Annotated in this window: 54 protein-coding genes and 2 pseudogenes; 37 read left to right on the top strand and 19 right to left on the bottom strand. The window is 62.6% G+C overall.

Annotation, left to right across the window (positions count from 1 at the left end; all coding sequences use genetic code 11):
* Positions 1-190 precede the first annotated feature (190 nt).
* On the bottom strand, positions 191-442 hold the full coding sequence (locus NKI67_RS03260) for a DUF680 domain-containing protein (protein ID WP_084640930.1): 252 nt from the start codon (positions 440-442) through the stop codon (positions 191-193).
* Positions 443-912: 470 nt separating this feature from the next.
* Between NKI67_RS03260 and NKI67_RS03255 the strand changes: the two genes are divergently transcribed.
* The 9 genes and pseudogenes from NKI67_RS03255 (at position 913) to NKI67_RS03215 (ending at position 6,710) form a co-directional block, all read left to right on the top strand.
* Entirely contained in the window at positions 913-1,704 is a 792-nt protein-coding gene (locus tag NKI67_RS03255) for an alpha/beta fold hydrolase (protein ID WP_023674204.1), read from the top strand.
* A gap of 66 nt (positions 1,705-1,770) precedes the next feature.
* Complete coding sequence (locus NKI67_RS03250; RefSeq protein WP_023674205.1) at positions 1,771-2,529, top strand: SDR family oxidoreductase; 759 nt, start codon at positions 1,771-1,773, stop codon at positions 2,527-2,529.
* Between the two features lie 46 nt (positions 2,530-2,575).
* Positions 2,576-2,977 (top strand): cupin domain-containing protein, encoded by a 402-nt coding sequence (locus NKI67_RS03245; protein WP_023674206.1) that lies wholly within the window; start codon positions 2,576-2,578, stop codon positions 2,975-2,977.
* 252 nt (positions 2,978-3,229) lie between these two features.
* Positions 3,230-3,676, top strand: a complete 447-nt coding sequence (locus NKI67_RS03240) for a hypothetical protein (RefSeq protein ID WP_352644454.1) — start codon at positions 3,230-3,232, stop codon at positions 3,674-3,676.
* Positions 3,677-3,942: 266 nt separating this feature from the next.
* The gene (locus NKI67_RS03235) at positions 3,943-4,464 is read left to right on the top strand and encodes a carboxymuconolactone decarboxylase family protein (RefSeq protein WP_023674208.1); all 522 of its coding nucleotides are present in this window, start codon (positions 3,943-3,945) and stop codon (positions 4,462-4,464) included.
* A gap of 137 nt (positions 4,465-4,601) precedes the next feature.
* Complete coding sequence (locus NKI67_RS03230) at positions 4,602-5,039, top strand: CBS domain-containing protein (RefSeq protein ID WP_031211084.1); 438 nt, start codon at positions 4,602-4,604, stop codon at positions 5,037-5,039.
* 128 nt (positions 5,040-5,167) lie between these two features.
* Positions 5,168-5,902: a sensor histidine kinase gene (locus NKI67_RS03225; RefSeq protein WP_023674210.1), complete on the top strand. Its 735-nt coding sequence runs from the start codon at positions 5,168-5,170 to the stop codon at positions 5,900-5,902.
* Between the two features lie 54 nt (positions 5,903-5,956).
* Complete coding sequence (locus tag NKI67_RS03220) at positions 5,957-6,238, top strand: GNAT family N-acetyltransferase (protein WP_023674211.1); 282 nt, start codon at positions 5,957-5,959, stop codon at positions 6,236-6,238.
* Positions 6,175-6,710, top strand: a pseudogene (locus NKI67_RS03215) (DUF1810 domain-containing protein). The gene NKI67_RS03220 and the pseudogene NKI67_RS03215 overlap by 64 nt, the downstream one beginning before the upstream one ends.
* A 67-nt stretch (positions 6,711-6,777) precedes the next feature.
* Here NKI67_RS03215 and NKI67_RS03210 read toward each other — a convergent pair.
* From NKI67_RS03210 to petA, 4 genes and pseudogenes are all read right to left on the bottom strand, one after another.
* Positions 6,778-7,504: pseudogene (locus tag NKI67_RS03210) on the bottom strand (pirin family protein).
* Between the two features lie 26 nt (positions 7,505-7,530).
* Complete coding sequence (locus NKI67_RS03205; protein WP_023674216.1) at positions 7,531-9,048, bottom strand: mechanosensitive ion channel family protein; 1,518 nt, start codon at positions 9,046-9,048, stop codon at positions 7,531-7,533.
* A 23-nt stretch (positions 9,049-9,071) separates the two neighbouring features.
* Positions 9,072-10,367 carry a cytochrome b gene (locus NKI67_RS03200; protein WP_023674217.1) on the bottom strand — a complete coding sequence of 432 codons (1,296 nt, stop codon included), beginning with the start codon at positions 10,365-10,367 and terminating at the stop codon, positions 9,072-9,074.
* Between the two features lie 15 nt (positions 10,368-10,382).
* On the bottom strand, positions 10,383-10,892 hold the full coding sequence (gene petA, locus NKI67_RS03195) for a ubiquinol-cytochrome c reductase iron-sulfur subunit (RefSeq protein ID WP_023674218.1): 510 nt from the start codon (positions 10,890-10,892) through the stop codon (positions 10,383-10,385).
* A 430-nt stretch (positions 10,893-11,322) separates the two neighbouring features.
* Here petA and NKI67_RS03190 point away from each other — a divergent pair, with 430 nt between their 5' ends.
* Together NKI67_RS03190 and NKI67_RS03185 are read left to right on the top strand one after the other, a co-directional pair.
* Positions 11,323-11,907: a glutathione binding-like protein gene (locus NKI67_RS03190; protein WP_023674220.1), complete on the top strand. Its 585-nt coding sequence runs from the start codon at positions 11,323-11,325 to the stop codon at positions 11,905-11,907.
* 341 nt (positions 11,908-12,248) lie between these two features.
* Complete coding sequence (locus NKI67_RS03185; protein ID WP_023674221.1) at positions 12,249-13,313, top strand: alpha/beta fold hydrolase; 1,065 nt, start codon at positions 12,249-12,251, stop codon at positions 13,311-13,313.
* 77 nt (positions 13,314-13,390) lie between these two features.
* On the opposite strand, the gene guaD is transcribed toward NKI67_RS03185, so the two are convergent.
* The 8 genes from guaD to add form a co-directional block, all read right to left on the bottom strand.
* Positions 13,391-14,755, bottom strand: coding sequence for a guanine deaminase (gene guaD, locus NKI67_RS03180; protein WP_352644450.1), 1,365 nt, complete (start codon positions 14,753-14,755; stop codon positions 13,391-13,393).
* A gap of 100 nt (positions 14,756-14,855) precedes the next feature.
* Positions 14,856-15,719 carry an aromatic ring-hydroxylating dioxygenase subunit alpha gene (locus NKI67_RS03175; RefSeq protein WP_352644448.1) on the bottom strand — a complete coding sequence of 288 codons (864 nt, stop codon included), beginning with the start codon at positions 15,717-15,719 and terminating at the stop codon, positions 14,856-14,858.
* A gap of 23 nt (positions 15,720-15,742) precedes the next feature.
* Entirely contained in the window at positions 15,743-17,143 is a 1,401-nt protein-coding gene (locus NKI67_RS03170; RefSeq protein WP_023674224.1) for an 8-oxoguanine deaminase, read from the bottom strand.
* A 7-nt stretch (positions 17,144-17,150) separates the two neighbouring features.
* The gene (locus NKI67_RS03165) at positions 17,151-18,086 is read right to left on the bottom strand and encodes an ABC transporter permease (protein ID WP_023674225.1); all 936 of its coding nucleotides are present in this window, start codon (positions 18,084-18,086) and stop codon (positions 17,151-17,153) included.
* Positions 18,087-18,096: 10 nt separating this feature from the next.
* Positions 18,097-19,149, bottom strand: a complete 1,053-nt coding sequence (locus tag NKI67_RS03160) for an ABC transporter permease (protein ID WP_023674226.1) — start codon at positions 19,147-19,149, stop codon at positions 18,097-18,099.
* Between the two features lie 2 nt (positions 19,150-19,151).
* A complete protein-coding gene (locus tag NKI67_RS03155) occupies positions 19,152-20,756 on the bottom strand; it encodes an ABC transporter ATP-binding protein (RefSeq protein WP_051406067.1) in 1,605 nt (534 codons plus the stop codon).
* Positions 20,757-20,872: 116 nt separating this feature from the next.
* A complete protein-coding gene (locus NKI67_RS03150) occupies positions 20,873-21,994 on the bottom strand; it encodes a BMP family ABC transporter substrate-binding protein (protein WP_031211089.1) in 1,122 nt (373 codons plus the stop codon).
* A 27-nt stretch (positions 21,995-22,021) separates the two neighbouring features.
* Entirely contained in the window at positions 22,022-23,062 is a 1,041-nt protein-coding gene (add, locus tag NKI67_RS03145; protein ID WP_023674229.1) for an adenosine deaminase, read from the bottom strand.
* 223 nt (positions 23,063-23,285) lie between these two features.
* On the opposite strand from add, the gene NKI67_RS03140 reads away from it, so the two are divergent.
* The 21 genes from NKI67_RS03140 (at position 23,286) to NKI67_RS03040 (ending at position 46,044) form a co-directional block, all read left to right on the top strand.
* Positions 23,286-23,588 (top strand): hypothetical protein, encoded by a 303-nt coding sequence (locus NKI67_RS03140; protein WP_023674230.1) that lies wholly within the window; start codon positions 23,286-23,288, stop codon positions 23,586-23,588.
* Complete coding sequence (locus NKI67_RS03135) at positions 23,585-24,307, top strand: Rieske 2Fe-2S domain-containing protein (RefSeq protein ID WP_023674231.1); 723 nt, start codon at positions 23,585-23,587, stop codon at positions 24,305-24,307. The genes NKI67_RS03140 and NKI67_RS03135 overlap by 4 nt, the downstream gene beginning before the upstream one ends.
* A complete protein-coding gene (locus NKI67_RS03130; RefSeq protein ID WP_023674232.1) occupies positions 24,304-24,939 on the top strand; it encodes a glutathione S-transferase family protein in 636 nt (211 codons plus the stop codon). Before NKI67_RS03135 ends, NKI67_RS03130 begins: the two co-directional genes overlap by 4 nt.
* Positions 24,940-24,975: 36 nt before the next feature.
* Positions 24,976-26,778 (top strand): adenine deaminase, encoded by a 1,803-nt coding sequence (locus NKI67_RS03125; protein ID WP_023674233.1) that lies wholly within the window; start codon positions 24,976-24,978, stop codon positions 26,776-26,778.
* Positions 26,779-27,699 (top strand): LysR family transcriptional regulator, encoded by a 921-nt coding sequence (locus NKI67_RS03120; protein WP_031211097.1) that lies wholly within the window; start codon positions 26,779-26,781, stop codon positions 27,697-27,699.
* Between the two features lie 90 nt (positions 27,700-27,789).
* Entirely contained in the window at positions 27,790-28,290 is a 501-nt protein-coding gene (locus tag NKI67_RS03115; RefSeq protein ID WP_023674235.1) for a thiamine pyrophosphate-binding protein, read from the top strand.
* Positions 28,287-28,895 carry a thiamine pyrophosphate-dependent enzyme gene (locus NKI67_RS03110; RefSeq protein WP_023674236.1) on the top strand — a complete coding sequence of 203 codons (609 nt, stop codon included), beginning with the start codon at positions 28,287-28,289 and terminating at the stop codon, positions 28,893-28,895. Before NKI67_RS03115 ends, NKI67_RS03110 begins: the two co-directional genes overlap by 4 nt.
* Positions 28,896-28,902: 7 nt before the next feature.
* Entirely contained in the window at positions 28,903-30,471 is a 1,569-nt protein-coding gene (locus NKI67_RS03105) for a GMC family oxidoreductase (protein ID WP_023674237.1), read from the top strand.
* A 42-nt stretch (positions 30,472-30,513) separates the two neighbouring features.
* Positions 30,514-31,887: an amidohydrolase family protein gene (locus tag NKI67_RS03100; RefSeq protein ID WP_023674238.1), complete on the top strand. Its 1,374-nt coding sequence runs from the start codon at positions 30,514-30,516 to the stop codon at positions 31,885-31,887.
* 14 nt (positions 31,888-31,901) lie between these two features.
* Positions 31,902-32,768, top strand: coding sequence for an aromatic ring-hydroxylating oxygenase subunit alpha (locus NKI67_RS03095; protein ID WP_023674239.1), 867 nt, complete (start codon positions 31,902-31,904; stop codon positions 32,766-32,768).
* Positions 32,765-35,911 carry a molybdopterin cofactor-binding domain-containing protein gene (locus NKI67_RS03090; protein ID WP_023674240.1) on the top strand — a complete coding sequence of 1,049 codons (3,147 nt, stop codon included), beginning with the start codon at positions 32,765-32,767 and terminating at the stop codon, positions 35,909-35,911. The genes NKI67_RS03095 and NKI67_RS03090 overlap by 4 nt, the downstream gene beginning before the upstream one ends.
* Positions 35,908-36,396, top strand: coding sequence for a (2Fe-2S)-binding protein (locus NKI67_RS03085; protein WP_023674241.1), 489 nt, complete (start codon positions 35,908-35,910; stop codon positions 36,394-36,396). The genes NKI67_RS03090 and NKI67_RS03085 overlap by 4 nt, the downstream gene beginning before the upstream one ends.
* Entirely contained in the window at positions 36,393-37,898 is a 1,506-nt protein-coding gene (locus tag NKI67_RS03080; protein WP_023674242.1) for an aldehyde dehydrogenase family protein, read from the top strand. Before NKI67_RS03085 ends, NKI67_RS03080 begins: the two co-directional genes overlap by 4 nt.
* Before the next feature lie 103 nt (positions 37,899-38,001).
* Positions 38,002-39,279 (top strand): galactonate dehydratase, encoded by a 1,278-nt coding sequence (gene dgoD / locus NKI67_RS03075; protein ID WP_245274601.1) that lies wholly within the window; start codon positions 38,002-38,004, stop codon positions 39,277-39,279.
* Between the two features lie 5 nt (positions 39,280-39,284).
* Positions 39,285-40,061: an SDR family oxidoreductase gene (locus NKI67_RS03070; protein ID WP_031211099.1), complete on the top strand. Its 777-nt coding sequence runs from the start codon at positions 39,285-39,287 to the stop codon at positions 40,059-40,061.
* Between the two features lie 30 nt (positions 40,062-40,091).
* On the top strand, positions 40,092-41,075 hold the full coding sequence (locus NKI67_RS03065) for a substrate-binding domain-containing protein (protein WP_023674245.1): 984 nt from the start codon (positions 40,092-40,094) through the stop codon (positions 41,073-41,075).
* A gap of 97 nt (positions 41,076-41,172) precedes the next feature.
* The gene (locus tag NKI67_RS03060) at positions 41,173-42,693 is read left to right on the top strand and encodes a sugar ABC transporter ATP-binding protein (protein ID WP_023674246.1); all 1,521 of its coding nucleotides are present in this window, start codon (positions 41,173-41,175) and stop codon (positions 42,691-42,693) included.
* A gap of 53 nt (positions 42,694-42,746) precedes the next feature.
* Entirely contained in the window at positions 42,747-43,691 is a 945-nt protein-coding gene (locus NKI67_RS03055) for an ABC transporter permease (RefSeq protein ID WP_352592539.1), read from the top strand.
* 2 nt (positions 43,692-43,693) lie between these two features.
* Positions 43,694-44,494 carry a FadR/GntR family transcriptional regulator gene (locus tag NKI67_RS03050; RefSeq protein ID WP_245274602.1) on the top strand — a complete coding sequence of 267 codons (801 nt, stop codon included), beginning with the start codon at positions 43,694-43,696 and terminating at the stop codon, positions 44,492-44,494.
* A gap of 5 nt (positions 44,495-44,499) precedes the next feature.
* Complete coding sequence (locus NKI67_RS03045; RefSeq protein ID WP_023674249.1) at positions 44,500-45,375, top strand: aldose 1-epimerase; 876 nt, start codon at positions 44,500-44,502, stop codon at positions 45,373-45,375.
* 204 nt (positions 45,376-45,579) lie between these two features.
* Positions 45,580-46,044 carry a cupin domain-containing protein gene (locus NKI67_RS03040; protein ID WP_023674250.1) on the top strand — a complete coding sequence of 155 codons (465 nt, stop codon included), beginning with the start codon at positions 45,580-45,582 and terminating at the stop codon, positions 46,042-46,044.
* Positions 46,045-46,109: 65 nt separating this feature from the next.
* Here NKI67_RS03040 and NKI67_RS03035 read toward each other — a convergent pair whose 3' ends face one another.
* The 6 genes from NKI67_RS03035 to NKI67_RS03010 all read right to left on the bottom strand — a co-directional run bounded on the left by NKI67_RS03035 (position 46,110) and on the right by NKI67_RS03010 (position 53,532).
* On the bottom strand, positions 46,110-46,613 hold the full coding sequence (locus tag NKI67_RS03035; protein ID WP_031211100.1) for a sarcosine oxidase subunit gamma family protein: 504 nt from the start codon (positions 46,611-46,613) through the stop codon (positions 46,110-46,112).
* Positions 46,606-49,560, bottom strand: a complete 2,955-nt coding sequence (locus NKI67_RS03030) for a sarcosine oxidase subunit alpha family protein (protein WP_023674252.1) — start codon at positions 49,558-49,560, stop codon at positions 46,606-46,608. The genes NKI67_RS03035 and NKI67_RS03030 overlap by 8 nt, the downstream gene beginning before the upstream one ends.
* The gene (locus tag NKI67_RS03025) at positions 49,557-49,838 is read right to left on the bottom strand and encodes a sarcosine oxidase subunit delta (protein WP_023674253.1); all 282 of its coding nucleotides are present in this window, start codon (positions 49,836-49,838) and stop codon (positions 49,557-49,559) included. The genes NKI67_RS03030 and NKI67_RS03025 overlap by 4 nt, the downstream gene beginning before the upstream one ends.
* 13 nt (positions 49,839-49,851) lie before the next feature.
* Positions 49,852-51,108 carry a sarcosine oxidase subunit beta family protein gene (locus tag NKI67_RS03020; protein WP_023674254.1) on the bottom strand — a complete coding sequence of 419 codons (1,257 nt, stop codon included), beginning with the start codon at positions 51,106-51,108 and terminating at the stop codon, positions 49,852-49,854.
* A 10-nt stretch (positions 51,109-51,118) separates the two neighbouring features.
* Positions 51,119-52,267 carry a M24 family metallopeptidase gene (locus tag NKI67_RS03015; protein WP_023674255.1) on the bottom strand — a complete coding sequence of 383 codons (1,149 nt, stop codon included), beginning with the start codon at positions 52,265-52,267 and terminating at the stop codon, positions 51,119-51,121.
* Positions 52,268-52,341: 74 nt separating this feature from the next.
* Positions 52,342-53,532 (bottom strand): M24 family metallopeptidase, encoded by a 1,191-nt coding sequence (locus NKI67_RS03010; RefSeq protein WP_023674256.1) that lies wholly within the window; start codon positions 53,530-53,532, stop codon positions 52,342-52,344.
* A gap of 237 nt (positions 53,533-53,769) precedes the next feature.
* On the opposite strand from NKI67_RS03010, the gene ehuB reads away from it, so the two are divergent.
* The 5 genes from ehuB to NKI67_RS02985 are packed head-to-tail and all read left to right on the top strand — an operon-like array spanning position 53,770 to position 57,582.
* Positions 53,770-54,639 carry an ectoine/hydroxyectoine ABC transporter substrate-binding protein EhuB gene (gene ehuB / locus NKI67_RS03005; protein ID WP_023717021.1) on the top strand — a complete coding sequence of 290 codons (870 nt, stop codon included), beginning with the start codon at positions 53,770-53,772 and terminating at the stop codon, positions 54,637-54,639.
* Between the two features lie 54 nt (positions 54,640-54,693).
* Complete coding sequence (gene ehuC, locus NKI67_RS03000) at positions 54,694-55,422, top strand: ectoine/hydroxyectoine ABC transporter permease subunit EhuC (protein WP_023674258.1); 729 nt, start codon at positions 54,694-54,696, stop codon at positions 55,420-55,422.
* Complete coding sequence (gene ehuD / locus NKI67_RS02995; protein ID WP_023674259.1) at positions 55,419-56,078, top strand: ectoine/hydroxyectoine ABC transporter permease subunit EhuD; 660 nt, start codon at positions 55,419-55,421, stop codon at positions 56,076-56,078. The genes ehuC and ehuD overlap by 4 nt, the downstream gene beginning before the upstream one ends.
* Positions 56,075-56,854 carry an ectoine/hydroxyectoine ABC transporter ATP-binding protein EhuA gene (gene ehuA / locus NKI67_RS02990; RefSeq protein ID WP_023717024.1) on the top strand — a complete coding sequence of 260 codons (780 nt, stop codon included), beginning with the start codon at positions 56,075-56,077 and terminating at the stop codon, positions 56,852-56,854. The genes ehuD and ehuA overlap by 4 nt, the downstream gene beginning before the upstream one ends.
* Positions 56,851-57,582, top strand: coding sequence for a GntR family transcriptional regulator (locus NKI67_RS02985; RefSeq protein WP_023674261.1), 732 nt, complete (start codon positions 56,851-56,853; stop codon positions 57,580-57,582). The genes ehuA and NKI67_RS02985 overlap by 4 nt, the downstream gene beginning before the upstream one ends.
* Positions 57,583-57,671: the final 89 nt, after the last annotated feature.

Below are 57,671 nucleotides of genomic sequence, written 5' to 3'. Positions count from 1 at the left end.
CGGTCTTCCTCACGACGATTTTCCGGGAAGCTGCCGCACGAATCCCGCCAAATAGGTCGGAGGCGAGACGTTTTGTCGACGTGGTGCAAATTGAGCCACGTAAATGGCAAGTCGCATTGCAGGGATCGACGCGCAAGAGAGAAGTCGGCTCGCCGATACGGCGGAAGGACCGAGGTCACGCCCCGGTCCTTCAAATTTTTCTGTAGGTCGGGATCAGTGACCCCCAGATGCCCTGGCCATATTCATCGTTGGGAACAGTCGGCTTGCGTGCGGTTTTCGGCACCCCGATATCGTTGTTCATTTTTTGGATCGAGGATGTATACATGTTGTCAGAGGCAGTCGCAGGCTGCTGGGCTCCGTTTGATCCATAGTGGTCGCTTCCGGCAGTGGCGCTTCCTGCTGTAATAACAAACACGGCGACAGCAAGGACTGTCATTTTCATTTCAGTAACTCCATTGATAGTTTGGATGGTATTCACACATGCAAATATAAATGTCGTGACGCAGCGACACGATCAGACGGTCCGGCTGTTTGACTCATACCAAGGCATTGGGCGATGCGGGCCGAAGGCCAGGAACTATGTCGTTGACGAGAGGAGGCTTTGCCGCCGTGTTCGATCCGGCCGGCTCACCAGCGCTCAACGGATCGACCGCGCCAGGTTCTCGCCACGGCGGCAGCGAAGTCTTGCAAACACAACTCTCTGGCCGCGCGCCCTCAGTGTCTGTTCCGGCTACCGCCGACAATGCACACCCGCATAGATAGCTCAATCATGCTGCAGGGCACCTGATCTCCCTGGTGACCTACCCTGCACCTTGGCATTGTATGACAGACCCTTCCGCACAATAGGTTGGCGGGCCGCGTCGGCGCATTCTCCTGAGCATTGGTCACCACAGGCCACACGGGAGAAAGCAAATGCGAAACATAACTCGAGTCCTGGCCCTCACCGCAGCGCTTGCCGCGTCGGGCGGCGGGATGGCGCAGGCCGCGAATTCTCAGCCCAAGCCGACGATCGTGCTGGTGCACGGCGCCTTCGCGGAATCGTCGAGCTGGGATGCAGTCATCACCAAGCTCAGCAAAGACGGTTATGTAGCGATAGCCGCAGCTAATCCGCTCCGCGGCGTTGCCAGCGATGCGACAGCAGTCTCAGCCATCGTCCGGTCGGTTTCCGGGCCGGTCGTGCTGGTGGGGCATTCCTACGGCGGGCCTGTCATCACCGAGGCCGCCAATGGCAATCCCAATGTGAAGGCATTGGTCTACGTGGCGGGTTTCGCGCCGGATACCGGCGAATCGAGCCTTACGTTGTCCAGCATGTTTCCCGGCAGCACCTTGGGGAGCGCGCTTGCTCCCGTCGCGTTGCCGGACGGCGGACAAGACCTCTTCATCGAGCCGGCCAAGTTCCGCGCCCAGTTCGCCGCCGACGTTCCGCAAGAGCAGACTTTGCTGATGGCTGCCACTCAACGCCCTGTTGCGCAGGCGGCTCTGGCTGAAGCCTCGGGCGTCGCCTCATGGAAGACGCTGCCGTCCTACATGATCTACGGCTCGGATGACCGCAACATCCCGGCAGCCGTCATGAGCTTCATGGCCAAGCGTGCGCACGCGGTAAAGACCGTCGTCATCGAGGGTGCGTCCCACGCGCTCATGGTTTCGCATCCCGACGAGGTCACGTCACTCATCGAGGATGCTGCTGCATCGGTCAGTCAGTAGCAGGCCGGAAACGCCCAGCATCCGATCGAGCAACGAAAATAGACACGCAACACCAGGAGACCAGACATGAAGATCGTCGTCATCGGCGGAACCGGGCTGATCGGTTCAAAGACCGTGGAGAGACTGCGAAACAAAGGACACGACGTGCTTGCGGCGTCGCCGAATTCGGGCGTCAACACCGTTACGGGAGAGGGTCTGGCGGCCGCGCTTGCCGGTGCGCAGGTCGTCGTCGACCTCGCGAACTCGCCGTCGTTCGAGGAAAAGGCTGCCCTGGAGTTCTTCGAGGCATCCGGGCGTAATCTTTTTGCCGCCGAAACGGCCGCCGGCGTCCGTCATCACGTGGCGCTGTCGGTCGTCGGTACCGACCGGCTGCAGGGCATGGGCTATTTCCGCGGCAAGTTGCTTCAGGAAAAGCTGATCAGGGAGTCCGGAATTCCCTACACCATCGTTCACGCCACTCAATTCTTCGAATTCACCGCCGCCATCGCAAACACGGGCGCCGTCGGGGATACCATTCATATGTCGCCGGCCTACTTCCAACCCATGGCGGCTGATAATGTTGCCGATGCGATGGCGGACGTCGCGCTTGCCGCGCCGTTGAACGGCATGATCGAAATTGCCGGCCCGGAGCGTGTTCGCATGAGCGAACTTGTCGAGCGCTTCCTGAAGGCCACCAACGACCCGCGCAAAGTCGTCCCGGATCCCGGCGCGCTCTACTACGGCCAAGTGGCAATCGACGATCGAACGCTGGTGCCCGGCGAGAACGCGCGCATCGGCGCCGTGCGTTTCGATGATTGGCTCAGCCGATACACACCACCGAAGTAAGTAATCATCGGATAGGCCCGCCATTCGCACAACAAGGAGACCAGACATGATCAAAACACTTCTCTGCGCCGCGCTCACCTCCGCTTCCGTCACCGCAGCAATGGCCAATGACGCCGCCAGCGTGAAGCTTGTCTACGACCAGGCTCTTCCAAACGTGCCCGGCAAGAGCATGAAAGCCGTGCTCGTCGAGTACGCGCCTGGGGGTACGTCGCCGGCTCATACCCATCCCAAATCCGCGTTCATCTATGCCACGGTCCTGCAGGGGGCGATCCGAAGCCAGGTCAACGACGGGCCGGTGAAGACTTATCGCGCCGGCGAGAGTTTCTCGGAATTCCCTGGCGACCGTCATGCCGTCAGCGAAAACGCCAGCAAGACGGAAGGCGCTCGTCTGCTTGCTATTTTCGTCGTCGACACCAGCGAGACGGAACTGACGACGAACGCGAAATGAAATCGTAGCCCCCGGGACCATCGGGGCGTAGGCGAAGGGACGGTCAGTGACATGAATTCGATCGCCATCCGCACACTTGCGGGGATTTTGGTCCCCGATACTCCGCTTGTTGGCCGAGCGATCGAACATGCCCGCGCTCGATGTGAACCCTACCTGTTCAACCACGTGGTCCGATCCTGGCTTTTCGCGGCCCGGATCGGACAGATTCAGAATATCCAGCACGACGCGGAGGTTGTTGCGGTTGCAACCCTGTTGCATGACGTCACGCTCAATGAGGACTTCGCCGGGCCGCGCCGTTTCGAAGTGGAAGGCGCCGATCTTGCCCGCACCTTCGTTCGGGAGGGCGGCTTCGACGAGCGGCGCGCCCAATTGATCTGGGACAGCGTCGCCCTCAACTCGACGCCGTCAATCGGCCTCTACAAGGAGGCTGAGGTGGCGCTTTGCACAGCCGGCATCTGTCTCGATGTCGTCGGCTTGCAATACAGCCTCATTTCGTCAGCCGAGATTGCAAAGATCATCGGTGAGTTTCCACGCCTCCAAATGAAGCGACGGATGACGCGATGCTTTTGCCATATCGCCGAGGTCAGGCCGGAAACCACCTACGACAACTTTGCCCGGGACTTCGGCGAGCGCTTTGTTTCAGGCTACAAGGCGACTTCGGCAGTTGATCTTGTGATGAACGCTCCCTTCGAAGAGTGAACGCAGTTTCGATCCAGGTTCTATCGACACCGGTCGGTTCAGCCTCGCCCTTCAAGTGACCCAAACGCTGTGCGCCCGTCGCATGCCTGCGCCAAAGCGAATTGCCGGGGGCAGCGGTCAGGTGCCAATTTCCACCTCCTATACTTCGGTTTAGGCGCCCCAACCCAATCGAGTGGCAATACATATCATCGGCACGATAGCAACAGTTCGTCTCACCGGTCATCCTTACGCTGCAATGGATCGCAAACACCTCAAGGAGATAAGTAATGAATATTGCAGCGTCACCGGTCGCTCCGAAAGGAAAAGCCGTCGCCCAACGCGCGAGTTATGCGGAGCAGTCGCCGGAACTTCTGAAGAAATTTATTGAATTTCTTGGTGCGACGCGAGAGGGGTCGATCGAAGAACCGATCCGCGACCTTGTTGCAGTCCGAGCCGCGCAGCTGAACGGGTGCACCTTCTGCCTCGATATGCACGTCAAACAGGCGAAGATCCATGGCGAGCGCGAACTGCGCCTTTACCACCTGGCAGCCTGGCGGGATTCGACCTTGTTCGTTCCTCGCGAGCGCGCAGCCTTGGCATGGACGGAAGTCTTGACCAAGCTGCCCGAGCAGGGTGTCCCCGACGAGATCTACGATCGGGTCAGGTCGCAGCTTTCCGAGAAGGAAATTTCCGATCTGACCTTCGTTGTCATGGCGGTCAATTCTTGGAACCGTCTGAACATCGGCTTCAAACCCGTCCCGGGCTCGGGGGATGCGAAGTTTGGCCTGAGCAAAGCAGCACTGAGCTAATCTTTGGAACGGGTCAGAATGGCGCTTGTTTGCGCGCCATTCTGACCGGCCAGGCGAAGGCGCCGAGCTCGGCGACCAACACTGGAACCGATCTCAGCCTCCCGGCCGCGGCCGCGAGGCGCTCTCAGGAGGGCGTCATGCGCATTGACAGTCTGCATCCAGTAATATCGGCCCGTCTCATGGTGATTGATGTCGACGCTCCACTCCGCAGTGCAGCACTCTCACTTTCCAGGCCCGCAATAGGCCTGGTCGTGGTGTGCCACGGCAGTGGGGAGGCGGCAGGCGTGCTGAGCAAGTCCGACCTTGTCCGCCATCTGGCGAATTCAGGGCCAACAGAAGCGCCGATTGCGGCATTGATGAGCACGTCCATCGTGTCCTGTGGTCCCGATGACGACCTTCATTCAGTCTGGCAGACCATGGCCGCGCAAGGCCTTCAGAATGTGCCGGTGCTAGGGGCTGACTCGAAACCGCTAGGCGTCCTCGATATCCGTGATGCGATGAAGGCGCTTTTCAAACAAGAGGAACTGCAGGAACGGCTGCTTGCCAACTACATCAGCGGGATCGGCTATCAATAGAGCTTGGTCTATCGTTTGGATATACAGAAGTATGTATCGGAGGCGTCTTAGATATAATTGACAATAAATGCCGTAAATTATAGCGTATTGAAGCAAATGGGTGTCGACTGAGCCAACGGGGTTATGAAATGTTTCGTCCGGACATAAAAGAAGATGTCTTCGACGGCCCGCCCGATGGTCTTGGAAGTGGTATGTCCGTGCAAATGTCGACGGCCGGCATCGTCCATGACCTGGGCAATCTCATTCAGGTCGCCTCGTCGGCGTTGAACCACCTGGCCCGCGATCCGAGCATCCAAGCGGCTCCGGCGCTTGGGCCTGTAATTGCCGGCGCCAAAACGGCTTTGGAACGGGCTGGGGACCTTGTCCGGCAAACCATCAGCCTGGCTCGAGAGAGCCACGCGGAAATCGAATACACAAACGTAGATGCTTGCCTGGCTGAGATCGAAACCCTCGTGCGGAGCGCCTTGGATGCCAATTTCGGTCTTGAGCTTCGGGTTGGGTCCGACCTGCCTTTGGTGAGATGCGATCGCTTTGGGTTGCAAAATGCGGTTCTGAACCTTCTGTTCAACGCGCGCGATGCAATGCCTGACGGCGGTTTCATCTCGATCGATGCCGGCTTGGCCTCTGAAAGCTCTACCGCCGGTCAGGTAGATATCCGTGTCGCGGACAACGGTCTCGGGATGACCAGCGAGACGATGGTCTGCGCCTTCGATCCGTTCTTCACCACCAAAAGCGAAGGCCTCGGCGGCGTCGGTTTGCCGATGGTGAAGCGCTTTGTCGAGCAGTCAGGCGGAAGCATCGCTATTCAGAGCACACTTGGGGCAGGCACGACCGTCACTCTGCGGTTGCCTGCGGTGCGATAGCGGCCGGCCAATCTCCCCCCGGTGACAGACGTGACATACAATCGAGAGATAGAGATGGATGCACAAGTCGTTGAAAACGTCCAACAGCACCGTTTCGAGCTGCCGATCGCCGGCGATATGTTTGCGGCGGCCTACTATCGGCTCGAGGGCGGGCAGGTCGCGCTGATACACACCGAAGTCCCGTCGGAATTTTCCGGACAAGGGATCGCGTCGCGATTGGCCCAAGGGACCTTCGAACTGCTCCGCAAAACCGGCCGTAAAGCGATCTTGAAATGTCCCTTCATGAGCCGCTTTTTCGCCAAGCACCCGGACTATGCAGATGTCGTCGACGGCTAGTCAGGGCACCAATGTTGAGGGTTTCCCAAGGATCTATCCAAATGCCTGACGAGTATGATTTGCAGAGGTTCGTCAGCGCACAGGATCCGGTCTACGACGACGCGCTGGCCATTCTACGTCGAGGGATGATGTGCACTCCCTATATGGAGTTCATCTTCCCAAGGTTGGCCACAAGGCGAAGTGGTGCAGCGCCTGAGCCATATGCAATCACATCGCTCGACGAAGCCAGCGCCTATCTGTCATTCCGATCCTCGGAGGCCGTTATCGGGAATGCGTTGGCACCCTGCAACGGCTCTCCGGCCTAAGCGCTCGCGCTGTCTTCGGTGACGGTGATGCGAAGAAGTTGCACGCGTCCCTCACGCTGTTTTCCGAAGCAAGCAACGACGAGTTCCTGCTCGAGACAATCTTCGACGTCTGGTTCGACGGTTTGCTCGATGAGGAAACGATGAACGATCTCTACTTGATGTCGTAGTGGTCTGCCTGCGCCACCCGGCGTAAAGCTGTCGCGGCGCTGAGGTCACCATCCGCTGCCTTATCCCTCACACGCTGCCATCTGGCAGAGGCATGAGCTCGTGCTCTCCCGGCACGCCGGGGAAGCGGCGTTCGCGCCAATCCGCCTTTGCCTGCTCGATCCGTTCGGCTGAAGAGGAGACGAAGTTCCAATAGATATGACGTGGCTCGGCCAGGGGCTCACCTCCTATCAGCATCAGTCTCGCCGCATGGAAGGCAGGCGCCTGGAGCACAATCTCAGCGCCGGGCGCCAGAGCTACTAATTCGGCCTCATGAAACGTACCGAGCTGGCCGGCAATTCCAACCTCACCGGCGACGATGTGGATCGCACGCTCACGGTGTTCGGGTTTCACCTGGTAGCGCGCACCGCTCGTGAGCACAATTTCGGCATAGACCATGTCGGAGAACGTCCGGTGGCGTGCGCTCGGAATGGACGATGCCCGACCCGGCCGTCATCCAGTTGGCCTCGCCAGGACGGATGGTCTGCACTTTACCCAAATTGTCGCGATGGACGATCTCGCCATCGATCAGGTAGGTCACGGCCGCAATGCCGATATGCGGATGTGGTCCCATATCGAAACCGTGACCTGCGTCGAACATAGTGGGGCCGAAATGGTCGAACAGGATGAAGGGCCGGATCATCAGGCGATTCGAGGACGGCAATACGCGCCTTATCTTCAGTCCGTCCGCAAAATCACGGATAGCCGGCTGGATGAGTGTATCGATGCCTGTGATATCGCTTTGGCGGATGGTCATGGATCTCTGTCCTTCTGCATGCCTTATCAGCCAGGTGCCCGAACGCGCTTGAACGGAGCGGCGCGAAAGACTGTCTGAATGGCTTTGAGGAGCGCGAATTTGGAGCCCGCGTGGTGCTGTCCGGCGATGCCGCTTTCATTAAAAGCCGACACCCTCATCGACAGGGTCGCGGCAAGATCTTCGGCCATTTCGGGCCTGTCGTGCAGCAGCGGCGCAAAGCTTTCCTGGTCTATCTCGTAAACCGTGATGGGGGTCATTGCCCGCAAACTTGACATCTCGCCAATGCCCGCGAGCAAGCCGGTCTCGCCGAAGAAATCGCCAGGTGCAAGCCGGCCGATCTCCTGCAGTTGATCATCGCCCTCGCCAATTTGCCGGACGATGACTCCCGTCCGTACGATCATGAGCGACGGCAGCATCTCTCCCTGTCGTGCGATGATTTCGCCCTTATGGTAGGTGCGAACCGAGGCCGCTTTGGCGAGCGACTCCTGCTCGGTATCCGTTAGCGCCGAGAATACCGGTATGGAATTGATGAGTTCGATCGGGGTGAAGCCTTGGGAGGCCGCCGTCTCGTGGCCCGGCCGGTTGGTCATGGCAATCGAGCCCGAAAATGGCTCCGCCAGCAGCATGCCGGTCGACTTTGAATGGCGATAAATGAGATCGAAGATTTCGTTCCGAGCGGCACTTCGCTGGTCGATACTTGCGACGCGAAAAAACAACTCGATCTCGATAGCTGCGGCATCCAGGCTTCTGATGGTGACCGAAGGCGAAGGCTCCTGGAGGATTGAATTGCAGCTCAGCAAGACAGTGCGCATGAGGTCTACGATGATCGCCGGCGTCGTCGTTGGCACCACCTTGACGGTTACGGCAAGTCCATGGCTCTCGTCCGGACCGCTTAAATTTGTTACCCCGATCTTGGCGAGAAGGCTGTTTGGCAGCGCGACGACATTGTGGGTCGGGGTCAGGAGTTGAGTCGACCGCCAATTGGTCTCGACAACGCGGCCTTCGGTTCCGTCGCCCAGAATGATCCAGTTTCCAAGCACGTAAGGGCGGCCGAGGTTTAGCGCGATCGCCGAAAATACGTCACCAAGCGTATTCTGGAGCGCCAGTCCCAGGATGACGGCAAAGACGCCCGACGTGGCAATGAGCGTTCCGACCGGCACTGCAAAGACAAACGCCAGGATCGACAGGAACATTCCAGCGTAGACGACACCGACCACGACGTCCTGCAGGAGACGTGCCTCGCGCGGCTTTCGCTCAAAGACGAGATAGATACGGACAAATCCGATCAGCGCCCAGGCAAGGTGAACCCACCAGAGCAGCTTGACCGAGCCGATGAGGATCGCTCCTCCGGTTGTCTCGTTGTCTCCTGCGGCCTCGTATGGCACGACGCGCAGGTGGAGAACCATGGCCGACATCGCGAGGAAAAAGCCGAGTTGGACGAGCAGCTTCGCATTGGCGAAGCGTCTGGGGATGAGGGACCAAACGACGATCCCGGCGAGGCCGAGCAACACGAGGTAGACCAGAGGAGAGTTCCACCAGCTCATGAACGATCACCGCGATGCCAAGTTCAATGTTTGGTCTCCGGCCCGGCGATCGGGCCTCTGCCGCTGGCCTTGTCTTTTTCGAGAACTGCTTCGGTGATCGAATTCGGCAGCCGTCGCGGCTTTTCGATCAGCCCGAGCACCGGCATGGCGATGATGAAGAACGCAAAATAGTAAAGCGTCGCCAGTTGGGACATGACGACGTATGCGCCTTCCGCCGGCCGGGAGCCGAGCCAACCGAGAAAGAGAGCATTGGCAACGAACAGCCAGAAGAGCACCCTGTACCAGGGCCGATAGACCGCCGAGCGTACCCTCGAGGTGTCGAGCCACGGCACCAGGAACAGCACCGCGATCGAGCCGAACATCGCGAGCACGCCGCCGAGCTTGGAATCGATGGGCCCGATATTGAAGGTGATGGCCCGCAGGATCGCGTAAAACGGCAGGAAGTACCATTCCGGCACGATGTGGGCCGGCGTCTTCAGCGGATTGGCGATGCTGCTATTGTCGGGATGGCCGAGGTAGTTCGGCAGGTAGAAAACGAAATAGGCGAAGAAGAACAGGAACACGAGGATGCCGAAGGCATCTTTGACGGTGGCATAGGGCGTGAAGTCCACGACATCAGTTTTCGATTTGAACTCGATGCCGGTCGGATTGTTCTGGCCGACGACGTGAAGCGCCCATATGTGCAAGGTCACCACACCCGCAAGCACAAATGGCAGCAGGTAATGCAGCGCAAAGAAGCGGTTCAGCGTCGGATTATCGACCGCGAAGCCGCCGAGCAAAAGCTGCTGGAGCCAGTCGCCGATCAGTGGGACTGCGGTGAAGAAGCTGGTGATGACAGTAGCGCCCCAGAACGACATCTGCCCCCAAGGCAGCACGTAACCCATGAAGGCCGTCGCCATCATCAGCAGGAGATTGGTGCAACCGAGCACCCACAGCAGCTCACGCGGCGCCTTGTACGAACCATAGTAGAGTCCGCGGCAGATGTGGATGTAGACGGCAATGAAGAAGAACGACGCGCCGTTGGAATGGAGATAGCGCAGCAGCCAGCCCGAATTCACGTCGCGCATGATCTGCTCGACCGAGTTGAAGGCCAGCCCCGTATCAGGAGCGTAATGCATCGCCAGCACGATGCCGGTCAGGATCTGTGAAACCAGCATGATCGTGAGAATGCCGCCGAACGTATAGGCGTAGTTCAGGTTGCGCGGGACGGGATAGACGATGAAGCTGTCATAGACCAGCCGCGGCAGCGGCAGGCGGGCGTCGAACCAACGTTCGATTCTGGTTTTGGGCGTATAGGTCGAGTGTTTGTCGCCGCTCATCGAAATGCCCTTGCCTCAGCCGATACGGATCTTGGTGTCGGAAACGAATTGGAACACCGGTACCGCCATGTTCTCGGGTGCCGGCCCCTTCCGGACGCGGCCGGCGGTGTCGTATTGCGAACCATGGCAGGGGCAGAACCAGCCGTCGAAATCGCCTTCCTGACCATGCGGGATGCAGCCGAGATGGGTGCAGACCTGGATCATCACCACCCAGGCTTCCTTGCCCGGCATAGTTCGATTGGCGTCGGTTGCCGGCGCATCGGCCGGCAGATTGGCGTTGCGGGCAATTGGATCCTTGAGCTCGGCGAGACTGACTGCCTGGCCGTCCTTCCTCTCTTTTTCGGTGCGGTTGCGCACGACCACCGGCTTGCCGTGCCAGTCGACGATCAGCGACGTTCCCGGCGTCAGCGAGGAGACGTCGACCTCGATCGCGGCGGGCGCTTCGACGCGCAATGTGTGCTCGGCTGTGGAGGTTTCGGAAAGGTCGGCCATGATGGCGACTCCTATTGTCGGAAGCTGCGTCATCGCGTTGGTGGCAATCGAGCAAAAGCAGACCACGGCTTTCGCGTTTCCAGTCTGCTCGTGCCGCGCGGAATATGCCGGCCGAGGCCGGTGTGAGCCATCGTGCCAACGGCACGTGCGTCCAATACTTTCGTTTAGGATTTCCTGAGCGAAGGACTGGCCGGGCCGGCGATGTTGCCATCATGGAAGGTTCTGGATTCCTCCAGATAACCGTTGGCCGCTGAGCTGGCATACGTCCCAGCATTGCGCACGGCGATCCAGAACTTCACCCCGACCATACCTCGGCATAGGCACGTCTAGCTGTCGGTGTCGTAGTCGTCGTCTCCGCCAAGTGCGAGTTTCTGGAGCGGTTGTCTCGCGTGGCGCGGGGCAGGTTTTTCGCTCGGCGACGACCAATTGCGGGATTCAATCGGGTTTAGAAAAGGGAAAAGCGGTGAAACTCTACTACAGCCCTCTCGCCTGCAGCCTGGCGGACCACATCGCTCTGGAAGAGGCCGGTGTTTCCTTCGAGCGCGAAAGTGTGAACCTCAAGCCCAAACGGACAGGCTCCGGGGATGATTTCACAACCGTCACGCGCAAGGGCTATGTTCCAGCCCTCGTGCTGGATAGCGGCGAAACGCTGACGGAAAATATCGCGGTCCTCGACTGGATTGCGTCGCAATACCCGCCACTGGGAGTGGCGGGGCCGTTGGGCCGTACCCGCCTTCTCGAAGCGCTGACCTATGTCTCAACTGAAATACACCGAAGCTTCAAGCCGATGTGGCACCAAAGCAGCGCTGCCGAAAAGGCCAGGGCGAGCGCGACGATTACGAGCCAACTCGAGTTCTTCGCTGACGGGCTCGAGACCGACTATCTGTTCGGCGACAAACCCGGCGTCGCGGATTTTTATCTTTTCGTGATGCTGCTTTGGGCGGCCCGCTTCCACGTCCCTGTTCCCGCGCCTTTGCAAGCCCTTCGCGTCCGAATGGCTGCCCGACCGGCCGTGCGCATCGCAATGGATCGCGAGGGCCTCGTCTGAAGCCGAGGGCGACTTCGAGCATAAGATCAGATGCAACATGTCCTCTCGCCCAAACAGAAGATCAGGAGTCATTCTCATGCTGCCGTTCCTTCGGATGCTACATCCAGCCGCTTCCAAGCGCGGCGACGGCCTAAGTCTCGAATTTCTGAGGAGGGAAATCGAGGAAACGCTTGACCTGACCGGCATTCAATCAGAGTTCGCCGCACTGCCTCCTGGCCGAGTGGTTACAATGGTTGGTCCGCCGCCCGCAGTCACCATCGAAATAGGCAACATTTCCGGTCGGCCGATGAGGCGGGCGGGTCCGGTCGTTCCTGCTTGTTGGTCATTACAGAGGCTTCATCATGAATGCGAGTAAGGGTCCCGAGACGGTCGATCATCGCCGCCGACGCATTGTTGGTGCTGCGGCAGTGACGTTCGCCGCCACCGAACTCGGCTTGAGCGTGCCGGCAAAGGCGGCAGCCGCTAGGACGGTCGAGGCGAGGGCATCTGCTACGCAAACCACGCAGAAATCATTCGGCTCGCTCGGGCAGGTCAATGCCGGAAATCTGAGCGTCGGATATGCGGAGCTGGGGCCCGCCGAAGGTGCCCCAGTGATCCTGCTTCATGGCTGGCCTTATGACATTCACACCTACGCCGATGTCGCTTCCCTGCTTGCCGCAAAGGGGTACCGCGTGATTGTGCCCTACCTGCGCGGCTACGGCACTACGCGCTTCCTGTCGGACGAGACGATGCGCAACGGCCAGCAGTCGGCGCTCGCCGTGGATACGATCGCCCTGATGGATGCGCTGGGGATCGAAAAGGCCACGATCGCCGGCTGCGACTGGGGCGCTCGAACGGCCAATGTCGTTGCCGCGCTCTGGCCTGAGCGTTGCAAGGCGATCGTCTCGGTGAGCGGCTATCTCATAGGAAATCAGCAGGTCGGCATGGTGCCGCTGCCACCGGAGACGGAGCTTCAATGGTGGTATCAGTATTACTTCGCCACGGATCGCGGCCGCGCCGGCTACGAGAAATACACGCGCGATTTCGCCAAACTCATCTGGCAACTCGCTTCGCCGCAGTGGGATTTCGACGATGACATCTTCCAGCGCAGCGCCGCAGCACTGGACAACCCCGATCACGTCAGCATCGTCATTCACAATTACCGCTGGAGGCTCGGGCTGGCACAGGGCGAGCCGGAATATGACGTTCTGGAAAACCGGCTGGCCGAAGCTCCCGTGATCACAGTGCCGACCATTACCCTTGAGGGTGATGCCAATGGCGCACCCCATCCCGACAGCAGTTCCTACGCCAAGAAATTCTCGGGCAGATACACGCACCGGATCATCACCGGCGGTATCGGCCACAACTTGCCTCAAGAAGCCCCGCAAGCCTTTGCCCAGGCTGTTATCGACGTCGGCGAATACTGATCAAAATCCATGACGTGCCCCGACCGTAAGGAATAACACGGGAAGATTCCTGGTTCTCGGCACAGCCTCCCGTCCGCTTAGGCGAGAACAGCTCTCCCGCCGACCCAGACCGACGCGATGTTGGCCCTGGAAGCGGAGTAGACGATCTTCTGAAGGATGCCGTCGCCGTCGAGTTCGTCCCACAGGTGAATTGTGCCTCTGGGCGCGGCGGTGTCGACCAGGATCGCATCGAAATGGTAGCCAGGCGAGAATCGCCCCACAGGCAAGCCGAGTGCCGCGCCACCGCCTGCCGTCGCCAGGTGGAAGGACTCGCGAAAGTCGACGCGTGCTGTTCCGGCCGTGCCGCGCGTCTCGGCCGCTAGCGCCGGGTCGGTGCCGGTTTCCAGCATGCGCGACGACATGACCGTCGCGCGCATCGCATCGAACATCGAGGCGCTCGGTCCCCCGGAAATGTCGGTGCCGAGCCCGACCTTGACACCCTTCTCGAGGGCCGCCCTCAACGGGAACACGGCGCCTGCGAAGTAGGCGTTGGAGACGGCGCAGTGCGCCACGGCCGCCTTGCGCACGCGGATCGTCTCCATGTCGGCAAGCGTAATGAAATTGGCGTGCGCGAGCACGCTGCCGGCGCGCAGCAGGCCAAAGCGATCAAGGCTAGACGTGTCGCTGATCCCGTGGCGCTGCAGCACGTAGCCATGCGCCCAGTCGCTCTCCGAGCAATGCGTCTGCACATGGCAGCCGCATTCCTGCGCAAGCGTGCCGAGCCCTTCGAGGGCGGCGTCGGTACAGGAGGGGATGAAGCGCGGCGTAATGACCGGCTTTACCCGTCCCGTGGCATTGTCTGGATGCCCATGCACGTAGTCGATCAGAGCGCGCGTGCCATCGATGGCTTCGTCCGCCGAGGTATCGCGATAATAGGCCGGGCACTCATCGGGATTGTCCATCGCCACTTTGCCGACCAGCGCACGTTGCCCGCGTTCGAGGCAAATGTCGACGAGCAGCCTTGTCGCGTCCTGGTGGATGGTTGCGAAGTAGAGCGCTGTGGTCGTGCCGTTAGCGATCAGGTCGTCGACCAGCAGGCCGTAGCTGCGCCGCGCGAAGGCGAGATCGGCGTAGCGCGCCTCCAGGGGAAACGTGTGTTTGTGGAGCCAGGCCTCGAGCGGCACGTCCAGAGCCCGGCCGAGCTGCGGATATTGTGGCGCGTGCACGTGAAGATCGACGAAGCCGGGCAGCAGATAACTCTGCGCCGGCAAGGTCGCCAGCGAACCGGTTCGGCGCGCGGCCTCCAGCGCCTCGTCATAGCCGGCATCATGCGGATGCAGCACCGAGGCGATGATGCCTGATTGATCGATTGCGATCAGGGCATGGCGCAACTCTTCCACGAGCCCGCGCTCCGGAGCGTGAAAGCCGCTGGCCAGAAGCGTCTTGCCGCTCAGGTCGCTCACCTGTCCTCCGCCGAAGAACAGCTACGCACTGCCGTCGCGAAGCGCCAGAGCGCGATTGCCCGTCCGTCGATGCCGATGACAATAGCGGAAGGGCTGCCGCTCATGCGGCTTGCGCCGTCGTGCCGTAGGTGATGCCCTTCTCCTTCAGCCAGCGGCGATAGGCGATCGACGAGCCGTCGGCCCGCATCGGGATTTCCGCGCGCGGCTCGAGCGGCAAAAGAAGTGGCCGTTGGTTCTCCAGGATGATGCGGTCCTGCAGGAAGATAAGCTGCTGGAACTGCACAAGTTCGGTCGTGGTCGATACGTCGTCGATCAGGAACATGACGGGGTGCGCGCGGCAGCGGTCCGGATCGAGGGGCTGCACGAACAGACAGATCACGTCCCACCGGGTAGCCGCGTTGGGGCAGGTCTTGTAGAGCATCACCGCGAAAGGATTGGCGACCCGGTACATGTATTGGGTCATGATGCCGCCGGTCGCCGAGAGTGCCGCCTGCGGCTGGAAGAATTCGCAGTTGGTCGCCCACACCTCATCCACGTCGCGGCGGATTTCGGTTGTGTAATGCCGCACTTCCGTGTGCGGCTCGGCGCCCAATATGTCGGTATGGACGAAGGGGAAATGCGCCATGTCGAGGAAATTCTCGACGATGCGCAGGCCGGACGCCTTTACCGCGATCGCTCCGCAAACGACAGGCCGGCGATCGTCCTCATAGGCCTCCGGGATCGACAGCACATCGCCGGCCGGCATGCCGAGCGTGATCCATAGATAGCCGTAGCGTTCCCTGGCCGGGACTTGGCTGCCGTCGCCGGCACGCGACACATTGACCGCGCCTGCCGTATCGCGGGCTACCAACAGATCGATGCCCAGAAGCCGGTTCGCCATCGTGCCGACCGGAATCTCGTTCAGCGCGTCAATGCAATACCATTGATCGAGGGCCGCCTGCTCCGCAGCTCGCTTAATGGTCATTGTTGCGTCCTTCCTGTGCTATCTCACTGCCGATAGATGCGGTCCATCACAGCCCGGTGGTCGGCCATCGCCGCCTCGACATCGAAAGAGGCGAAGTCACCTCTCGCGATAATCTGCCGGCCGTTGATGTAGGAATAGTCGACCTTGAAGGGTCCGCAAAGCACCAGCGCGGCGAGCGGGTCGCGCTCGGTGCCGGAAAGGCCGAGTTGGCTGCGTTTGACCGCGATGAAGTCGGCGCACATGCCGGGCGCGAGATGGCCGATGTCATTGCGACCGAGCAGGGCAGCGCCGCCGCGCGTCGCCATTTCGAGGGCCTCGCGCGCGGACAGCGCCGTCGGCGTGCCGCCGAAACCGCCGCGGCCGCCGGGCTTTTCGGAGAGGTAGTGGTGCGGCGCGACACGCTGAAGCATCAGCGCCAGCCGCGCTTCCATGAACAGGTTCGACGTGTCGTTCGAGGCCGAGCCGTCGACGCCAAGGCCGACCTTCACGCCCTTGTCGAGCATCTCGCGGATCTTCGCGATGCCCTGGCCGCAGCGCATGTTAGCCGACGGGCAATGGGCGACCCCGGTGCCGGTTTCGGCGAAGCGGTCGATCTCGTCGCTGGTCATGAAAATCGAGTGGGCGAACCAGACGTCGTCACCGAGCCAGCCGACGGATTCGGCGAACTCGACCGGCCGCTTGCCATAGATTTCGAGGCAGTACTTCTCCTCGAAAAGCTCTTCGGCAAGGTGCGAATGCAGGTTCACGCCCTTGTGGCTGCGCGCCAGCGATGCCGCATCGCGCATCAACTCCGGAGTCACCGAGAACGGCGAGCAAGGAGCCAGGATGATTCGGCTCATCGAATGTCGCGACGCGTCGTGATAGCTGCCGATCAGCCGTTCGGCATCCTTCAGGATATCCTCTTCCTTTTCGACGCAGCGATCCGGCGGCAAGCCGCCCTGGCTTTCGCCGCGCGACATGGCTCCACGCGCAGCGTGGAAACGCAGACCGATATCGCGGGCCGCACCGATCGTCGCGTCGAGCGTGCAATTGTTGGGCAAGATGTAGAGGTGATCGGAGCTGGTCGTGCAGCCCGAATGGATGAGCTCGGCCATCGCTACGCGCGCCGAGACGCCTATGGCATCGTCGTCGAGCTCGGCCCAGATCGGATAGAGCGTCTTCAGCCAGACAAGCAGCTCGTCGTTCTGAGCCATCACACGGGTGAGATTCTGGTACATATGATGATGCGTGTTCACCATGCCCGGCATGACCACATGGCCCGATAGGTCGAGCACCTCGTCGGCACTGGAGGCACTGAGTTCCGCGGTGGTGCCGACCGCTTCGATGACGTTGTCGTCGATCAACAAGGCGCCGTCGGAAATCTCGCGGCGCGTACCATCGAAGGTGGCGAGCAGATCGATGTTCTTGACAAGCAGGCGGGGCATGATGGTCTCAACGCATGTCGCGGAAATAGGGTTCGCCGAGAGCAGCCGGCGCGGCCATTACCCGGCGCATGCGCTGCCAGGCAAGCACCGGCACGATGATCAGGGCGATCGTGCCGAGATAGGGCAGCATCGACAGGATCGGCGCCGCGATCGGCCAGTTGCGTGCTTGGCCGACGAAGCCGAGAGAGGTGATGAGACCGAACAGCAGAGCGGCCAGCACGGCGTTGAGGGGCCGGTAGCCTGCGAAGATGACGAGAGAGACGGCAATCCAGCCGCGGCCGGCCACGACGCCTTCCGACCAGGAGGGAACGAAGGCAAGCGTGAGGTAAGCGCCGGCGCCGGCCGCCAGCGCCGAGCCCGCGGCGACATACCAGAAGCGGATGCTTTGCACCGAAATGCCGGCGGCGTCGGCTGCCGCGGGGTTTTCGCCCACCGCGCGCATGTTCAGCCCGTGGCGCGTGCGGAACATGATGTAGTGCAGCACAACCGGCAGGACGATGTAGATCAGGTAGACAAGGATGTTCTGCGTGAAGATCGCGCGACCGAGCAGCGGGATGTCGCTAAGATAGGGAATAGCGATCGGCGCGAAGGTCGCCGGCGCCGGCATGCCGGAATAGGCGCGACCGATCGTTGCGGCCATGCCGGTGCCCATCAGCGTCAGCGCCAGGCCGCACAACACCTGGTTCGCTTTGACGACGACGGTGCCAAGAGCGAAGACGCAGCCAACGAGGAAACCGACGGCAAGCGCAAGGACGAAGCCGAGCATAGGGTGCGGCGTGGCGACGACGACCGCGATGCCAGTGATTGCACCGAGCGCCATAAGCCCTTCGACGCCGAGATTGACGACGCCGGCGCGCTCGGAGAGCGTCTCGCCCAGCGCCGCCAGCGCCAGCACGCCGCCGGCGAGAATGGAGGTCTGGATCAGTCCGGCGATCATGTCCATGGGTGTTTCCTCAGCTCGCGGCCGGTTCGGTCCGCGTGATGCGGTAGTGAGCGAGTTCGTTGCCGATCGCCGTGAAGAACAGGATCAGTCCGGTGATGGCGAGCACGGCCGAGACGGTGATGCCTTGCGTCTGCAGGATGATGCCCGAATTCAGGATGACGCCCATCAAAGCCGCGCCTGCGAGCACGCCAAGTGAGGAACCGCGCGCCAGCACCGCGACCATGATGCCGAGATAGCCGAAATTGTTGGAGATGCCGCCCTGCAGGCGATGCACCGTGCCAGCTACTTCCAGCATACCGGCGATGCCGGCGATCGCTCCCGACATCAGCAGGATGACGATCAGGCGGCGGCGGAACGGCATGCCCGCATAAAGCGCCGCGCTTGGATTCGACCCAGCGATCCTTACCTCGTAGCCCCAGCGCGTGTAGTTGAGCAGTCCTGCGATGACAAAGGTGAGCAGGATCGCCAGCGGGAAACCGTAGTGCACGATACCCCAGAATTCAGGCACGTCATGCGGCAGACGTGCGGTGGTCGCGAGCGCATGGCCGCTCGGGTCGAGCCATGGGCCGGTGGCGACGTAATAAACCATCAGCGTCGCCACGAAATTCAGAAGCAGGGTGGTGATGAGTTCGCTGACATCGGCGTAGGCGCGCGCCAGCGTCGGCACCAGTATCCAGAGCAGCCCGCCGAGCGCGCCAGCGGTGAACATAACAGGCAGGATCAGCCAGGTCGGGCCGGGAATGAACAGCGCGACCGCCGTGGCGCTGAAGGCGCCGGCATAGAATTGGCCCTCCGCGCCGATGTTCCAGGCGCCGATTCTCAGCGCTACCCAGACCGACAGGCCGGTCAGGATCAGGGGAGTGACCAGAAGTCCGACGTCTTCCAGCCCGAAGCTCGAGCCAAAAGTCGAGCTGAGCACCTCCCAGGCGAGTTCGACGGGAGCATTGCCGCGAGCGGCCAGAACCAGGCCGGCGACCCCCAGCGCCAGCACGATCGCCAGGGCACGTGCCGCAAAGGCAACGGAGGGCTGCGCGGATGGAACGCGCTGAAACTTGATCGCCAAGGTCAGTGCTTCCCGGCAGCGGCCTGGGCGCCAGCACTGGACCGCATCTGCCCGCCCATCATCAGGCCGATTTCCTCGATGTCGGTGGAGGCAGTCTCCACCGCGCCCATGATCTTGCCATGGAACATCACGGCGATGCGATCCGACAGGTTGAACAGCTCTTCCAGCTCCTCGGAAATGAAGAGCACACCGACGCCGGCATCGCGCAATTCGACGAGGTAGTGCATCATCGTGTTGATCGCTCCGACATCGAGGCCGCGGCTCGGATAGGCGGCGATCAGAACCTTGCTTGCGATGCGCATCTCGCGGCGTGCGACGAGGCGCTGCTGATTACCGCCGGAAAGGTTGCGCATGGGCATGCCGAAATCGGGCACCGCAACGGATGCCGCTTCGGCGATCGTGCGTGCGAGAGCAGCCGCAAGGCGCGGTCGGAACACGAAGCCTTTTGAAACAGGCGCCGTCGCATATTCGCGGATTATGGCGTTGTCGGTGATTGAAAGCGCCGGCGCCAGGCCGCTGTGCAGCCGGTCTTCGGGAATGTGGCCGACGCCGAACTTCGCGTAATCGACCGCGCCGGCGGTCGTGACGTCCTTTCCGCCGAGCAGTATCTGGCCGGAATGGATCAGCCGTAAGCCGGTGACGGCCTGGGTCAGCTCCTTCTGGCCGTTGCCGGCCACACCGGCGATGCCGACAATCTCGCCGGCATGGATGTCGAGCGAAACCTCGTCGAGAAGGATGCCGCCCACGTCGTCACGCGCGACGACAGATTTGAGGCTGAGCACCGGCTCGGCGGAGATGCCGGCCGCGCCTGGCTGCCTGGCACGCAGATTGCTAAGCACGATCTCACGGCCAACCATCAGGCGCGCCAGCATCTTCTCGCCGCAGTCCGCAGTCTTTTCGGTGGCCACCTTGCGGCCGCCGCGCAGCACGGTGATGCGGTCGGATATCTCCAGCACCTCGTCGAGCTTGTGGCTGATGAAGACCACCGCATTGCCCCGGGACACGAACTGCTTGAGCGCCTTGAAGAGCTCGCGCGCTTCCGCCGGAGTAAGCACTGCAGTCGGCTCGTCGAGGATCAGAACGCGAGCGTTGCGCGCGAGCACGCGTAGGATTTCCACGCGCTGCTGCTCGCCGGTCGAAAGATCGGCGACGCGCGCGGATGGCCGTACCGCGAGGTTCAGCTTCTCGGCCAGTGCGGCAGTCCGCGCCTCGAGCACCGACGAGCCAATACGCTTGGGCGTTTCGGACCAGCCGAGATGAATATTCTCGGCGACCGTGAAGGCGGTCACCAGCTTGAAATGCTGGTGGACCATACCAATACCGGCGGAGATCGCATCGACTGGAGATGCGAAACGTTTGGCATAGCCGTCGACGACGATCTCACCGGCATCCGGCTGATAGATGCCGGTGAGGATGTTCATCAAGGTCGACTTGCCGGCGCCATTCTCGCCGAGCAAGGCGTGGATCTCCCCCGGCATCACGTCCAGGTCGACATCCTGGTTGGCAACGACGCCGGGGAAATATTTGCTGATGCCCTTGAGCAGCACGAGCGGCGGCGCGCCGGAGCCAGGCTCGTAACGCCCCGGGGAGGTGGACGGCACCTCCATGCCGCCGTAGCGGTGCTCACTCGAAGCATGATGAACTGGAACAAAATCATTCATCCCGCTTAGCTCTTTGCCTTCTGCCCGCATAGTCTATCCGAAAACTCTGCAATCTTTCGGGATCACGCTTGGAGGCCGCTGACGCCTTCGATCGACCAATCCCAGTTGTAGAGTTCCTCTTCGGTCATGCGATGGCCGGCAGCCACCTTGACGTTGCCCTTGGTGTCCTTGATCTCGCCCTCGAACGGGCTCCAGCCGCCGAGAATCTTGTCGCGCACGGCATCGGCCTGCTTTGCGACCTCGGTGGGCACCGTCTCGCCCCAGGCATCGCGGTCGATACCGCCGCCCATCGGCAGGATGGTCTGCGAGGGCGTCCACTTGCCTTCGAGGCGCAGGCGCACCTGGTCGACATAGAATTTCTTGAAGTCGATGGCGATCGAGGAGACGTAGGCCTTCGGCCCATAGCGGCGGATGTCGGTATTCCACATCACGGCCTTCGCGCCGCGCTGCTCGGCCACCTGCAGATAGCCTGCTTCGTCCATGATGCCGAACAGAAGGTCGGCGCCGTTGTCGATGAGTGCGGTGCCGGCCTGGGTGGCAGCCTGCGGATCGAACCACGAATTGATGACGATGGTCTGCATCGTGGCGTTGGGATTGACCGAACGGGCGCCCATCAGGAAGGCATTGGTGCCGGAAAAGACCGACGGAACAGGGAAGGAGGCGACGTAGCCGAGCTTGCCGCTCTTGCTCATCAGGCCCGCGGCGACACCGGTGACGTAGGTCGGGTACCAATGGGCGAGATAGTAGGTCGAGAGATTTTCGAGCGGGTTGCGGCCATCGCATTCATAGAAGGCGACGTCCGGCGAACGCTTGGCCACGTCGTAGAGGAAGTCGCCATAGTTGGAGGTGGCAAACACCATGTTGGCACCTTCCGAGACGAACTGGCGGAAGGTGCGGGTCGCGTCGGCCGAATAGGGGATGCTTTCGACGAACAGCGTCTTCAGCTTCGGGAACGCTTCCTGCACGGCCTTCATGCCCTGGTCGTGGCTCCAGGTCCAGCCTTCATCGGTCACCGGACCGGTGTGGCCGAAGGCGATGACCGCGTTTTCCTCGGCGACGGCGGCGAGCGGCGTCTGTGCATGGGCGGGCGTGATAAGGCCGGATTTCGGCAGGAGCAGCGAGGCGCCGGCTGCGGCGCCCATGTTGAGGAAGCCTCGGCGGGAGAGATTGCGCAGGTCGATCATGCTTCGGTCCTTTGTTCCGTGTCGTGTTCAGTTCGGGAGAGACAGTTCGGTTTCCATGAGGCGGTCGATTTCTGCCGACCAGTCGGCCAGCCATGCCTGCTTGATGTCGTCGTCGAGCCATGCTGCGGACAGGCCAGCCAGCGCGATCCGCTTCAGTGCCGGCGGCCCGAGCGCAAAATTTTCGGCGATCAGCGCGTATTCGCGGTCGAGTGTCGTGGCGAACATGGGCGGATCGTCGGAGTGGATCGTCACGGTAAGCCCGGCCTCGATCATGCGGCGGATCGCGTGGTCGGGCGCGGAAAGGTCACGCCAGACGGTGGTGGCCAGCGTCGTGCTCGGACAGCAGGTGAAGACGATGCCCATCTCCCTGCACTGTGCCATCAGCGCCGGGTCGTCGACGACATGGTAACCGTGGTCGACCCGTCCCAGGCCGAGAATGTCGATGGTGTCGCGGACGTAGCCCGCCGGGCCATCCTCGCCCGCATGGTTGGTGACATTGAGCCCGGCAGCCCGCGCTCGCTCGACGATGCGCGCAAACATCGGCGGTGGGTTCGGGCGTTCGTCGTAATCGAAGCCGATGCCGATCACCTCAGCCGGGCGCTCGGCCAGAACCATGTCCAGGAAGCGCTCGCCACCTGCCGCGCCGAGCGGCTTCGCATGCGCCGGTATCAGCTTTGCTATAAGCCCATAGCGCTCCTTTGCGCGGTGAAAGCCGTCGAGGATGCCTTCGAGCATAGTCGAATAGGCCACGCCATGAGCCAGATGCGCATGCGGGCTGAAGAACAGTTCGACGTAGCGCGCACCGGCCTTCGCGCAGCGCTCCAGTGCCTCGAAGGTGATGCGAGAGAAATCGTCCGCAGTCCTGATCGAGGCGCAAACCAGATCGTAAATCTTCAGGAAATCCAGCAGGTTGCCGTAGCTGTAGAGCTCCGATGTCGATCTGCCGTCCGGCAGCGACACCGCGTTTAGCGCCGCCAGCTCGGCGAATGTCTCTGTGGAGACGGCACCCTCGAGGTGCAAGTGCAACTCGACCTTGGGTATAAGCTGAATGAAACTTGACAACGACATCGACGCTCACCCGCCCGGACCGGCAATCCCAAGCCGCACCTGGTTTTCTTGGGCGACGGACGGCTGCCGAGTTGTTCGATAATCGCGGTTTTTTCCAACTGTCCGATCACCTGATACGCAACAGATGTCAGGGAAACGGGGCTTGCACAAGCCAAAAAATGATGCCTAACTAGACACATTCTAAAACTGCTTAAAAAATGTGCAGTCCGGGAGAAATATAGGCATGAAGCACCTACCGGAAGCGCAGAACCTTGCGCCTCCGCCTCAAACAACGCGCCTGCGCTTCGTCGGCCAACTGGTGTCGTCGAGCTTTAGCGAGTTCGCCGACAGGCGTGCCGCTCGGCTCAATCTCGATCTGCTGGTGCACGAAGCCGCGGACGATTTTTTTGTCGTCCAGGTTTCGGGCCAGCCCGATCTCATCGATGCCTTCGAGATGGCATGTAGCCTGGGACCAATCGACTGTCTGGTGATGGACTGCGAACGGGCCGAAATTCGGGGATATTCCAGAGAGGAAGACGCAGGATGACGATACAGGCTGGATGGCACCCAGTGGCGCTGTCGGGATCGATCGAGCCGGGCAGTTCGGCCGGGATCCGCCTTGGCGGAAACGAACTGGTGGTGTGGCGCGACAACAGCGGCGCAGCGCATGTGTGGGAGGATCGCTGCCCGCATCGCGGCATGAAGCTGAGCTTCGGTTTTGTCCGCGGCGACCATATCGCCTGCCTTTATCACGGCTGGCAGTACGACACGGCCGGCCAGTGCCGATACATTCCGGCCCACCCCGATCTCAGGGTGCCGGCGTCCATTACCGTGTCGGTCTACAGCACGGCCGAGGCGGCTGGCATGATCTGGACGACGCTGGACCCGGCAGCAGCATTGCCTGAACTGCCTGCCTTGCCAGAGGAGGTGGTGCCGGTCCGCAGCCTGTATCTCGACTGTTCCGCCGGGATGGTGATCGATGTCGTGCAGGCCATGCCGCCCACATCTTCCTCCGGCGGATCCGGGCTCGCTGATCTGAAGGCGCTGAGCGGGACGCTGTTCAGCCTGAAGGTCGGCGAAGAGACGCTGCTTCTTGGCCTGCAAGAGCTGACCGGCAAACGATCGGCCCTGCATGTCGTGATTGACGGACCGGCGGCAAAATATGCCGGCAAGGGACAGGAACATTTCTTCGCTTGGACGAGTGAACTGCGCCACCACCTCGAGACCGGGCGTGCCGGCGCGACCTCGACGACGCGGGCCGCATGATGGCGAGGATCACGCTATACAACTACGAGCTGGACGAAAGCTGCTACAAGGTGCGGCTGGCGCTTTCCATGCTTGGCCTGGAATGGCAGACCGTCGCAGTCGATGCATTTCCGGGGGCGGAGCAGAAGACGCCGCCATTCCTGGCCATGAACCCGGCGGGCAGCCTGCCCATTCTCCGCGACGACGAGATGACGATGTTCGGCGCCGAGTCCATCATCGCCCATCTGGCGCGCAGCCACGATTCAACGGGTGCATGGCTGCCGGCGGATGGTGCGGATTTCGCCAAAGTGATGCAGTGGCTTTTCTTTGCTGCCGGCGATCTCGGCGTTGCCGGCGCCGCGCGCCGCCATGCCATGTTCGGTGCCGCCGGCGACGAGGCTGCGTTGCGTGCCGGTGCCGCGCAAGCGCTCCGCGCCATGGACGACCATATGACCGCGCGGGGTTTCGAGAAAAAAGAATGGTTCGCTGCGCACCGCCCGACCATCGCCGACATCGCGCTTTTTCCGGCTTTTGCGCTGAGCCGCGATTTCGGCGTCGACCATGACGAGTATCCGGCGCTGCGCCGCTGGGCGCGTCGCTTCCGCGCGCTTCCCGGCTTCATGACCATGCCGGGCATCCCCGATTACCATTGACGCCCAAAATTCAACGAGGACGAGGCTAGCAACAGAATGACCTCTCTCACGCGCTTTTCCGTCCAGCCGCTCTCGTCCATGACCCGGCGGCTGGCCGGCGTCGCTTCCGGGCGAGCCGATCCCGATCTGGTCATTGCCGGCGCACGCGTGTTGTCGACCTATTCGGAGCGCCTGCTTCCAGGCCGCGAGATCTGGTTGTCGGGAGGGCGGATCGCCGCAGTGAAGCCGGCCGGCACTTATAAGGGCGGCAGCGCCAGGATATATGACGCCAGGGGCGGCATCGTCGCCCCCGGCCTGGTCGATCCGCACATCCACATCGAATCCTCGATGGTGACGGCCTGCGCCTATGCCGAGGCGGCGCTGCTCAACGGCACCACGACCCTCTTCTGCGACAGCCACGAGATCGGCAACGTCATGGACGTTGCTGGCATCGAGGCGATGCTGGAGGACGCGCGCCTGGCGCCGTTGTCCATTTTCCTGACGGTACCGAGCACCGTCCCGGCGACATCGTCGTTGCTGGAAACGGCCGGCGGCGACCTGACAGCCGAGAAGATCGGCGCATTGTTCGACAAATGGCCGGAAGCCGTGGCGCTCGGCGAGAAGATGGATTTCGTGCCAGTGGCTATGGGCGATGAACGCAGCCATGCCATCCTCGCTGCGGCGCTGAAACGCGGCCGCCCGGTATCGGGACACGTCTATGGACGCGAATTCGTGTCGGCCTATGCGGCGTCCGGCGTCACCGACACCCATGAGGCGATCGACCGCGAGATCGCCGACGACATGCTCGAAGCCGGCATCTGGCTGTTCCTGCGCGGCGGCCCGCCGACGACGCCGTGGCACAGCCTGCCCGCAGCGATCAAGACGATCACGGAACTCGGAGCCTCGCACAAGCGCATCGCGGTCTGCACCGACGACCGCGATGCTGACGACCTGATGCTCTTCGGCCTTGACTGGGTGACGCGCGAGGCGATGAAGGCCGGCATGACGCCGGAGCAGGCCTGGTCTATGGGCTCACTGCATGGCGCGACGCGCTTCGGCATGGAAGGCGAAATCGGAGGCCTCGGTGGTGGCCGCCGTGCCGACCTGGTGCTGCTCGACGACGGCTTCGATCCCGTCAGCACGTGGTATGGCGGCGAACTCGTCGTCGATGGCGGCAAGATCACGCCGCTGCTCGACCAGGCCCTCTCGACCCGCTACCGCTATCCGGACGCGGCCTACTACACAGTGAAGTTGCCGAAGCAGATCAAGCTGACGCCGGACCTGCCAACCGGCAAGGTGGTGGCGCATACCATCCGCACCGAATTGCCGGGGATCACGCTCGGCCACCAGAAGATCACGCTCGATCCGGCCAACGACTGGCAGAACCATTTCGACCGCCACGGCCTGTGCTTCGTCACTATGGTCGAGCGCCATGGCAAGTCGGACGGCAACGTCGCCTACGGGCTGCTCAGCAATTTCACGCTGCGACGCGGCGCCGTCGCATCGTCTGTTGGTCACGACAGCCACAACATCATCATCGCCGGCCTCAACGAGGCCGACATGCAGGTGGCGCTGCGGGCGATCGAGGAAACGCAAGGCGGCGTCTGTGTCGTCGTCGACGGCAAAGTGACTGCCATGGTTGAACTGCCGATCGCCGGCCTTTTGTCCGACAAGCGCGTCACTGAGGTCGCGGAGGAGGTGAAGATCCTCAAACGGGAATGGGAGGCGGCCGGCTGCTGCATTCCCTATATGGGCTTCAACCTCATCCCGCTCTCGGTCATCCCCGAAATCCGTATCACCGACAAAGGTCTCGTGCTGGTGCCGGAAATGGAGATCGTCCCCGCCTTCGAGGCCGCCTGAGTGGATCCCTTCCGACTTGGGCTGGTCTCACCGCGCATTCATTATTTCCAAATGGTCGCGCGGCTGGGCTCGGTTCGCCAGACCGCGCAGGCGCTCAACGTGGCGCCATCCTCCATCAGCCGCGTCATCAAGGGTCTGGAGGACGAACTGGGCACGCCGCTCTTCGAGCGTGTGCGCCAGCGACTGAAACTGACCAGCGCAGGCGAGCTTCTGCTCTACCACGCGCGTCAGAGCATCACCGAGTTGGCGCGCGCCTCGTCCGAGATCAACGATCTCAGTGGCCTCAACCGCGGCTCGTTGTCCGTGGCAATCGTGGAGAGCGCGGCGCGCGGGCTGGTGCCGAACGCGCTGAAGGAATTCTGGAAACGCCACCCGCAGATCTCGGTCGATGTGCATGTCGCCGGGTCGCAGCGGGCCTGCGATGCAGTTGCCGACGGCGAATGCGATCTGGCGCTTGCTTTCGACGTGCGCGTGCCGCGCAACGTGCGCAAGATCGCGAGCATGCCTCTGCCGCTCGGCGTCGTCGCTCATCCGGACAGCCGCCTTGCCGGCCGCAAGGAAGTGAAGCTGTTCGATCTTGCCGGCGAACAGGTCATCGTCTCGGACAACAGCCTTGCTTTGGGCATTTCGATCGACGATGCGATCGGGCGTTCCATGATCGACATCACGCGACGGTCGCGGACCAACTCGATCGGACTGATGACCGAGATGGTGCGCCTCAACCTCGGCGTGGTGCTTCGCACCAAGCTCGGCATCGAACCGGAAGTGGCTGACGGATCGATCGTTTTCGTGCCGTTGCGCGATTCGCGCATGAACCCGCACCGGCTGATGCTGCTCGCCCGGCTGGAACGCGAAATGTCGGATGCGGCCTCCGCATTCGCGGCGCTGCTGGCCCGCATGGTCGAGGCGTTGCATGGTTAGTTGTTGCACTTTGCGCATCGATAAAGAGAGTAATTTGTCCCTATCTCGAACAACTGAGCTTTGCGAGACTTCCCGGCCGAAGGGGATGTCATGAAGCAGAGTGCGGTCGACGCGGTCATTCGGGGGCTTAAGCGGGCGGGAGTGAGCATCGTCTGCTACCTGCCCGATTCGCTGTTCAAGGAGCTCTACCCGGCGCTTGATGCCGATCCGGATATCCGCACGATCCGCGTCACCAACGAGGGTGAGGGCGCGGCGATCTGCGGCGGGGTCTTCCTGTCGGGCAAGCGCGCGGCGCTGGTCATGGAAAATTCCGGCTTGCGCGCCTCGGTCGAGCCGCTGGCCCGCATGGGCCTTGGAGCCGGCATCCCGGTCGTGATGCTGATGAGCTATCGCGGCGAGCTCGGAGAGAACAACTGGTGGGCTATTCCGCATGGCATCACCATGGAGCCGGTGCTGAACGCGCTGCGCGTGCCGTACCGGATCGTCACCGAGGAGGCGAAGATCGAGCGCGCCATCGTTGACGCCTATTCCTGGTCTTATGCGTCCTACTACCATTCGGCCGTGGCGCTCGGCGGCGAGGTGGTGCGATGAAACGCTTCGACTGCATGAAGGCTCTTGCCGCGCGGCTGAAGGATGAGCTGGTGATCCTTTCGCTCGGCGGCAGCGTCGACGAGTGGTACAACGCCGCGCCGCATATGCGCGAGGCGAGCCTGTTCCAGCAGCAACTCGGCTGCGTCACGCCGCAGGCCTTCGGGCTCGCCGCCGGCCTGCCGCACCGCCGCGTCGTTTCGCTTGATACGGATGGCGGCCTGCTCTTCAATCTAGGCATCCTGGCCACGCTCGGCAACGAACAACCGAAAAACCTCTTCATCGTGGTCTGGGACAATGAGTGCTACCAGTCGATCGGCGGCCCGCCGACGCATACGGCGCTGGGCCGCGTCGACCTTGCCGCGATCGCGCGCGGCGCCGGCGTCGAGAACGCCCATACGGCGCGCACCGTGGAGGAGTTCGACGCGCATTGCGCGAGGGGGCTCGCCTTGGACGCTCCCTATTTGGTGGTCGCCAAGGTCTCGGGAACGGTTCAGCCGGACATCAAGCGCAAACACAGCGACGGCCGCGAGGACAAGTATATCTTCGTCCGCCACGTCGAGGCGAGCGAAGGCATCGTCATCATGGGCCCGAGCGAGCACAACTGACGAGATCATGGGCACCCTCGGACCTGTCGTCCCCCGACGCGCGCTCAAACCCAGCTACGACTACGTCGTGGTCGGCTCGGGTTCCGGTGGCTGTGCGGTGACGCGGCGGCTGGTCGATGCCGGCGCCGACGTCCTCCTGATCGAAGCCGGCACGACGGGTCTTGGGATTACGGAAATCGACGACCCCGGCAAATGGGTGCCGCTTGGCCGCGGCACCTATGACTGGGGCTACGACTATGCTCCGACACCGCGCGTGAACGGCCGTACCATCGGCATCCCGCGTGGTCGCCTGCTGGGCGGCTCAAGCGCTATCAACGCGATGATGTGGTATCGCGGCCATCCACATGATTACGATGCCTGGGAGGTTGGCGGCGCCAAGGGCTGGAGCTTCGCCGACGTGCTGCCCTATTTCCGGCGCTGCGAGGACTGGCGCGATGGTGCAAGCGAGTTTCGCGGTGCGGGTGGTCCGCTCCGTGTCGAGCGGCCGGCGGCACTGCACCCGGTCGCGCAGGCGCTGATCGATGGCGCGGCCGAGATCGGCATCCCCGTAATCGACGATCCCAACGGCCCCAGCAACGAGGGGGCGGCGGCCGCGAATTTCAACATCTGCGACGGCAAGCGCTGGAGTTCGGCGACGGGCTATCTCGTGCCTATACTCGATCATCCGATGCTGACGGTGCTGACCGGTTCCGCGGCCATCGGCCTGACGGTCGAAGGCAGCCGATGCGTCGCGGTCCAGCACCTCGTCGGCGGCGAAATCCGCGAAACACGCGCGCGCGAGAGCATCGTGCTCGCGGCCGGTGCCATCGACACGCCGCGCATGCTGATGCTGTCGGGCATCGGCGATCCGCTCGAACTGAAGCGCCTTGGCATTGCGCTCGTTTGCGCCCTGCCGGGCGTCGGCCGGAACCTTCAGGATCATCCGCTGGCGCAGGCCTGCGTCTTCCGCGCGAAACGACCGATCGGACCGATAGTGGGCAATGGCGGTGGCTCGATGGTCAACTGGAAGTCGCGGCCGGACCTGCCGCAGCCCGACCTGCATGCCTTCCCCGTCCAGGGCAACAGCGCCGAACCGGCGATCCGCGCGCGCTACGATCTATCCGGCGATGTCTTTTCCTTCGGTGCGGGCCTGATGCGCTCGAAGAGCGTCGGGCACTTGAAGTTGCTCGACGGCAAGCCCGGCGGGCCGCTCGAAATCCAACCGAACTTTCTGGCGGAACCGGAAGATCTCGACGCCATGGTCACTGCGGTCGAGATGGTGATGGAGATGGCGGCTGCAAAGGCGAACGCCGGTCTCTTCAGCAACTTTGCCGCACCTGACCGCCGACTGACCCGCACCGAGACCATCGCCTTCATCCGCGAGGCGTGCTCGACGTTCTTCCACACCTGCGGAACCGCCAAGATGGGCGAGGACGCGATGGCCGTCGTAGACAGCCGTCTCGCCGTGCACGGGCTGGACGGCCTGCATGTCGCCGATGCCTCGGTGATCCCGACGATCCCGACCTGCAACACCCACGCGCCCGCCACGATGATCGGCGAGCGCGCCGCCGATTTCCTGCTCGCGGCGGCAGCTTGAGGATGTCATGACCGACGGACCGCACACGGAGTACCACCCTCGATGACCCAAGGCCTCATCCTTGCTGCCGACACGCTGCTCACCATGGATGAAGATAACCACGTGTTGCCTGATGGCGCCGTGCTGGTCGAGGATGGTCGTATCGCCGCGGTCAGCGCACTCGCAGCATTGCGCGCTGCGTATCCGGCCGTGGCCGTGAAGAAGCTCGACAATGCGGTGCTTTTGCCCGGGCTGGTCAATGCGCATGCGCATTCCGGTTTTCTGCGCGGCACGGCGGAGCAGCTGCCGGTCTGGGACTGGCTGACGCTCCATATCAATCCGATGCATCGCGTGCTGCAGCCGCACGAGGCCGAGGCGGCATCGTGGCTCTGCTACGCGGAATCCGTGCTCGGCGGCACGACCACCGTCGTCGACATGTGGCGGTTCATGGAAGGCAGCGCCAGGGCGGCCGAGGCGATCGGCAACCGCCTGGTCGCCGTGCCTTACGTCGGCGAGCATCCCGACTACAACTACTTCGACACGCTCGACATGAACGAGGCGATGATCGAGGGCTGGCATCGCAAGGCGGGCGGCCGCATCAATGTGTGGGTCGGGCTGGAGCATCTGTTTTATGCCGACGAGACCGGCCAACGCAGGGCGATCGAACTCGCAAGGAAACACGACACCGGCTTCCACACGCATTGCAGCGAGGCCGAGATCGAGATCGCGGAATTTAAGCGGCGCTACGGCAAACGCCCGATGTTCGCGCTGGACGACCTTGGCTTCTTCGAAACGCCGCGCGCCATGATCGCCCACGCCGTCTGGCTCGATCGAGAAGAGATCGAGCTTATTTCCAAGCGCCGCGTTTCGGTGGCCCACAATCCTGTTTCCAACATGAAGCTGGCAAGCGGCATCGCGTTGGTGGCCGAGATGCTGAAGGCCGGCGTGCCTGTCGGGATCGGCACCGACGGCGAGAAGGAGAACAACAATTTCGATATGTTCGAAGAGATGAAGGTGACTTCGCTGCTGGGCAAGCTGAAGGACTTCGACGCCGCCGCCATGGATAGCTGGCAGGTGCTGCGCATGGCCACCATTCTCGGCGCCAGGGCGATCGGCCTCGACCACGAGATCGGCTCGATCGAAGTCGGCAAGCGCGCCGACATTATCGCGGTCCGCACCGATACGCCGCGCATGACGCCGGTCTTCCGCGACGGACCTTATTTCAACTTCCATCACAATCTTGTCCACGCCGTGCGCGGCAGCGACGTGTCTTTGACGATGGTCGATGGCGAGATCCTGGCCGAGGACGGCGTGCTGCGCACCGGCGACCTGCGCGAGATCATCGCCGAAGTCCATCGCGTCGCGCCTGGCCTGTTCGCCCGGCGCGCCGCTTTCCTTGCCCAGAATTCCGGCGGCAGCCTGCAATGGACCCAATAGGGCGGGCCTCGGTGATGAAGACGACGGACAGGGCGGCACTGGACGATTGGTACGCGGTGGCGATGGTCGCCGATCTGGATGGCGCGCCGAGCCGCACGCGGCTGCTCGGCCAGGACATCGAACTGGTCCGTGACATCACGGGTGCAATCACGGTTCGGGAGGTCCTGGACGACGGCAACCGCGGCCCCGCGCTGCCCGTCCGGCAGCGCTACGGCTGCGTCTGGACGACGCTGGGCCTGCCCGGGAAGGAAATCTTCGAGATCGCCGAGGCATCGGAACCCGACCGCCGCTACGTGCCCTGCGGCTGGGTGACGATGCGGGCGTCGGGTTTGCGCGTCGTAGAGAATTTCCTCGACATGGCGCATTTCCCGTTCGTGCATACCGACATTCTCGGTTCGGAGCCGCACACGGAAGTGCCGGCCTATCTGAGCGAGATACGTCGCGAGGTGGACGAGGTCTGGGCGACCAACTGCACGTTCTTCCAGCCGCGCATTGCCGCAACGGAAAGCTCCGGCGCGTTTGTGCACCTGACCTATCGTGTGCCGAGCCCATTCGTTGTCATGCTTTACCGTGTATGCCCTGGAGCGCCGGACCGGCTCGACGCGATCGCGCTGTTCATTCAGCCCATCGAGGAAGACCTCTGCCGCGCCCAGCCGGTCATGTATCTGGTCGACTCCGCTTCGACGCAGACGGCGTTGCTCAACTTCGAACAGGTCATCTTCCTGCAGGATCGGATCATCGTGGAGAACCAGCGGCCGCTGCGCCTTCCGCTCGAGCCACGGATGGAAATCCCGACCCGCGCCGACGGGTCCTCCATCGCCTACCGCCGCTGGCTGAAGGAAAGGGGCATCCGTTTCGGCACGGCCGCCGGAGCCACATGACCGAGCCGGGTCTCCAGGTGCTTCGCCCGACCTCCGTTGCCGAGGCGCTGTCATTGGCAGGCGAGGGCGCGTCGCAACTGGTCGCCGGGGGCACGGCGCTGCAGCTCGGTTGGGCGAAGGGCCTGCCAAAGCCGCGGCGCCTCATCGACATCGGCCGAATCGCCTGCCTGAAGGGCATCCAACCGGCCGGCGACGGCTTCCGCATCGGCGCACTGACGACCCTGGGTGCCATGGAGCGTGACCGGGCGATAGGCGAGAATTTGCCTTTGCTCGCAGCCGCCGTCCGCGCCACCGCGGGACCTGCCGTCCGCAATCTCGGAACGCTGGGCGGCAACGTCGCCGGGCTCATGGGTTGCCTTCTACCGGCCCTGCTCGCGTCCGACGCGAAGCTGGAGATCGCCTCACCGGCCGGACACGCCGTCGTGCCGCTCGCGCAATGGCTGGCTGACACGCCGTCAGCGGACCTCATCGAGGCGGTGATTGTTCGACCGCAACCTACCGCTCGCTGGACCCATCGCAAAGTTGGCCTGCGCGCCGCATTCACCCCAAGCGTGGCCGGTGTCGCCGGGCTGGTCGAGACAGCGTATGATCGCATCACCGTCGCGCGGCTCGCGGCCAGCGGCGGCGGGCAAGCGGCCCGCCTTGGCCGCGCTGAAGCACTGCTTGTCGGCCGCCGCCTGCAGGAGATCGATTGGGCCGAGCTGCACGCCGCAATTCTCGAAGAGGCGCCGGCGATCGATGATGTATGGCGGTCCGAACGCTATCGGCGCAGTGTCGTGGCGAATGCGCTGGTCTTCGGGCTCGGCGGAAAGTTGTCCCAAGGAGCACCTTCGCCGTGCCGGCGGACCGTGCCGTCCGGAAATCCACCTGCCGAAATTCTCGTGTCCCGATCGGAGATCGGCGCACGCTGGCACCAGCGGCCGGACGTTGCGCCGAAAATCGCAGGCAGGCTCGAATACCTGACCGACCATCGCGAGCCCGCCATGCTGGTCGGGCGCATTCGGCGTGCCGGCATTCCCCATGCAAGGATCGTTTGCATCGATACGAGCGCGGCCGAGGCGCTGCCAGGAGTCGCGGCGGTTGTAACGCACCGCGACATCGCCGGCAGCAATGCCTTCGGCATTGTCGTGCAGGATCAGCCGGCACTGTGCTTCGACAAGGTCCGCTATGTCGGCGACGCGGTTGCTGCTGTTGCCGCTGTTGACATGAAGACGGCCGAACGCGCGCTTGCTCTCGTCAGCGTCGAATACGAGCCGCTGCCAATTGTGAGCGATCCCCAACAGGCACTCGCCGCTGGAGCGGAGCTGGTCCACGCCTCCGGCAATCTGCAGTGCAGCTTCGAGTTCACGCGCGGCGATGCCGCCGCGACTTTTGCCAAGGCAGCTCATATCGTCGAGGCTGTCTACGAAACGCCGAGCCAGATGCACGGCTTTATGGAGACGGAGGGCGGCTACGCTTTCGTCGGTACGGATGGTACCCTGAACGTCTTTGCCGGTGGGCAGCATGGCCGCCGCGACCGCATGCAGCTCTCGCGCATCCTCGGTATGCCGCAAGAGCAGATACGGGTGGTCACCAGCCCGACTGGCGGCGCTTTCGGCGGCAAGGACGAGCTGACCGTGCAGCCGGCCCTGGCCCTGCTGGCGCTGAAGACCGGACGCGCCGTGCGGCTGCATCTCGACCGGGCGGAATCCGTCATCGCGGGCACCAAGCGCAATGCGATGCGCATCCATATGCGTACCGCCTGCGACCCCGAAGGTCGGCTGCTCGCACAGCAGGTGGATGTGATCGCGGATGCCGGCGCCTACGCGTCGCTCGGTCCGGGCGTGCTTGAGACGGCCCTCGAACACGCCTGCGGGCCATATGTCGTTCCCAACGTCCTCAGCTCGGGCAGGCTCGCCTACACCAATAACGGCGTCTGCGGCGCGTTTCGTGGCTTCGGTGCCAACCAGATGGCCTTCGCGGTAGAGTGCCAGCTGGACCGGCTAGCCGAAGCCGCCGGCATCGACATTATCGAGATACGGCGCCGCAATTTGCGCGAGCCTGGCACGCGAGGCCATCTCGGCCAGCAGGTCGCGCCGTCCGAACGTTTGGCCGAGATGCTGCAAGCCGCCGCTGCTGACCCGATCTGGGCCAAGCCGCGTGGTCCGTCGTTCGACGGCTGTGAGACGATCGGCGTCGGGATGGCGATGAACTATCAAGGCAACGGACTAGGCACGCTGCCGCCGGACCCGGCCGGAGGCGCGTTGCGCTTGGCTGCGGATGGCATGATCGAAGCTCTCTACGGCCTGGACGAGATGGGACAGGGCCTGCTCACCTCGGTCAAGGCCGCCGTAGCCGGAGCGCTCGGCTGCGGTCGCGACGATGTCCGGCCGGTCACCGGCGATACGGCGGCGACGCCCGAATCCGGTTCCTCTACCGCCTCGCGCGGCACTCACGTGGTCTGGCGGGTCGCGGCAGTCGCCGCACCAGCTTTTGCGCGCGACCTGCTGGCCGCAGCGGGCCAGCTGCTTTGCCGCGAAGCCGGGACGCTGGCGCTGGCGCCCGGCGGTATCGTCGAGCGACATTCCAACAGCGGCTCACTGCTCATGAGTTTCGCCGAGCTTGCCGAGGCGTTGCCTCCCGACCGGCTGCCAGCTGCTGCCGTCAGCTTCGAGTTTCCGAAATCGGACTATCTGGAAGGCAATGCACGCCTGATCTTCGCCTTCGGCGCGACACTGGCGCGCGTTGCCGTGAGCCGCATCACTGGGCAGGTACGCATGCTCGAGCTCCATCAGCACACCGCGGCCGGACCGATGCTCGATGCTGCCGCCTATCTTGGCCAGATCGAAGGCGGCGGCGTCCAGGGGCTGGGCTTCACCCTCACTGAGGACGCGGCGATGCGGGATGGCCGGTATCTTGCCGGCAACCTCGATTTCTACATGCTGCCAAGCATTGCCGACACGCCGGAAAGCCTCGCGACCTTCGCGTTGGAGGATCTGGACGAGGACGACCCGTTCGGTCCGCGCGGAGTTGGTGAGCTTGGCATTGGCGCCGTGACGCCAGCCATCGTCAACGCGATTGCGGACGCCACAGGGGCTTGGCCCGAGCGCATCCCGGTCGATCCTGAATGGGTACTCGATGCCCTGCAGAGGAGTGCAGCGTGAGTGCCGAGATCGCGATTACCTTTAACCTCAACGGCTGCCGCCGGGCGCTGGCCGTGCCTGCCGAGTTACGCCTGATCGACCTGCTACGCGATCATTTCGGCATGACTGCCGCCAAAATGGCTTGCGGCATCGGCCGCTGCGGCGCTTGTTCCGTGCTGATGGATGATCGCGCGGTCAATGGCTGTCTGGTCATGTCGTGGCAGCTCGACGGGGCTACCATCATCACCCCGGAAGGTTTCGACGATCTTCCCGAAGCCGATGTCCTGCGCGAGGCTCTGGCGAGCGAAAACGCCTTCCAATGCGGCTACTGCGCACCCGGCATCACTGTTGCGCTGACCGCCCTGATGTTGGAGAATCCGGCTCCTGACGAATCTCAGATCCGCGCTGCGCTCGAAGGCAATATCTGCCGCTGTACCGGCTATCATTCCATCATCCGCGGTGCTCTCGCCGCGGTCGAGGCGCTCGCTCGCGGGATACCGACATGACGGTCATCATTCGAAACGGTGAAGCCAGGCATGCAGGCGTCAAGGCGTTCCTGGCCAAACCCAAAATGCGGCACCTGATCGGCGGCGGCTGGTGCGACGCCAGCGATGGCGCAACCTTGCCCGCGACCGATCCTGCGACTGGCGACACGCTCGCGCTGCTGGCGCAAGGCACAGCCGATGACGCCGGGCGTGCCGTTGCTGCGGCGCGTGCTGCTTTTGAAGGCGAGAGCTGGCGCGACATGACACCGTCGGCACGCGGCAAGCTGCTATGGCGCATCGCCGACCTGATTGAGCGCCATGCCGATGAGCTTGCAGAGCTCGAGACGCTTGATCAGGGAAAGTCGCTGAAGACCTCGCGCTTCGCCGAGATTCCCGCCTCGGCCGAGCAGTTCCGCTATTTTGCCGGTTTTGCCACGAAAGTCCTCGGCACGACCATCCCCACCTCCATCAGCTACCAACCGGCGGGCAGCAAGATTTTCGCCTACACGGTGCGAGAGCCGATCGGTGTCGTGGCAGCCATAACGCCATGGAATTCGCCGCTGCTTATGGCCTCGATGAAGCTCGCCCCGGCGCTTGCCGCCGGCTGTACGATCGTGCTCAAGCCAGCTGAGGAAACGTCGCTCACCGCGCTCAGGCTCGGCGAACTGATGATCGAAGCCGGCTTGCCGGACGGCGTCGTCAATATCGTGACCGGTCTCGGTGAAACCGTGGGCGCAGCATTGGCTGCAGATCCCGATGTCGATAAGGTCGCCTTCACCGGCTCGACGGAAGTCGGAAAGATGATCGTCTCCGCAGCGCGCGGCAATCTGAAGAAGCTGACGCTCGAGCTGGGTGGCAAGTCGCCGGCCATCATCATGCCCGATGCGGACATGGGGCTCGCAATCCCCGGAGTGGCTCGGGGGATCTTCGCCAATGCCGGCCAGGTCTGCGTCGCCGGCTCGCGTGTCTATGCGCATCGCTCGATCTACGACCGTCTGGTGGAGGGGCTGGCGGAAGAGGCGCGAAAGCTGCGTCTCGGACACGGGCTTGACCCGGATACCGACCTTGGTCCGCTGGTCAACGGAACCCAGGCTGCGCGCGTCGCCTTCTATGTCGGCGATGGTGCCTCCAGCGGCGCCGAGATCATCGCCGGCGGCCGGCGCTTCGACAACTTCTTCGAGCCGACCGTGGTTACCGGCGTACGGCCAGACATGCGCATGATGCGCGAGGAAATCTTCGGCCCCGTCGTTGCCGTGACACCGTTCGACGATGTTGCGGAGGCGATCAGCCATGCGAACGACTCGCCCTACGGCCTCGCCGCAAGCGTCTGGACCCGCGACCTTTCCGCTGCGCACCGCCTTGCTGCACGTATCCGGTCGGGCACCGTCTGGATCAATTGCCATTCCTACTTCTCGCCGGAATTGCCGAAGGGCGGCCACAAGCAATCCGGTTGGGGCTATGAGAACGGCGCACCGGGCCTGGGGAACTATCTCGAGACGAAAACGGTCTGCGCGGTGATTTAGCCGCGCCTTTCCCGCGATATTCGTGGATCGGCGGCTGACAGCCCTTCCATCGGCGGACAGGGATTGATCGAAAATTGCTCGGATCCTCCTGAGGACCAGTTCCTTGGCGGCGCTGGTCCACATCGACGTTGCGCTTGACTCGTCCATATTATCCATAATAAATCGTACATATTGCCATCGAAAAAAGACGGCAGGTCTGGGAGGATCAGTGAAAATCACGGCCATCAAGGCGCGCGTCTGCAATGCGGAAATGCGCAACTGGGTCTTCGTTCGCGTCGAAACCGACGAGCCAGGCCTGTTTGGCTGGGGTGAGGCAACGCTGGAATGGAAGACCAGAGCCGTCGTTGGGGCGCTTCAGGACCTTGAGGCCCTGCTCATCGGGCAAGATCCGCGCAACGTGGAGCAGTGCTACCAGATACTTACGCGGCACGGCTTTTGGCGTCTCGGCGTCGAGGGAATGTCCGCCGTCAGCGGCATCGAGATCGCGCTCTGGGACATCCTGGGCAAGTCATTGGGCGTCCCCGTCTGGCGCCTTTTGGGCGGACAGGTCCGCGAGTATCTGCGCACCTATACGCATCTCGGCCTCGGGGACATGAAGGCGGTCTATGAGACCGGATCCGCGGACGCGATCGTGGAACGCGGACGCATCGTGACGCAGGCAGGCTACGACGCTGTCAAGGTCGTCTGCATTCCCTACACCCACTACCTATCGCCTGCGAAAGCCGTTGATTCTGTCGCCAACATGGTTGGCTCACTTCGCGAGGCCATAGGTCCGGACATCGACATCATGGTCGATTTCCATGGACGCCCTGCATCCGTTAACGCTGCGATGGATTACCTCAGAGCAATCGAGCCGGCCCGCATCATGTTCGCGGAAGAACCCGTGCCGCCCGAAGATGTTGCCGGACTGGCGCATATCACGGCGCGATCGGCCGTGCCGATTGCTTCCGGCGAGCGGCTGATCGGACGTCGCGAATTCACGCACTCGATCGCAGCCCGTGCCTTCAACATTGCCCAGCCTGATATCTGCCACACTGGCGGTCTGCTGGAGACAAAGAAGATCGCGGCCATGGCGGAAACGGCAGGCATCGGCCTTGCGCCGCACAACCCGCTCGGTCCGATCGCTGGCGTCGCTGCTCTTCACTTCGGCATATCGACGCCAAACGTCGTCATTCAGGAGGAGATGTCCGGTGCCGTCGCCTGGTACGACGAGGTCGTTACCTGGCCAATTCGGCGTAAACCAGGCCGCTGGGACCTGCCCGAACTGCCGGGCCTGGGCGTCACCGTCAATGAGGACGTGATCGCGCGTCACCCCTTTAAGCAGGAAGTGCTGCATGCCCGCAATGCCGTCATGCCGGACGGCACCGTGGTTGACTGGTGAATGCAATGGCAGGCCGGCTGCAAGGAAAGATCGCAATCGTCACGGGCGCCGGCCAAGGCATAGGTGCCGCCACCGCCCGGGCTTTTGCGATGCATGGGGCAAAGACCGTCATTGCCGAACTGAATGCGGCAAGCGGCAAAGCAATCGCCGACGAATTGCGTGCCCAGGGCGCGGACGCCCTGTTCATCGAGACGGACGTCACCGACGCATCCGCGGTCGCGGACATGGTCGCCCGCACGATCACGGCCTATGGCGGCGTCGACATTCTGGTCAACAATGCCGGTGCCAACGTCTTCTACGAACCACTGATGATGCCGGATGAGGAATGGGAGCGCTGCCTCAAGCTCGACCTCCAGGCCGCGTGGTTCTGCGCCAAGGCGGTTTTGCCGACGATGCTGGCGAAGGGCTCGGGGTCCATCGTCAACATAGCGAGCTGTCACGCCTTCCAGATCATTCCCCATACGTTTCCGTATCCGGTCGCCAAGCATGCACTTTTGGGCCTGACCCGTTCGCTGGCGATCGAATATGCCGCACGCGGTATCCGGGTGAACGCGATCGCCCCCGGCTATATCGAGACGCCAATCGCGGAAGCCTACTGGAACACATTCCCGAACCCCGCCGAGGAGAAGCGGCGAGCCTACGACCTCCATCCGCCCAAGCGAATTGGCCGGCCGGACGAGGTTGCAATGACGGCGGTTTTCCTCGCTTCGGACGAAGCGCCGTTCATAAATGCCGAGACGATCACCATCGATGGTGGGCGCTCGGTTCTCTACCACGACTAGCAACCACCATTGAGCTCAGGGAGGATCTTCATGAAAACCACAACAAAGGCTTTGGCGACATTTGCGGTACTGGCTGCCGGACTGATGAGTGGCGCAGCAAGCGCAGACGACATCAAGATCGGCTACATCAACAAGATGGGAGACCATCCATGGTTTGTCGCCGAAGTCGGCGGCGCCAAGAAAGCGGCTGAGGCGGCAGGGGCCGCGTTCGTGTCGCAGGACGTTCAGTTCGACGCCAATTTGACGATCACGACCTTCGATACGATGGTCGGCGATGGCGTGAAAGGCATCGCCATCGTTGTCCCCGACAAGGCGCTGGGACCGGTCATCGCGGAGAAAGCAAAGGCCGCAAAAATTCCCTTGGTGGCGGTGGACGACGATATCTACTACCAGGATGGCACCCAGGTCCCCTATGTCGGCATGAATGCTTACAATATCGGTGCCCGGGTGGGCGAAGAGCTTGCCAAGCTCTACAAGGCTGAAGGCTGGGCGGGCAAAGAGGTGCGCATCGCCTCGATCGAGGACCGCAAGGCCGATACCTGCATGCAGCGCAACAAGGGCGCGGAAGAAGCGTTCCTGAAGGCGGTGCCCGATTTCAAGCCGGGCAGCATCGTTCGCGTCCCCTACGACAATACGATGGTCAACGCCATCGATGTGATGACCACCACATTGACGGCCAATCCCAGCGTCACGAACTGGATATTCTATTCATGCAACGATGACGGCGTGCTGGGTGGTGCGCGAGCACTGGAGAATGCCGGCTATTCCGCAGACCAGGGCATGGGGATCGGCATCGACGGGAGCCGCGCCTGCGATGCCTTCGGATCCGGAAAGCCCTCGGCGTTCCGTGGTACGATGTGGCTCAATTCGGAAAATCATGGCGCGCTGGCGGTGAAGATTCTCTTGGCCTCCATCAAGGACGGAACGAAGCTTCCCGTTCAGTCCTTCACGGACCCGGAATACATCACCGCCGATAATTTTGCGTCGGACTACAAAGCCAAGCTCTGCCACTGAACCAGATATGCGTCATGCGCCGCAGTGCGCATGACGCTCTTTGGGCCGGCAGTTCGTCGGCGGGCACACGGGATCGATCCTCGGGAGTGAGCTTTTGATGCAATCGGATTTCTTCTCGCTCGACAGGATATCGAAGCGCTTCGGCGTCGTGCAGGCGCTCGACAATGTCTCGATTGCCTTTCGGCCAGGAGAGGTGCTTGCCCTGGTTGGCGAGAATGGCGCCGGCAAGTCGACAATGATGCGAATTCTCGAGGGCGTGTTCGCACCGGACACCGGCACCGTGCTGCATGGCTCCGCGCCGATCGTTTTCAGCGAACCGCGCGACAGCCACAGAGCCGGAATACGCGTCATCCATCAGGAGCCGGAGATCGTTCCGAACCTGACCGTGGCCGAGAACATTTTCGTCGGCGAACTGCCGCGGCTGGCAGGCGTCCTGCTCGACTGGCACAGGCTCGAGGACCAGACTGATAAGGTGCTTGCGACCTTCGGCATGCAGCAGGATATGCTGCCGCGTCAACTCTGCAGCACACTCGGTCCGGCACAGCGCCAGATGATCGAAATCATGCGCGCCATACGTGCCGGCGGCCGGCTGATCGCATTCGATGAGCCGACCTCGTCACTGACCGACGACGAAGCGCGCCGTCTGTTTTCAGTAATTCGCCGGCTGCGCGGCGAGGGCACTTCGATCGTCTACATCTCTCACAGGCTGAACGAGGTCATCGACCTTGCGGATCGCATTGTCGTCTTGCGGGACGGCCGGCTGGTCGATGATTCCCCCGCTGCCGGTGCCAGCGAGCAGACCATAGCCAAGCTCATGGTGGGCCGCGACATAGCCGATCTGTTTACGCGCGAGACGTGGCAATCGGGGCAACCGTTGCTGGAGGTGACGGGCCTGACCACCGACCACGTCACCGATGTGAGCCTCAAGGTCCGCCGTGGCGAGGTGCTCGGCATTGCCGGCCTTATGGGTGCGGGTCGATCCGAACTGGCAAAGGCGATTGTCGGCTATGATAGACGCGTCGACGGAACCATAACGATGAATGGTGTGCCCGTTGGCCCTAACAGCCCGCATGCAGCGATCGTGGCGGGCATCGGCTTTGCCCCGGAAGACCGCAAGCACGAGGCGCTGCTGTTGTTCCGAAGCATTCTTGATAACGCCTCGCTTTGCGTGCCCGACAGAACGTCGACCTTCGGCTTCTTCAACCGGCGCAAGGCACTGGAGATCGTCTCACCGCTTGCAGCAAAGATGTCGATCAAGGCGCCTAACCTAGACGAACAGGTTTCGAAATTATCGGGTGGCAACCAACAGAAGGTCGTTCTCGCGCGCTGGCTTGCCCGGCAGCCGATGCTTCTCATCCTCGACGAGCCGACCCGCGGCATCGACATCGGTGCCAAGGCGGAAATCTATCGCCTGATCGACGAACTCGCCGCCAGCGGCATCGGCATAATCCTGATTTCCTCGGAAATGCCGGAACTGATCGGGCTGGCCGACAGGGTGCTTGTTATGGCTGGAGGCCGGATCACGGCCGAACTTTCCCGCCCTGACATCGACGAGGCCACGATCCTGAGACATGCCATGCCTCAATCTGCAGCATCGCTTGGAGGACAAATTCAGTGAACAGCCTTGAGCTCAGGACAGCAACAACGCAAACCGGCAAAAGGCGCGCTTCCTTGCGCATCGCAGAGCGCATCGGCATTCACAACATAAGCCTTCTTGTTGCTCTCGCCATTCTCGTGCTCATTTTCGGCACCCTGAGAGGCGACGTGTTCTTCTCCAGCCGAAACCTGCTGAACATCGGTCTAGGCATTACCATCCTGGGCGTTCTGGCGATGAGCCAGACCGTGGTTATTGTCGCCGGAGGGCTCGATATTGCCGTCGGCGCAATTGTCGGTCTGACCACAGTATCGACGGCAATGGCCATCCAGGCCACCGGATCACCCGCCGCGGGTATTCTTGCCGGCCTGGTCCTGGGCGGTCTTGCCGGCCTCGTGAACGGCATCATCATCACCTATGGGCGGGTCAACGCTGTCATCGCGACTCTCGGTACGATGGCGATCTTCCGCGGCATCGCGTTCATCATGTCCGATGGACAATCGATCGCGATTTTCAGCGACACTTTCCGCTTCATCGGGATCGGACGAATCCTCGGCCTGCCTTTGCTGATCTGGATTCTCTTGCTGACCGCGATCGTGTTCCATCTCTTCCTTGCCCGCTCGATCGTTGGCCGCAACATCTATGCCTTGGGCGGCAATCCCGTTGTCGCACGCTTCTCCGGCATCAACATCAACCGCTACCGCGTCGGCATCTACATCATGAGTGGAGTGGCGGCCGGATTGGCCGGGATTCTGTTGGCTGCCCGTACCGGCTCCGGGCAGCCCGTATCCGGATCCCAAGGCCTGGAACTCGAGGCCATCACAGCGGCCGTGCTGGGTGGCTGCGCCTTGCAGGGCGGCAAGGGCACGATCGTCGGCGCACTGCTGGGCGTCGCCATCATTGGCGTCCTCAACAACGGAATGATACTGACGTCCGTGCCAACCTTCTATCAGTTGCTTGCCAAGGGCTCGCTGCTGATACTTGCTGTGGTAATTGCCGAGTACCACTTGAACAGGACATGACGATGGACGCGGCGATCGCTTCGACTGGCCAAGGCAAGCAGGACATTCCTGCCGCAGATGGCACCACGTCATCGCTCAAGGATCGCATCGCACGCGATCTCGGACAGCGCATCCTCGCCGGCTCCTACGCCCAGCACTCCGTCCTGCCGACGGAAGCCGAGCTTTGCGTTATCTACGGGGCGAGCCGCACCGCGCTTCGCGATGCTCTTCTGACGCTTTCGGCGAAAGGATTGATCGAGGCGCGCAAGCGGGCCGGGACGCGTGTGCGCGTGTCGAGCGAATGGAACAGGCTGGATGCACAGGTTCTGGAATGGATGCGCGATATCGAGCCCGATCTCGATTTCGTCCGCGGATTGATCGAGGCGCGGCTGGTCATTGAACCCGCTGCCGCCCAACTTGCGGCCAAGATGGCGACGTCAGGCGATCTCGCAGTCATCGAAGCGGCCTATGAAGCCATGCGCATTGCTCCGCAGGACGATCTCGCTGCGTGTCTCGATGCCGACGTCAGGTTTCATACCGCCATCCTTCGTGCCAGCCGCAACCCGGTGTTCGCCAATCTCGGCAATATGCTTGCGGCCGCCCTCAGCTTCTCCTTCCGCTTGACCACATCGGCCACCGCTAATTACCAGCAGACGCTGAGCGCGCATGGCGACGTGCTGGAGGCAATCAGGATGCGGAGGGCCGACGATGCACACGATCAGATGAAGGCGCTCATCGGGATCGCGTCGAACGACCTTCTTGCAGTGGCTCGCAAAGGCCGCCATCAACAGCCGATCGCCGCTGCCAAGGCCGATACCGTCTGAAGCGGATGGTCGGGACGATCAAGATCAGAAGCGGAGACCTGTCCGCTGAAATCGTCCCATCGCTTGGGGCAGGTCTTGCGAGACTGGACCATGGACGCGTGCCGCTCTTCAGGCCTTGGCCAAACGGCGGGAGCAGCAAACCGTTCGACCTTGCCTGCAACCTGCTTTTGCCATGGTCAAATCGCATCTCGGGCGGCGGGTTCACATTCGACTCCAAATTCCACGAACTGCCTGCCAATGTTGCAGGCGAGCCATTTCCCATTCATGGCAATGGATTTTCGAGCGAGTGGGACGTCGACAGCGTAACGCAGGACAACGCAAAGCTGTCGCTCATCAGCAACGGGCCCGGCCCATACCGATATCGCGCCGAGGTGAGCTACGCGCTGGCCGGACAGGGGCTCGAGCTGAAACTTCGCGTCGTCAATCGGGCCTCGATGAGATTGCCGTTCGGGCTTGGCATCCATCCATGGTTCCCGAGAACGGCACGAACCGCGCTTCATGCGCCGGCCTCGCAGGTTTGTCTCGAACTGCCCAACCACCTCCCTGAACGGTTTGTGGATGTCAAAACCCGTCCCGACTGGAATTTCGGCGCCCCAGCCGTATTGCCGAGTGGATGGATAAACAATCTGTTTGCCGGTTGGAACGGCGTCGCCACCATATCGTGGCCGGAGCACAGTTGCAGCCTGCGGATTGAAGCTTCATCGCCCTTGAATTTCTACCTGGTCTATTCGCCATCGGACGAGAGCGACTTCTTCTGTTTTGAACCGGTCAGTCATGCTGTCGATGCTCACAATCGTGGTTCGATCGACAAATGGAATGGACTGTCGGTGCTTGGGCCCGGCGAGAGCCTGGCAGCCCGTTGCAGCTTTGCCGTCAGTTAGGCGGATCTCTGCGGCGCCCTCGAATTGGCGGATGTCGGCCAGCATGTCCGGTGAGAACGAAGCCGGCTTTTCGTCCAAACGGAGCTTGGGAAGAGGGAACTCCGGCGACCGGGAACCGGGTGAGCCAATTCGACGTTTGCCGGATGTCGCTGCGCAGCTCGTCTGCTTGACGGCCCACCAAATGTGCCTGGCAGGATTGGATCAATGACGGATGTTGAACCAAAAGAATTCGTGCTCGCAGGCATCGTCATGAAGCGACTGGTCTCCGGCGAACAGACGGGAGGCTTGTTGAGTCTCTTCGAAAACAGAAGCGACGGGCACACGAAAACGCCAATCCATGTTCATGCGAATGACGACGAGACGGTCTACGTCATCGAAGGGCACTTGACCGCAATTGTGGACGGTGTGGTCCGAACGCTCTCGCCCGGCGAGAGCATGTTTTTGAAGCGGGGCATCCCGCACCAGCTTATGAATCCCGGCAATCAACTCGTTCGCTATATCCTGATAGACACGCCAAGTGTGTTCGAGCAGTTTCTCGCCGAAGGTGGCCATGAACCCAGCAAGGGAGAGGTGGTCGGGCCGCCGACGCCTGCCGATATCGAGCGGCTCAAAGTAGCCGCGCCGAAGTTTGGGATTACGCTTCTGCAGGACTGGCCGGCAAGAGAGTAGATGGCTTCGTGATGGCGGCTTGGATCGCCGCTAAAGCCGGCCCTTGCCCGAGGAACCGGTATTGGCTAGCCGCCGGCAATCCAATCCGAGAGGCTGCGGGCAAAACTTCGCGGCACGATGAGTTCGCACGCGGTCTCGCCGGTGCGCAGGAAGAGCACGGGCACGTGATGGAAGGATGTTTGCACGGCGCGGCCCGGAGCGGCGGTCGGCGCGTGCCAGTCGACGGCAATGCAGCCGGACAGAAGCCTTGCGATACCAGGGCCGGCCATTTTCAAACGAACACGACCTTCCCCGAGGGGCACGGAACAGCCGAGATCGGGGTCGACGACAAGGGCTGGCGCTTCTGTGCCTTCGTCGAGAGCCAGCCAAAGGCGGCGAGGTGCAACGCGGATGGTTAAAAGGCCCTTGTGGCGAACCGTCTCTCCGACCGAAGCGGGAAGTTTCGTGTTGAGCGACGCCGAGACGCTCTTTTCGAATTGTCTCAGTGTCGCGTCCCAGCCCTCGATCTGGATAAGCGGACAATCCGCCACGCACAGGCTGAAATCCCGAGAAGAGGTCAAGCTAGCCATGCAGCCGTTCTCCCTGCGGATCGATGAATACCGGCGAGACAACGCGGGCGCGAACCGTTTCGGCCTTCATCGGATAGATCGCCACGAGCTCGCTTCCTTCTGCCGCGACGTCGCCGGCAAGCAGGGCCAGCCCGACATAATGGCCGCGTTCGGGGCTGAAGGTGACGGAGGTGACGCGACCGCGCCCATGGCCATGGGGTTTCTCATCCGGCAGGAACAGGATGGCGCCGCCGCGCAGGCGTTTTCCCTCTTCGATGCATTCCAGCCCGACCAGACGCTGCCGGTTGGGCGCCCGGAGGGCAGGGCGCCGTCGCAGGACGTCGCCGACGAAGCCGCTGCGCTTGCCGGCCATGCGGCCGAGGCCGAGATCGTCGAGCGTCGTGCGCCCATCGATCTCCGGTCCGGCGACATGGCCCTTTTCGACGCGCAGCGCGCCAAGCGCCTCGACACCGTAAGGCTTCAGGTCGAAGGGTCTGCCGGCTTCGAGCAAGCGGCTCCAGAGCTGTTCACCGGCAGTGGCGCCGACATAGACTTCGTAAGCGCGCTCGCCGGAATAACTGAGACGCAGGATGCGGAGCGCACGGCCCTCCCATTCGCTTTCGAGTAGTCCCATATGCGAAAGCGCCTCCTCGGAAACGTCGAGAGCGGGAAACGCTGCATTCAGGATCGCGCGGCTGTTAGGCCCAGCAACCGACATCGCCGCCCATTCATCGCTGACCGAGGTAACGGCCACGCGCAAATCCGGCCAGGCCGTGTCGAGCAGGAATTCGAGACGCGACAGCACATCGGCGGCCTTGGCGGTCGAGGTGGTCATGAAGAACCGGTTTTCCGCCAGCCGCGTCGTGGTGCCGTCGTCGAAGACGATACCGTCGTCGCGCAGCATGACGCCGTAGCGGGCGCGGCCTATCGCCAGTTTGGCAAAGCCGTTGGCATAGACGCGGTCGAGGAAGATTGCCGCATCCGGGCCCTGGACATCGATCTTGCCGAGCGTGGAGATGTCCATCAGGCCCGCCGCCTGACGTACGGTCCGCATTTCGGCGACGTAGGCCTCGTTCACGTTACGCCCCGACTGCCGGTAGAAATAGGGCCGCATCCAGAGCCCGACCTCGAGCATCTTGGCGCCGTTCGCCATGTGCCAATCGTGCATCGGCGTGCGGCGGATCGGCTTGAAATGATGGCCGATTGCGCGCCCGGCAAGCGCGCCGATCGCCACGGGCGTATAGGGCGGCCGAAAGGTCGTGGCGCCGGTCTCGGGGATTGTTGCCTTGCGCAGGGCGGCCATCGCGGCAAGTGCGGCAAAATTGCTGGTCTTGCCCTGGTCGGTGCCCATGCCGAGCGTGGTGTAGCGCTTCAGGTGCTCGACCGATTCATAGCCCTCACGATGGGCGAGCTCGATATCCCCGGTCGTCACGTCCATCTGGAAATCGACGAAGGCCTTTCCACGTCCAACGGAAGGGATCTCGCGAAGTGAACTCGTGGCGGTCTCGTCCAGATCGAGTTTCGACGGAGCGGGCACCGGCGCCGACTTGCCGCAGGAGGCTGCGGCCTCGCTACCGGCGCGATGACCGTCGTCGATGGCATCGGCCGTCGCATAGGTTCCCATCATCGCGCCGGCGCCGAACCGGCCGGCCGGAAACGAACCCGGCACGAAGCCGTCGATGTCGTCGCGGTAGGTGGGCTTGCTCCCCAGGTGCGAGGTGAGATGCACAGTTGGCGACCAGCCGCCGGACACGCAGACCAGGTCACAGGCGGCCGAGGACTGGCCCTCCGGCCCGTTGAGCGTTACTTGCCTGACGGCATGGCCGCCGTGCAGGTCGACGATGCGCGTTGCGGCCCGCACCACCACGCCGAGCCGTGCGGCTTCCGCGGCAAGTGCTGCGGGCGGGACGGCGCGCAGATCGGCAACCGTCACCTCCGCGCCGGCTGCGGCATAGTCGAAGGCGGTGCGCCAGGCACCGTCATTGGTGGTGGCGACAATGATTTTCTTGCCCGGCAGGACGGCGAAACGGTTGAGATAGGTCCGGGCGGCCGAGGCAAGCATCACGCCGGGCCGGTCATTATTCGAGAACACGATCGGCCGCTCGATGGCGCCGGTGGCGAAAACAATCGAGCGGGCGCGCAGCATAGTGACCGTTTGGCGGGCCTCGCCATTCGGCTTCGGATCGGTTGGATCGCGCTGTTTGACCAGTCCAAGGACATTGCCGTCATAGCTGCCGAAAGCGGTCGTCCGCTTCATCAGCGCGACGGTTTCGAAGCCCTCCAACTCGGCCTCGGCCTGCCTCAACCATCCAGCCGCTGCGCTGTCGGACGGTTCCGCCAGAAGCTGGCCGCCAAGCAGGAAATCCTGCTCGATCAGCGCAACCCGCGCCCCGACCGCGGCCGCTGCCCGCGCCGCCGACAATCCCGCCGGGCCGCCGCCGACAATGGCGACATCGGCGAAGGCATGACGAACCTCATAGCGGTCGGGATCCGGGCCGGTGCCGGCTCTACCCAGGCCGGCCGCCTTGCGGATGAAATGTTCGTAGAACATCCAGGCGCGGCGCGTCGGGCCCATGAAGGTCTTGTAGTAGAAGCCGGCGGACAGAAGCGGTGCCAACAGCCCGTTGACGCTTTGCACGTCGAAGGCAAGCGATGGCCAGCGGTTCTGACTCTCCACGACCATGCCGTCGGCGAGTTCCAGTGTCGCCGCCGGCAGGTTCGGCTCGCGCCTGCCGGCGCTCCCGAGCGTAACCAGCGCATTTGGCTCCTCGGGTCCGGCTGAAAAGATGCCGCGTGGACGATGATATTTGAAGCTGCGACCGACCAGGGTAACGCCGTTGGCGAGCAGCGCCGAGGCAAGCGTGTCGCCGCGATACCCAATCAGCTTGCGGCCGTCGAAGGTGAAATTGACCGGCACCTCGCGACGGATACGGCCACCCACTGGCAGGCGTTTGCGGTTCGAACTCATGCCCGTTGTTTCCTGACAGTCGATTTCCTGGCGAAGTCGACGGATGCGATCGCGTGGTTGCGTGTGTCGCGTTCGACCACCATCCATTGGCGGCAGCCGGTCACGTGCTGCCAGAATTCGCGGTGCTGGCCGGCCGGGTTTGTCCTGATATAGACGTAACGATACCAGGCCTCTGGATCGGGATCGTCATGGGCCGGACGCGTGACCGAGGCATCGCCGCCGTAGCGGAACTCGTCATGATCGCGCGGGCCGCAGCAGGGGCATTCGATGCGCAGCATTTTGTCCCGCCTCCTATTGCAGCCAGGCGGAGGGGCCGGCGCCGGCCTCGTCGAGCGTGTGGCCGGTGCGGAAACGATCGAGCCCGTAGGCCGCGACCAAGGGATGCGGCTTGCCGGTGGCGATCGTGTGGGCGAAGCACCAGCCGGAAGCCGGCGTCGCCTTGAAGCCCCCATAGCACCAGCCGCCGTTGAGATAGAGGCCGTCGATCGGCGTCGGGCAGATGATCGGGCTGGCATCGGGCGTCATGTCCATGACGCCGCCCCAATGGCGCAGCAGGCGGACGCGCGAAATGCACGGCATCAATGCAATCGCCGCCTCCGCCACCTCGCGCACGACGCCGAGATTGCCGCGCTGGGCGTATGAATTGTAGCCGTCGAGATTGCCGCCGAAGACCAACCCGCCCTTGTCGGACTGGCTGACGTAGAAATGGTCGGCGCCGTAAGCGACGACGTGATCTACCAGCGGCTTCAGCGGTTCGGTGACAAAGGCTTGCAGGACGTGGCTTTCGATCGGCAGTTCAAGGCCGGCCTTGACACCGAGCACGGATGTATGACCGGCAACAGCGAGGCCGACCTTGCCGGCGCCGATCCGGCCTTTCGTCGTTTCGACGCCGACGATACTGTCGCGGTCGCGGAGGAAGCCGGTCACTTCGCAGTTCTGGATGATGTCGACGGCATGGCCGTCGGCGGCGCGCGCATAGCCCCAGGCGACGGCGTCGTGGCGCGCCGTGCCCGCCCGGCCCTGGAAGATAGCGCCATGGATCGGGAAGCGGGCGGTGTCGGAAAAGTCGAGATAAGGCACCAGCCGGCGCACGTCTTCTCGGTCGAGGATATCGGCATCGATGCCGTTCAGCCGCATGACATTGGCGCGGTGGCTGAAGCCGTCGAGCTGATCGGCCGAATGCGCTGTGACGAGCTGGCCGCGCTGCGAGAACATGACGTTGAAATTCAGCGCCCGCGACATGCCCTCCCAAAGCTTCATCGAGAATTCGTAGAACTGGGTGTTGCCGTCGAGCAGGTAGTTGGAGCGGATGACGGTAGTGTTGCGGCCGACATTGCCGCCGCCGACATAGCCCTTTTCGAGCACCGCGACGTTGCGGATGCCGTGGTTCTCGGCAAGGTAGAAGGCGGTGGCGAGGCCGTGTCCACCGCCGCCGATGACGATCACGTCATAGGACGGTTTTGGCTCCGCCGCACGCCAGGCGCGCTGCCAATTCTTCTGGCCGGACAGCGCGTTGCGTAAGATCGAAAATGCCGAGTAGCGCGCCATGTGTGCAGGCCTATCGAACGATCGGGCCGGCCGGCGTGCGGGTAAGCACTTCGGCGCCCGCATCGGTCAACAGCACCGTGTTGGAAACGAAGTCATCGCCGCGACCGGTGCCCATCAGCCATGACAGGATGTGGAAGCTCATCCCGGTCTCGATCTCGAGGTCGGAATCGTGCTTTAAGCCGGTCACCGAATTTCCGCCGGTCCATGATGGCGGCTGGCCGGCGCCGACAAGATAACCGCAGTGATGGCGGCGATAGTGGGAAAGACCGGCCGCGTCGGCGACAGCCTGCCAGGCGGCGTAGACATCGCGCGCCTTGGCGCCCGGCCGCAGCGCCTCGACGACAGCGTTGAACGCCTTGGCGGTCACTTCCGCCATTGCGGCGTCTTCGTCGCTGATGTGGCCGATGCGAACGAGCCGGCCGAGCGGGGCGTGGTAGCGTGAGATGCACCCGGACAATTCGACAAAGACCGGCTCGCCCTTGCGGTAGATCCCGTCGCCCCAGGTCGTGTGTTCTTCACCCAGGCGCGCGGCCGGGCGGATGAACGGTCCGAAGCCCGGCGCATGACCGCCGGCGCGGATCATTGCCGCAACACATTGGGCGGCGACCTCCTGTTCGGAAGCGCCATCCGAGATCGCGGCGATCGCGGCACCGGCACCGGCGTCCGTCACCTTTGCGGCCCGCCGCATCAGCACTTGTTCGTCGGCGCTCTTCACCCGCCGCATCTTGTCGATCAGACCGGAGACATCGCTCCACTTGGCATCGGCTTGCATCTGGAGTGCCACGGCAAGTCCATGGCTAAGGCCGGCCGTCCAGTATTCGAGACCGATCCGCTTGCCGGACAGGCCGAGCTCCGCAAGCACCCGCGCGGCAAGGTCGGCCGCCGTTTCGCTGTCGGAGTGACCACGGAATTCCGCTGCCTTTACCTGCTTCTCGATCGTCACCATTTCCATCGAGCGGGTGACCAGGACAGGTTTTCCCTGGAGCGGGACGATCAGCAGGTGAGGGGCAAAATACCCCCAGTGATCGAGCCCGGTGAGATAGAAGACGTTCTCCGGCGAGGCGAAGACCGCCCCGTCGAGCTCGCGCTCGGCTAGAGCAGTGCGGACCTTGGCAAGGCGGCCAGCGATTTCGGCTTCGGAAAACGGATTGCGGTCCATCGGGCGTCCTCGTGCTTGTTGCCGGCTTGCTGGCGGGCATGGTCTTTTCGGCAGCCGGTTTCCCGGCCGCCATGTCAGTCGATGACGACGAGTTCGCGCGCCACGTCGCAGAGGCGTTCGCCGCCGCGATCCGTGACGACGAAGGATTCCGAGATGGCGATGCCGAAATCGTCGAGCCAAACGCCGGCCATGAAATGGAAGCACATCCCGGGCTGCATCTCGGTGGTGTCGCCGGGACGAAGGCTTGCGGTGCGTTCACCCCAATCGGGCGGATAGGCGAGCCCGACCGGATAGCCGACGCGGCTTTCCTTCTTCAGCCCGTTCCTCTGCAGCACTGCCTGCCAGGCGGCTTCCACCTCCTCGGCGGTGTTGCCGGGGCGCGCCTTCTCGAGGCCAGCGTCGACGCCCTCGACGATCGCCTTGGCCATGTCGAGGATGGCTTGCGGCGGCTGGCCAAAATGCACCGTCCGGGTCAGGGCCGCATGATAGCGGCGCCGCACGCCGGCGATCTCCAGAATGGCGAGGCCGCTGTCCGGCAGCGGCGCGTCGGACCACGTCAGATGCGGCGTGCTGGTGCCCTCGCCAACGGGCATCAGCGGACAGATCGCGGCATAGTCGCCGCCCGCTCCGGGCACGCCCATGATCTGCGCGTGATAGATTTCGGCAATGACATGGTTCTGAGGCACACCGGGCCGCATTTTCTCGATGGCGCGGTTCATGGCATGCGTGCAGATCGCACCCGCCTCGCGGATCAGCACCATCTCGGCTTCGGATTTGACCAGCCGCGCCCAGTTAACGAGATCGTGGTTGTTGGCGAAGTGCGCGTCGGGCAGCCCTTGGACCAGATGGGCGTGGCAGCGCGCCGTATAATAATGCGCGTCCATCTCGACGCCGATGCGGGCCTTTCCCCAACCACGCGACCGGATCAGTTGGGCGAGTTCGTCATAAGGGTGTTCGACGGGCTGCTGCACCAGCCGTTCCGAGAACGGCACGATGTTTTTCTCCGGGAGGCCGGTGGTTAGGCGTGCGCTCTTGGCATCCTGCGCCCTGCCGAACCAGATCGGCCGGTCTTCCTCCAGATGGACGAGCACGCACTGCGGAACGTAGAACGACCATCCATCATAGCCGGTCAGCCAGCACATGTTGGCGGGATCCTGACAAACGATGAGATCGAAGCCGGCTTTTTGCATGCGTGTCTTCACGCCGGCGAGGCGCTGCCCATACTCCGCTTGCGTGAATGTCCCGAAGCCGTTCGCGGTCGCCACCGAAATCCTGCCTTCCAGGTACGCCGTTTGCCTTTTGTAAATGGCAACTAGGCCAAATTGTGCACAACTCGACGTCAATTTGCTGGCTAACTGCGAATTATCGCCGAATTTTCATGGTTTCTATATCTCTGCTTGCGAAATGTCTAGGGCAGTTGTATACGTCTGATCTAGCAGGCGTCGACCTCGAAGAAGGCCGCGCCCTGGGAACCATCCACAGTTGTCCAATGGGAGAAAAGCATGCTCAAATCATCGATATCGCGCCGTATGGTCGTGAAGGCGGCTGCCTGCATCGCGCTCGCCGCGACGTCATTGACGTCGTTGTCCGCTCACGCGGAAACCACCCTCGAACGGGCCAAGAAGGACGGCTACATCCGCGTCGGTTTCGCCAACGAGGCGCCGTTCGGTTACGCCACGCCAGACGGCAAGCTGACCGGCGAGGCCCCTGAAGTCGCCAAGGCGGTGCTCGCCAAGATGGGCATACCGCAGGTCGACGGTGTTTTGACCGAATTCGGCTCGCTCATTCCGGGTCTCAAGGCCGGCCGCTTCGACATCATCGCCGCCGGCATGTTCATCACTCCGAAGCGCTGCGCCGAGATCAACTACTCCGAGCCGTCCTACGGCATCGGCGAGGCTATGCTGGTGGCAAAAGGCAATCCGAAAGGCATCAAGGATTTTTCCAGCATCAAGGACAATCCGGATCTCAAGCTTGCCGTGATGGCCGGCGCCGTCGAAGGCGGCTTCGCCAAGGAAGCGGGCGTTGCCGGCGGGCAGATCGTCTCCTTGCCCGACCAGTCAAGCCTGGTCGCCGCCGTCCAGTCGGGCCGCGCCGATGCAGCCGCGCTGACCGCTCTTTCGATCGCCGACATGGCCAAGAAAGCCGACGGCGTCGAATCGACCAAGCCCTTCGGCGAGGTCGCCGGCAAATCGGTAAAAGGTCATGGCGGCTTCGGCTTCCGCAAGGAAGACACCGACCTGCAGGAGGCTTTCAACGCCGAGCTGAAGAAGTTCCTCGGTTCGCCGGAGCATATCGCGCTGGTCGAGCCACTCGGCTTCGGCAAGGATTATCTCCCCAACAAGACCACCGCAGAGCTCTGCGCTGGCAAATAGGTTCCCAACTGCTGGCGGCGCGAAAGCGCCGCCCTTTTTCCTTGGGGGAATCGCATGGGTATCCGTACGCTCGTTGCCATGCTGGTCATCGCGCTTGTCGTGATCGGTGCCTTGGCAACACAGGAATCATATCAAGTGTTTATGCCGGGGCTGCTGCAAGGCGCGGTCCTGACAATCGAGATCGCCGTCCTCGGCAGCCTGCTGGCAATTGTCATGGGCGTGCTTGCGGCACTTGCAAGGATGTACGGCCCGACGCCGCTCAGATGGCTGGCCACGGTTTACGTCGAGATCTTCCGCGGAACGTCGGCACTGGTGCAATTGTTCTGGCTGTTTTTCGTGCTCCCGCAATTCGGCGTCACGATCAACGCGTTCGTGGTGGCGGTGCTCGCGCTCGGCCTGAATGTCGGCGCCTATGGATCGGAGTGCGTGCGCGGCGCGATCCTGTCCGTCGCCCGCGGGCAGTGGGAAGCGTGTACGGCATTGAACATGAGCCGCCCGCAGATGTTGCGTCGGATCATCCTGCCGCAGGCCTTTGTCGCGATGATCCCACCCTGGGGCAATCTGTTCATCGAGCTTCTGAAATCGACGGCGCTGGTCTCGCTGATCACGCTTTCGGATCTCGCCTTCAAGGCGCAGCAAATGAACCAGAACACGTTCAAGACCATTCCGATCTTCACCCTCGTTCTTTTGATGTACCTGGCAATGTCGCTGGTTGTGACCATCGGCATGCGGCTTCTTGAAAGGCGGGCGTCGCTCGGACTGGCGCGGGGGAAGGCGGCATGATCTGGGATTGGGGATTTGCCCTGGAAATCCTGCCGGTGCTTGCCCGCGCCGCCGTCATTTCCATCGAGGCGACGCTGATCGGCTTTGCACTTGCCGCCTCGCTCGGTCTGGTGCTGGCGGTCGTCCGCATCGCCGTGCCATGGACCAGCTGGACGATTTCGGTGCTGGTCGAGCTGATCCGCTCGACCCCGCTGCTTATCCAGATATTCTTTCTCTATTTCGTCTTTCCGAAATTCGGTGTCGTGCTCGACGCTTTCACCGCCGGGGTGCTGGCCATCGGCATCCACTACGCCGCCTATTGCTCCGAGGTCTATCGCGCCGGTTTCGACAACATCCATCGCGGCCAGTGGGAAGCTTCGATCGCGCTCAATCTCTCGTCCTGGACGACGTTCCGCGACATCATCATTCCGCAGGCGATCCCGCCGATCGTTCCGGCGCTCGGCAATTATCTGGTGGCCTTGTTCAAGGAAACGCCGTTGCTTTCCGCAATCGCCGTGATGGAACTGATGCAGACCGCCAAGATCATCGGCTCCGAAACGTTCCGCTACACCGAGCCGATCACGCTGGTCGGCCTGTTTTTCCTTGCCATGAGCCTGGTTTCGGCGGCGCTCATCCGCTCCCTCGAAGGGCTGCTCAACCGGAGGACCACCCGATGACTGAACAACCGATGGTCCGCTTCGACAATGTATCGAAACGCTACGGCACGTTAACCGTTCTCGACGGGCTCAATCTCGAAATAGCGCGCGGCGAAAAAGTCTCGGTCATCGGTCCGTCGGGTTCGGGCAAGACGACGGTGCTGCGCATGCTGATGACGCTGGAGACGATCAATGACGGCGTCATCTGGGTCGAAGGCGAGCCGCTGACCCATATGGAGAGGAACGGCAAGCTTGTTCCCGCCGATCTCGCCCACATCCGCAAGATCCGCGCCAAGATCGGCATGGTGTTCCAGTCGTTCAACCTGTTTCCGCATATGACGGCGATGCAGAACTGCATAGAGGCGCCGATAACGGTGCTCGGAATGAAGCGGGCGGACGCCGAGGCAAGAGCGGCCGAGCTGCTGGAGCTGGTCGGTCTGGCCCAGAAGAAGGACCACTATCCATCACAGCTTTCCGGCGGCCAGCAGCAGCGCGTCGCCATCGCCAGGGCGCTGGCCATGCGGCCCAAGATCATGCTGTTCGACGAGGTGACGTCGGCGCTCGACCCGGAGCTTGTCGGCGAAGTGCTGCAGGTGATAAGGCAAATCGGGCGCGAGCATGATCTCACCATGCTGATGGTCACCCATCAGATGGGCTTCGCCAAGGAGTTTTCCGACCGCGTTTGTTTCTTCTATCAAGGCAAGATCTGCGAGCAGGGACCGCCAAGCGAACTGTTTGGTGCTCCCAAGAACGAGCGGACACGGCAATTCCTGCACGCTGTCCTGGAGGCTGGGTGACGATCGAGACAGAGGCCAAGCCGCCCACGACGGTGACCGCCGCGCCGCCGCGCCCGCTCTCCGCGCGAGAGCGGTTCGAGCGCATCTACCGGATATTGCGCGACCGCATCTGCCTGCTCGATTATGCGCCGGGAAGCCACCTGTCCGAGGAAGAACTTGCCCAGGAATTCGAGATCAGCCGCACGCCGGTCCGGCGCGTGCTGGCGCGCCTTGAATCCGAGGGTCTGGTTCAATCCGTCCACGGCGTCGGCACGATCGTCACCGACGTCGACATCGAGGAATTGCAGCAGGTCTATCATCTGCGCCTGGAGCTGGCGCTCCTCGTCGGCAAGCTTTCGCCGATCCCGCGCACGGCGGACGACCTCGACCGGATACGGGCGCTCATCGCGCGCTGCGATTCCGATATACTCAATCCCGACCAGCGCGCTTTCCTGCGCCTCAACATGGATTTTTTCTACGAGCTCACGGCGATGACCGGCAACCAGCCACTGCGCGAGATCAGCGAGCGCCTGTATTTTCAGGTCGCGCGCGTCGTCCTGAAGCTGATGCCGCAATTGGGCCTTGTCGAGGAATTCACCGCGTTCCGCCGCGAAATGGAAGAGGTCCTTGCCGCCGCTGAGATCGGCGACTGGGAGTCCATCGGGCACATAAGGCGGGCGCATATCTCAATGAGCTTCCGCCGCATGATGCGTCACGCAGGCGAGGCGAATCTGGATAGAGCTACATAATCAGCGCTTAAGATTGTGCCGGTGGCCTGCCGTCGAACTTGCCTAGTTGCCAGGGAAAGCATGCCGCCCGCCCGGTGCCGACAGAATTT

This window comes from Mesorhizobium sp. M0408 (assembly GCF_040321495.1).
Lineage (GTDB): Bacteria > Pseudomonadota > Alphaproteobacteria > Rhizobiales > Rhizobiaceae > Mesorhizobium.
The sequence above is the reverse complement of the archived record's forward strand: the minus strand, read 5'-3'. Positions and strand labels throughout refer to the sequence as shown.

Coding starts and splice junctions, on each gene's coding strand:
- NKI67_RS03260 (WP_084640930.1), bottom strand. CDS start 442: ATGAAAATGACAGTCCTTGCTGTCGCCGTGTTTGTTATTACAGCAGGA.
- NKI67_RS03255 (WP_023674204.1), top strand. CDS start 913: ATGCGAAACATAACTCGAGTCCTGGCCCTCACCGCAGCGCTTGCCGCG.
- NKI67_RS03250 (WP_023674205.1), top strand. CDS start 1,771: ATGAAGATCGTCGTCATCGGCGGAACCGGGCTGATCGGTTCAAAGACC.
- NKI67_RS03245 (WP_023674206.1), top strand. CDS start 2,576: ATGATCAAAACACTTCTCTGCGCCGCGCTCACCTCCGCTTCCGTCACC.
- NKI67_RS03235 (WP_023674208.1), top strand. CDS start 3,943: ATGAATATTGCAGCGTCACCGGTCGCTCCGAAAGGAAAAGCCGTCGCC.
- NKI67_RS03230 (WP_031211084.1), top strand. CDS start 4,602: ATGCGCATTGACAGTCTGCATCCAGTAATATCGGCCCGTCTCATGGTG.
- NKI67_RS03225 (WP_023674210.1), top strand. CDS start 5,168: ATGTTTCGTCCGGACATAAAAGAAGATGTCTTCGACGGCCCGCCCGAT.
- NKI67_RS03220 (WP_023674211.1), top strand. CDS start 5,957: ATGGATGCACAAGTCGTTGAAAACGTCCAACAGCACCGTTTCGAGCTG.
- NKI67_RS03205 (WP_023674216.1), bottom strand. CDS start 9,048: ATGAGCTGGTGGAACTCTCCTCTGGTCTACCTCGTGTTGCTCGGCCTC.
- NKI67_RS03200 (WP_023674217.1), bottom strand. CDS start 10,367: ATGAGCGGCGACAAACACTCGACCTATACGCCCAAAACCAGAATCGAA.
- petA (WP_023674218.1), bottom strand. CDS start 10,892: ATGACGCAGCTTCCGACAATAGGAGTCGCCATCATGGCCGACCTTTCC.
- NKI67_RS03185 (WP_023674221.1), top strand. CDS start 12,249: ATGAATGCGAGTAAGGGTCCCGAGACGGTCGATCATCGCCGCCGACGC.
- NKI67_RS03175 (WP_352644448.1), bottom strand. CDS start 15,719: ATGACCATTAAGCGAGCTGCGGAGCAGGCGGCCCTCGATCAATGGTAT.
- NKI67_RS03170 (WP_023674224.1), bottom strand. CDS start 17,143: ATGCCCCGCCTGCTTGTCAAGAACATCGATCTGCTCGCCACCTTCGAT.
- NKI67_RS03165 (WP_023674225.1), bottom strand. CDS start 18,086: ATGGACATGATCGCCGGACTGATCCAGACCTCCATTCTCGCCGGCGGC.
- NKI67_RS03155 (WP_051406067.1), bottom strand. CDS start 20,756: ATGGAGGTGCCGTCCACCTCCCCGGGGCGTTACGAGCCTGGCTCCGGC.
- NKI67_RS03150 (WP_031211089.1), bottom strand. CDS start 21,994: ATGATCGACCTGCGCAATCTCTCCCGCCGAGGCTTCCTCAACATGGGC.
- add (WP_023674229.1), bottom strand. CDS start 23,062: ATGTCGTTGTCAAGTTTCATTCAGCTTATACCCAAGGTCGAGTTGCAC.
- NKI67_RS03140 (WP_023674230.1), top strand. CDS start 23,286: ATGAAGCACCTACCGGAAGCGCAGAACCTTGCGCCTCCGCCTCAAACA.
- NKI67_RS03135 (WP_023674231.1), top strand. CDS start 23,585: ATGACGATACAGGCTGGATGGCACCCAGTGGCGCTGTCGGGATCGATC.
- NKI67_RS03130 (WP_023674232.1), top strand. CDS start 24,304: ATGATGGCGAGGATCACGCTATACAACTACGAGCTGGACGAAAGCTGC.
- NKI67_RS03125 (WP_023674233.1), top strand. CDS start 24,976: ATGACCTCTCTCACGCGCTTTTCCGTCCAGCCGCTCTCGTCCATGACC.
- NKI67_RS03115 (WP_023674235.1), top strand. CDS start 27,790: ATGAAGCAGAGTGCGGTCGACGCGGTCATTCGGGGGCTTAAGCGGGCG.
- NKI67_RS03110 (WP_023674236.1), top strand. CDS start 28,287: ATGAAACGCTTCGACTGCATGAAGGCTCTTGCCGCGCGGCTGAAGGAT.
- NKI67_RS03105 (WP_023674237.1), top strand. CDS start 28,903: ATGGGCACCCTCGGACCTGTCGTCCCCCGACGCGCGCTCAAACCCAGC.
- NKI67_RS03100 (WP_023674238.1), top strand. CDS start 30,514: ATGACCCAAGGCCTCATCCTTGCTGCCGACACGCTGCTCACCATGGAT.
- NKI67_RS03095 (WP_023674239.1), top strand. CDS start 31,902: ATGAAGACGACGGACAGGGCGGCACTGGACGATTGGTACGCGGTGGCG.
- NKI67_RS03090 (WP_023674240.1), top strand. CDS start 32,765: ATGACCGAGCCGGGTCTCCAGGTGCTTCGCCCGACCTCCGTTGCCGAG.
- NKI67_RS03080 (WP_023674242.1), top strand. CDS start 36,393: ATGACGGTCATCATTCGAAACGGTGAAGCCAGGCATGCAGGCGTCAAG.
- NKI67_RS03070 (WP_031211099.1), top strand. CDS start 39,285: ATGGCAGGCCGGCTGCAAGGAAAGATCGCAATCGTCACGGGCGCCGGC.
- NKI67_RS03065 (WP_023674245.1), top strand. CDS start 40,092: ATGAAAACCACAACAAAGGCTTTGGCGACATTTGCGGTACTGGCTGCC.
- NKI67_RS03060 (WP_023674246.1), top strand. CDS start 41,173: ATGCAATCGGATTTCTTCTCGCTCGACAGGATATCGAAGCGCTTCGGC.
- NKI67_RS03050 (WP_245274602.1), top strand. CDS start 43,694: ATGGACGCGGCGATCGCTTCGACTGGCCAAGGCAAGCAGGACATTCCT.
- NKI67_RS03045 (WP_023674249.1), top strand. CDS start 44,500: ATGGTCGGGACGATCAAGATCAGAAGCGGAGACCTGTCCGCTGAAATC.
- NKI67_RS03040 (WP_023674250.1), top strand. CDS start 45,580: ATGACGGATGTTGAACCAAAAGAATTCGTGCTCGCAGGCATCGTCATG.
- NKI67_RS03035 (WP_031211100.1), bottom strand. CDS start 46,613: ATGGCTAGCTTGACCTCTTCTCGGGATTTCAGCCTGTGCGTGGCGGAT.
- NKI67_RS03030 (WP_023674252.1), bottom strand. CDS start 49,560: ATGAGTTCGAACCGCAAACGCCTGCCAGTGGGTGGCCGTATCCGTCGC.
- NKI67_RS03025 (WP_023674253.1), bottom strand. CDS start 49,838: ATGCTGCGCATCGAATGCCCCTGCTGCGGCCCGCGCGATCATGACGAG.
- NKI67_RS03020 (WP_023674254.1), bottom strand. CDS start 51,108: ATGGCGCGCTACTCGGCATTTTCGATCTTACGCAACGCGCTGTCCGGC.
- NKI67_RS03015 (WP_023674255.1), bottom strand. CDS start 52,267: ATGGACCGCAATCCGTTTTCCGAAGCCGAAATCGCTGGCCGCCTTGCC.
- ehuB (WP_023717021.1), top strand. CDS start 53,770: ATGCTCAAATCATCGATATCGCGCCGTATGGTCGTGAAGGCGGCTGCC.
- ehuC (WP_023674258.1), top strand. CDS start 54,694: ATGGGTATCCGTACGCTCGTTGCCATGCTGGTCATCGCGCTTGTCGTG.
- ehuD (WP_023674259.1), top strand. CDS start 55,419: ATGATCTGGGATTGGGGATTTGCCCTGGAAATCCTGCCGGTGCTTGCC.
- ehuA (WP_023717024.1), top strand. CDS start 56,075: ATGACTGAACAACCGATGGTCCGCTTCGACAATGTATCGAAACGCTAC.